Origin of the sequence: Lacticaseibacillus jixianensis (genome assembly GCF_003946485.1) — a bacterium.
Classification (GTDB): domain Bacteria; phylum Bacillota; class Bacilli; order Lactobacillales; family Lactobacillaceae; genus Lacticaseibacillus; species Lacticaseibacillus jixianensis.
In genome coordinates this window covers 57,672-115,342 of the sequence record NZ_RHOJ01000004.1, presented here as the reverse complement: position 1 = coordinate 115,342, position 57,671 = coordinate 57,672, and the positions used below count along the sequence as shown (strand labels likewise).

General features: G+C 59.8%; 52 protein-coding genes and 1 tRNA gene (2 of these 53 cut by a window edge). 43 read left to right on the top strand and 10 right to left on the bottom strand.

Features of this window, described 5'->3' with window-relative positions:
• The 8 genes from EKM85_RS03275 to EKM85_RS03240 all read left to right on the top strand — a co-directional run.
• Positions 1-1,757, top strand: partial view of an ABC transporter substrate-binding protein gene (locus EKM85_RS03275; protein ID WP_125584842.1) — the 3' portion only. Its footprint begins 223 nt before the window's first position; only the last 1,757 of its 1,980 coding nucleotides appear in the window; the start codon falls outside the window, past its left edge; the stop codon is at positions 1,755-1,757.
• Positions 1,758-1,870: 113 nt separating this feature from the next.
• A complete protein-coding gene (locus tag EKM85_RS03270; protein WP_125584841.1) occupies positions 1,871-3,379 on the top strand; it encodes an ABC transporter permease in 1,509 nt (502 codons plus the stop codon).
• Between the two features lie 2 nt (positions 3,380-3,381).
• The gene (gene oppC / locus EKM85_RS03265; RefSeq protein ID WP_125584840.1) at positions 3,382-4,329 is read left to right on the top strand and encodes an oligopeptide ABC transporter permease OppC; all 948 of its coding nucleotides are present in this window, start codon (positions 3,382-3,384) and stop codon (positions 4,327-4,329) included.
• A 12-nt stretch (positions 4,330-4,341) separates the two neighbouring features.
• Positions 4,342-5,457: an ABC transporter ATP-binding protein gene (locus EKM85_RS03260; protein ID WP_125584839.1), complete on the top strand. Its 1,116-nt coding sequence runs from the start codon at positions 4,342-4,344 to the stop codon at positions 5,455-5,457.
• Positions 5,447-6,397, top strand: coding sequence for an ATP-binding cassette domain-containing protein (locus EKM85_RS03255; protein WP_125584838.1), 951 nt, complete (start codon positions 5,447-5,449; stop codon positions 6,395-6,397). The genes EKM85_RS03260 and EKM85_RS03255 overlap by 11 nt, the downstream gene beginning before the upstream one ends.
• 129 nt (positions 6,398-6,526) lie before the next feature.
• A tRNA-Leu gene (locus tag EKM85_RS03250) sits at positions 6,527-6,610 on the top strand.
• Positions 6,611-6,789: 179 nt separating this feature from the next.
• Positions 6,790-8,532: an ABC transporter ATP-binding protein gene (locus EKM85_RS03245; RefSeq protein ID WP_125584837.1), complete on the top strand. Its 1,743-nt coding sequence runs from the start codon at positions 6,790-6,792 to the stop codon at positions 8,530-8,532.
• On the top strand, positions 8,507-10,300 hold the full coding sequence (locus tag EKM85_RS03240; RefSeq protein ID WP_125584836.1) for an ABC transporter ATP-binding protein: 1,794 nt from the start codon (positions 8,507-8,509) through the stop codon (positions 10,298-10,300). Before EKM85_RS03245 ends, EKM85_RS03240 begins: the two co-directional genes overlap by 26 nt.
• Before the next feature lie 142 nt (positions 10,301-10,442).
• Here EKM85_RS03240 and EKM85_RS03235 read toward each other — a convergent pair whose 3' ends face one another.
• Positions 10,443-11,780: a metallophosphoesterase gene (locus EKM85_RS03235; protein WP_125584835.1), complete on the bottom strand. Its 1,338-nt coding sequence runs from the start codon at positions 11,778-11,780 to the stop codon at positions 10,443-10,445.
• Positions 11,781-11,860: 80 nt separating this feature from the next.
• On the opposite strand from EKM85_RS03235, the gene EKM85_RS03230 reads away from it, so the two are divergent.
• Complete coding sequence (locus EKM85_RS03230; protein ID WP_125584834.1) at positions 11,861-12,970, top strand: competence protein CoiA; 1,110 nt, start codon at positions 11,861-11,863, stop codon at positions 12,968-12,970.
• 169 nt (positions 12,971-13,139) lie between these two features.
• On the opposite strand, the gene EKM85_RS03225 is transcribed toward EKM85_RS03230, so the two are convergent.
• A complete protein-coding gene (locus EKM85_RS03225) occupies positions 13,140-13,751 on the bottom strand; it encodes a DsbA family protein (protein ID WP_164510641.1) in 612 nt (203 codons plus the stop codon).
• Positions 13,752-13,867: 116 nt separating this feature from the next.
• Entirely contained in the window at positions 13,868-14,461 is a 594-nt protein-coding gene (locus tag EKM85_RS03220; RefSeq protein WP_125584832.1) for a CYTH domain-containing protein, read from the bottom strand.
• A gap of 104 nt (positions 14,462-14,565) precedes the next feature.
• On the opposite strand from EKM85_RS03220, the gene EKM85_RS03215 reads away from it, so the two are divergent.
• Genes EKM85_RS03215 through EKM85_RS03200 form a run of 4 tightly spaced genes read left to right on the top strand, consistent with a single transcriptional unit; the run spans position 14,566 to position 17,838 of the window.
• Positions 14,566-15,282, top strand: coding sequence for a GTP pyrophosphokinase (locus tag EKM85_RS03215; protein ID WP_125584831.1), 717 nt, complete (start codon positions 14,566-14,568; stop codon positions 15,280-15,282).
• A complete protein-coding gene (locus tag EKM85_RS03210; protein ID WP_125584830.1) occupies positions 15,257-16,066 on the top strand; it encodes an NAD kinase in 810 nt (269 codons plus the stop codon). Before EKM85_RS03215 ends, EKM85_RS03210 begins: the two co-directional genes overlap by 26 nt.
• On the top strand, positions 16,056-16,952 hold the full coding sequence (locus EKM85_RS03205; protein ID WP_125584829.1) for an RluA family pseudouridine synthase: 897 nt from the start codon (positions 16,056-16,058) through the stop codon (positions 16,950-16,952). The genes EKM85_RS03210 and EKM85_RS03205 overlap by 11 nt, the downstream gene beginning before the upstream one ends.
• 16 nt (positions 16,953-16,968) lie before the next feature.
• On the top strand, positions 16,969-17,838 hold the full coding sequence (locus EKM85_RS03200) for a DegV family protein (protein WP_125584828.1): 870 nt from the start codon (positions 16,969-16,971) through the stop codon (positions 17,836-17,838).
• Positions 17,839-17,905: 67 nt separating this feature from the next.
• Here the strand turns inward: EKM85_RS03200 and EKM85_RS03195 are convergent, their stop codons facing one another.
• From EKM85_RS03195 to EKM85_RS03170, 6 genes are all read right to left on the bottom strand, one after another.
• Positions 17,906-18,367, bottom strand: coding sequence for a hypothetical protein (locus tag EKM85_RS03195; protein ID WP_125584827.1), 462 nt, complete (start codon positions 18,365-18,367; stop codon positions 17,906-17,908).
• Positions 18,368-18,412: 45 nt separating this feature from the next.
• Positions 18,413-19,051, bottom strand: a complete 639-nt coding sequence (locus tag EKM85_RS03190) for a copper homeostasis protein CutC (protein WP_164510644.1) — start codon at positions 19,049-19,051, stop codon at positions 18,413-18,415.
• A 12-nt stretch (positions 19,052-19,063) separates the two neighbouring features.
• Complete coding sequence (locus EKM85_RS03185) at positions 19,064-19,885, bottom strand: undecaprenyl-diphosphate phosphatase (protein ID WP_125584825.1); 822 nt, start codon at positions 19,883-19,885, stop codon at positions 19,064-19,066.
• Positions 19,886-20,118: 233 nt separating this feature from the next.
• On the bottom strand, positions 20,119-21,153 hold the full coding sequence (locus tag EKM85_RS03180; protein ID WP_125584824.1) for a lactonase family protein: 1,035 nt from the start codon (positions 21,151-21,153) through the stop codon (positions 20,119-20,121).
• 214 nt (positions 21,154-21,367) lie between these two features.
• Entirely contained in the window at positions 21,368-22,345 is a 978-nt protein-coding gene (locus tag EKM85_RS03175) for a GMP reductase (protein ID WP_125584823.1), read from the bottom strand.
• A gap of 311 nt (positions 22,346-22,656) precedes the next feature.
• A complete protein-coding gene (locus EKM85_RS03170) occupies positions 22,657-23,604 on the bottom strand; it encodes a magnesium transporter CorA family protein (RefSeq protein ID WP_125584822.1) in 948 nt (315 codons plus the stop codon).
• Positions 23,605-23,674: 70 nt separating this feature from the next.
• Between EKM85_RS03170 and EKM85_RS03165 the strand changes: the two genes are divergently transcribed.
• The 11 genes from EKM85_RS03165 (at position 23,675) to EKM85_RS03115 (ending at position 37,977) form a co-directional block, all read left to right on the top strand.
• Positions 23,675-24,502 carry a methyltransferase domain-containing protein gene (locus tag EKM85_RS03165; protein WP_125584856.1) on the top strand — a complete coding sequence of 276 codons (828 nt, stop codon included), beginning with the start codon at positions 23,675-23,677 and terminating at the stop codon, positions 24,500-24,502.
• A 271-nt stretch (positions 24,503-24,773) separates the two neighbouring features.
• Positions 24,774-25,283, top strand: a complete 510-nt coding sequence (locus tag EKM85_RS03160) for a tRNA (cytidine(34)-2'-O)-methyltransferase (RefSeq protein ID WP_125584821.1) — start codon at positions 24,774-24,776, stop codon at positions 25,281-25,283.
• A gap of 83 nt (positions 25,284-25,366) precedes the next feature.
• Positions 25,367-27,655 (top strand): DNA translocase FtsK, encoded by a 2,289-nt coding sequence (locus EKM85_RS03155; RefSeq protein ID WP_125584820.1) that lies wholly within the window; start codon positions 25,367-25,369, stop codon positions 27,653-27,655.
• Between the two features lie 9 nt (positions 27,656-27,664).
• Entirely contained in the window at positions 27,665-28,924 is a 1,260-nt protein-coding gene (yfmF, locus tag EKM85_RS03150; protein ID WP_125584819.1) for an EF-P 5-aminopentanol modification-associated protein YfmF, read from the top strand.
• Entirely contained in the window at positions 28,924-30,234 is a 1,311-nt protein-coding gene (gene yfmH / locus EKM85_RS03145; protein ID WP_125584818.1) for an EF-P 5-aminopentanol modification-associated protein YfmH, read from the top strand. Before yfmF ends, yfmH begins: the two co-directional genes overlap by 1 nt.
• On the top strand, positions 30,231-30,956 hold the full coding sequence (ymfI, locus tag EKM85_RS03140) for an elongation factor P 5-aminopentanone reductase (RefSeq protein ID WP_125584817.1): 726 nt from the start codon (positions 30,231-30,233) through the stop codon (positions 30,954-30,956). The genes yfmH and ymfI overlap by 4 nt, the downstream gene beginning before the upstream one ends.
• 87 nt (positions 30,957-31,043) lie before the next feature.
• On the top strand, positions 31,044-31,967 hold the full coding sequence (locus EKM85_RS03135) for a helix-turn-helix domain-containing protein (RefSeq protein WP_125584816.1): 924 nt from the start codon (positions 31,044-31,046) through the stop codon (positions 31,965-31,967).
• 2 nt (positions 31,968-31,969) lie between these two features.
• Complete coding sequence (gene pgsA / locus EKM85_RS03130) at positions 31,970-32,545, top strand: CDP-diacylglycerol--glycerol-3-phosphate 3-phosphatidyltransferase (RefSeq protein ID WP_125584815.1); 576 nt, start codon at positions 31,970-31,972, stop codon at positions 32,543-32,545.
• A gap of 60 nt (positions 32,546-32,605) precedes the next feature.
• Complete coding sequence (locus EKM85_RS03125; protein WP_125584814.1) at positions 32,606-33,871, top strand: competence/damage-inducible protein A; 1,266 nt, start codon at positions 32,606-32,608, stop codon at positions 33,869-33,871.
• 167 nt (positions 33,872-34,038) lie between these two features.
• Positions 34,039-35,607, top strand: coding sequence for a ribonuclease Y (rny, locus tag EKM85_RS03120; protein ID WP_125584813.1), 1,569 nt, complete (start codon positions 34,039-34,041; stop codon positions 35,605-35,607).
• A gap of 252 nt (positions 35,608-35,859) precedes the next feature.
• Positions 35,860-37,977 (top strand): KUP/HAK/KT family potassium transporter, encoded by a 2,118-nt coding sequence (locus EKM85_RS03115; RefSeq protein ID WP_125584812.1) that lies wholly within the window; start codon positions 35,860-35,862, stop codon positions 37,975-37,977.
• Positions 37,978-38,065: 88 nt separating this feature from the next.
• Here the strand turns inward: EKM85_RS03115 and EKM85_RS03110 are convergent, their stop codons facing one another.
• A complete protein-coding gene (locus EKM85_RS03110) occupies positions 38,066-38,704 on the bottom strand; it encodes a YigZ family protein (protein ID WP_125584811.1) in 639 nt (212 codons plus the stop codon).
• 27 nt (positions 38,705-38,731) lie between these two features.
• On the opposite strand from EKM85_RS03110, the gene EKM85_RS03105 reads away from it, so the two are divergent.
• The 19 genes from EKM85_RS03105 to EKM85_RS03015 form a co-directional block, all read left to right on the top strand.
• Complete coding sequence (locus EKM85_RS03105) at positions 38,732-39,991, top strand: helicase-related protein (protein ID WP_125584810.1); 1,260 nt, start codon at positions 38,732-38,734, stop codon at positions 39,989-39,991.
• Positions 39,988-40,650: a ComF family protein gene (locus EKM85_RS03100; RefSeq protein ID WP_225418923.1), complete on the top strand. Its 663-nt coding sequence runs from the start codon at positions 39,988-39,990 to the stop codon at positions 40,648-40,650. Before EKM85_RS03105 ends, EKM85_RS03100 begins: the two co-directional genes overlap by 4 nt.
• Positions 40,651-40,763: 113 nt before the next feature.
• Complete coding sequence (gene hpf, locus EKM85_RS03095; protein ID WP_125584809.1) at positions 40,764-41,324, top strand: ribosome hibernation-promoting factor, HPF/YfiA family; 561 nt, start codon at positions 40,764-40,766, stop codon at positions 41,322-41,324.
• 136 nt (positions 41,325-41,460) lie between these two features.
• Positions 41,461-43,824 carry a preprotein translocase subunit SecA gene (secA, locus tag EKM85_RS03090; RefSeq protein ID WP_125584808.1) on the top strand — a complete coding sequence of 788 codons (2,364 nt, stop codon included), beginning with the start codon at positions 41,461-41,463 and terminating at the stop codon, positions 43,822-43,824.
• A gap of 75 nt (positions 43,825-43,899) precedes the next feature.
• A protein-coding gene (gene prfB / locus EKM85_RS03085; RefSeq protein WP_125584807.1) for a peptide chain release factor 2 occupies positions 43,900-45,016 on the top strand; the annotation gives its coding sequence in 2 pieces (ribosomal slippage) (positions 43,900-43,971 and positions 43,973-45,016; 1,116 coding nt in all).
• Between the two features lie 82 nt (positions 45,017-45,098).
• Complete coding sequence (gene ftsE / locus EKM85_RS03080) at positions 45,099-45,785, top strand: cell division ATP-binding protein FtsE (RefSeq protein ID WP_125584806.1); 687 nt, start codon at positions 45,099-45,101, stop codon at positions 45,783-45,785.
• On the top strand, positions 45,775-46,662 hold the full coding sequence (gene ftsX, locus EKM85_RS03075; protein WP_125584805.1) for a permease-like cell division protein FtsX: 888 nt from the start codon (positions 45,775-45,777) through the stop codon (positions 46,660-46,662). Before ftsE ends, ftsX begins: the two co-directional genes overlap by 11 nt.
• A gap of 303 nt (positions 46,663-46,965) precedes the next feature.
• Complete coding sequence (locus EKM85_RS03070) at positions 46,966-48,081, top strand: PDZ domain-containing protein (RefSeq protein WP_164510640.1); 1,116 nt, start codon at positions 46,966-46,968, stop codon at positions 48,079-48,081.
• Positions 48,078-48,782, top strand: coding sequence for a response regulator transcription factor (locus EKM85_RS03065; RefSeq protein WP_125584803.1), 705 nt, complete (start codon positions 48,078-48,080; stop codon positions 48,780-48,782). Before EKM85_RS03070 ends, EKM85_RS03065 begins: the two co-directional genes overlap by 4 nt.
• On the top strand, positions 48,775-50,448 hold the full coding sequence (pnpS, locus tag EKM85_RS03060; protein ID WP_125584802.1) for a two-component system histidine kinase PnpS: 1,674 nt from the start codon (positions 48,775-48,777) through the stop codon (positions 50,446-50,448). Before EKM85_RS03065 ends, pnpS begins: the two co-directional genes overlap by 8 nt.
• Before the next feature lie 93 nt (positions 50,449-50,541).
• On the top strand, positions 50,542-51,426 hold the full coding sequence (locus EKM85_RS03055; RefSeq protein WP_125584801.1) for a phosphate ABC transporter substrate-binding protein PstS family protein: 885 nt from the start codon (positions 50,542-50,544) through the stop codon (positions 51,424-51,426).
• On the top strand, positions 51,413-52,336 hold the full coding sequence (gene pstC, locus EKM85_RS03050) for a phosphate ABC transporter permease subunit PstC (protein WP_125584800.1): 924 nt from the start codon (positions 51,413-51,415) through the stop codon (positions 52,334-52,336). The genes EKM85_RS03055 and pstC overlap by 14 nt, the downstream gene beginning before the upstream one ends.
• The gene (gene pstA / locus EKM85_RS03045; protein ID WP_125584799.1) at positions 52,333-53,217 is read left to right on the top strand and encodes a phosphate ABC transporter permease PstA; all 885 of its coding nucleotides are present in this window, start codon (positions 52,333-52,335) and stop codon (positions 53,215-53,217) included. The genes pstC and pstA overlap by 4 nt, the downstream gene beginning before the upstream one ends.
• An 18-nt stretch (positions 53,218-53,235) precedes the next feature.
• Positions 53,236-54,042, top strand: coding sequence for a phosphate ABC transporter ATP-binding protein PstB (gene pstB, locus EKM85_RS03040; protein ID WP_125584798.1), 807 nt, complete (start codon positions 53,236-53,238; stop codon positions 54,040-54,042).
• An 11-nt stretch (positions 54,043-54,053) separates the two neighbouring features.
• A complete protein-coding gene (gene pstB, locus EKM85_RS03035; protein WP_125584797.1) occupies positions 54,054-54,812 on the top strand; it encodes a phosphate ABC transporter ATP-binding protein PstB in 759 nt (252 codons plus the stop codon).
• A 24-nt stretch (positions 54,813-54,836) separates the two neighbouring features.
• The gene (gene phoU, locus EKM85_RS03030; RefSeq protein WP_125584796.1) at positions 54,837-55,514 is read left to right on the top strand and encodes a phosphate signaling complex protein PhoU; all 678 of its coding nucleotides are present in this window, start codon (positions 54,837-54,839) and stop codon (positions 55,512-55,514) included.
• Positions 55,515-55,896: 382 nt separating this feature from the next.
• Positions 55,897-57,342 carry a daptomycin-sensing surface protein LiaX gene (gene liaX / locus EKM85_RS03025; RefSeq protein ID WP_125584795.1) on the top strand — a complete coding sequence of 482 codons (1,446 nt, stop codon included), beginning with the start codon at positions 55,897-55,899 and terminating at the stop codon, positions 57,340-57,342.
• 12 nt (positions 57,343-57,354) lie between these two features.
• Positions 57,355-57,660: a hypothetical protein gene (locus EKM85_RS03020; protein WP_125584794.1), complete on the top strand. Its 306-nt coding sequence runs from the start codon at positions 57,355-57,357 to the stop codon at positions 57,658-57,660.
• Positions 57,660-57,671, top strand: the beginning of a protein-coding gene (locus tag EKM85_RS03015) for a phage holin family protein (RefSeq protein WP_125584793.1). It continues 333 nt past the right edge of the window; the window shows 12 of its 345 coding nt (coding positions 1-12); it begins with the start codon at positions 57,660-57,662; its stop codon lies beyond the right edge, outside the window. The genes EKM85_RS03020 and EKM85_RS03015 overlap by 1 nt, the downstream gene beginning before the upstream one ends.

The following is a 57,671-nucleotide window of genomic DNA, read 5'->3' as shown; positions in this document are numbered from 1 at the left end:
AGTACGGACAAATCGTTCCGGGCTTGGCGAAGTCCTACAAGGTGACCAACGATGGCAAAACCTACACCTACACCCTGCGTAAGGGCCTGAAGTGGGTCGACAGCGAAGGCAACACGTATGCTAGCGTTAAGCCGCAGGACTTCATCACCGCGATGAAGCACGCGGTGGCGGCTAAGTCTGAAACCTTGTACATTGTTCAGGACTCCATCGTGGGCTTGAACGATTACGTCAACGGTAAGATCAAGGACTTCAGCAAGGTCGGCATCAAGGCAGTTGGCAGCAACAAGATTCAGTACACCTTGAACCAGGCGGAGCCATTCTGGAACTCCAAGCTGCAGTACGGGATCTTGGAACCAGTTAACGCTAAGTTCTTGGCTGAAAAAGGGAAGAACTTTGGCCAGCCAAAGGCCAACGGGATTCTCTACACCGGCCCATACTTGCTGAAGAACTTCACTTCCAAGTCTGTCATCGAGTACACGGCTAACCCGAAGTACTGGAACAAGAAGAACGTTCACGTCACCGACGTTAAGGAAACTTACAACGACGGGTCGAACCCAGATTCGCTGTACAAGTCCTTCGACAAGGGCGACTTCACCGCTGCCCGGGTCTACCCGAACCTGCCAGGTTACAAGGACGTTTTGAAGAAGTCGAAGAACAACATCATCTGGAGCGATCAGGATGCTTCGACTTACAACATGACCTTTAACTTGAACCGTAAGTCATACAACATGACTGACAAGAAGACGGACAAGCAGAAGCAAGACACCCGGAAGGCCGTCTTGAACAAGGACTTCCGTCTGGCAATCCAGTTCGCGTTCAACAAGACCAAGTACAATGCTCAGGCCACTGGTGAAGCCGGCGCAACCAAGTCGCTGCGCAACTCCTTCACCCCACCAGAATTTGTTCAGGCTGACGGCAAGGAAATCGGGACCTTCACGCAGGATGACCTGCACGCATTGGGTTCCGAATACAAGGACGTCAACTTGGCCAATGCGCAGGATGGGACGTACAACCCAACCATGGCGAAGAAGGAATTCGCCAAGGCTAAGAAGGCCCTTCAGGCGCAGGGTGTTTCCTTCCCAATCAAGCTTGATCTGCCGCAGGACCAGAAGGCTGCTTTGAACTTGAACCAGTCCAAGTCCTTCAAGAACTCTGTTGAATCCACTCTGGGCAAGAGCAACGTAGAAATCGACCTGGTTCAGGCTGCTGAAGACAAGTACCTTGCCGGGACCTACCAGGCTGCTACTGGTGCGCAAGCTGACTTTGATATCAGTAATGCATCCGGCTGGAGCCCTGACTACCAGGATCCTTCCACCTACCTCGATGTTTACAAGCCATCCAGTGGTGCGCTGCTGCAGACCATCGGGATGGTCGCACCGGCCGCTGCAACGTCTAACGCGCAAAAGGCTGATTACGCCAACATCGCTAAGACGGTTGGGCTTGACAAGTACGAGAAGCTGGTCGATCAGGCGGAAGCCATCACGACGGACACCAACGCTCGCTACAAGGCCTTTGCTAAGGCGGAAGCTTACCTGCTGAGCATCGGCATTCAGATTCCAATCAATTCTCTGGGCGGCACTCCTTCTGTAACGAAAGTTGTTCCTTACACTGGCAAACGTTCCTGGACTGGTGCCGCTTCACCACGCTTTGACGGCATGAAGATCCAGTCGAAGCCGGTCACAACAGCTCAGTACAACAAGGCGAAGAAGGCTTACAACGCCAAGAAGGCTGAGATTGTTAAGGAAGAAGATAAGTAATCTAAGCGTTGAGCTGACCTTACAAGCTCTTTGAACTTAGGCGTGTGAAAGGGCTAGCACACTTAATTGTGACTAGCCCTTTTTCCTGAATATTGACAGAGGGGGAACCACACATGAAGAAGTACCTGTTCTTTCGCGTACTTCGGTCGATCCTGAGCATCTTTCTGGTCACGACCCTGACTTTCATCCTGATCTACACCCTGATTCCACGACGGGATGTGTTCAAGGATGATAATATGATCAGCAAACTCGCGTCCAAGCCCGACTCACTGACCGACTACAAGAACAACGCGTTTGAGAAAATGAACTACCTCGATTACCTGGACACCAAGGACCTGCTGGCCCGCGTCGCCAAAGACGACCCGAAGACCGCAGTCACGGCTGCCCATACCGCCTCTAACAAGGCCGCGCTCACGAAATGGGCGAAGGCTAATAATTACACCTTGCACCGCTTTACGGTCAGCAAGGCTTACTACGCAACGCGCGACTTACCGATCTGGGAGCGGTTGTCCCGCTTCTACGGCAACATGATCAAGATCGATACCCCGTGGACGATCCACGACAAGGACAATCCCAACATGCCGCGTTACCTAAAGATCCAAAACGATCCGCTGGTCGGCTGGGCCGTTGTTGGATCGGGGACCAAGTACCGCTACCAGCTGTACTTCAATTCCAAGTTCCCTTATATCCACGAGAATTTCCTGAAGTTTGATCTAGGCACGTCCTACCCGTCTTACGCGGGTGAGCCTGTCACCGAAGTGATCGGCGGCACGCAAGGCCCAGCCGACAGCGTCACCAAGACGTTCCCGAACGGACGCAAGCTGATCACCTCGGACGATGTGTACACGCGCGCTTACCAGCCGCGCAAGCACCGCAACGAGATGGACTACGAGCAGTACAAGGATGACTACACCAGCACAGAACAGCTGAACCGCGACCCGTCGATGATTGGGACCTCGGTGCGCGCTGGGTTCATTGGGCTGATTATCTCGTACGCGCTGGCGATTCCGATCGCAATTTACATGGCCCGGAAGAAGGGCAAGTGGTTTGATCGCGCCGGGACCTTTGTCGTCACCGTTCTGATTGCGGTCCCAAGTCTGGCGTTCATTTACGCCTTCCGCTACCTCGGTGCTTCGCTCTTCGGGCTGCCTGATTCGTTTCCAACCCTTGGGGCCCAGGCCTGGCAGTCATGGGTCCTGCCGTCAGTGGTCTTAGGACTGCTCGGCATTTCGGGCCTGATTATCTGGTTCCGGCGCTTCATGATCGACCAGCAGAAGTCGGACTACGTGAAGTTTGCTAAGGCCAAGGGGCTTAACGAGAACGAGATCTACACCAAGCACATCTTCAAGAACGCCTCGATTCCAATTGTTCAAGGCATTCCCGGGTCCATCATCGGCTTAATTGGTGGGGCGACCATGACTGAAGAGATCTTTGCCGCTCCTGGCATGGGGAAAATGCTGCCTGACTCGATCGCGGCGCATAACAATGCGGTCGTGATTGCGCTGGTCTTCATCTTCACGACGATTGCCGTGCTCTCCGTGCTCCTGGGCGACATCGCAATGGTCATCGTCGATCCGCGGATCAAGCTGTCAACGTCTGACACATCGAAGGGGGAGGAGTAATCATGGCGGACAAAGAAACTGCACAACCAGAGATCCTTGATTCCGACTTCACCCCGGTGGCGGTTGATGAGCTTGATTCCGAAAAGCTCGACACGGAGAAGTACTCATACTGGGGCTCCGTGGGCCGGGCGTTCTTCTCCAGCAAGACCACCATTTTCCTGCTCCTGCTGATGGTCGCAATCCTGCTGATGTCCTTCATTCAGCCGTCGTTTTCCGGCTACTCGCTGAGTGACGTGTCCAAGATCAACGACCTGGGGGCCCGCTACAACTGGCCAAACGCCCAGTACTGGTTCGGGACCGATGACAACGGGCAGTCGCTGTTTGACGCCGTTTGGGCCGGGGCGAAAACCTCGATTTCCATCTCCGTCATCGCGACGCTTATCACGACGGTCATTGGGGTGGCAGTCGGCGCGGTTTGGGGCACCTCCAAGGGCCTTGACCGCATCATGCTGGAAGTTTACAACGTCATCTCCAATGTCCCGCAGCTGCTGATCATCATGGTGATGTCCTACTCGCTGGGAAATGGGTTCTGGAACCTGATCTTCGCGATGACCGTCACTGGATGGCTGGGCACGGCCTACTTCATCCGGGTCCAGGTTATGATTATGCGCGACCGGGAGTACAACATTGCCTCCAAGACCCTGGGAACGGGGCTGGGCCGGATGGTGCTGCGCAACATCATGCCGTACCTGACGTCGGTCATCGTGACGCAGGTGTCACTGTCCTTGCCAGGGTACATCTCGGTTGAAGTCTTCCTGTCCTTCCTGGGCGTTGGGCTCAGCCAGACCGTGCCGTCCCTGGGCCGCTTAATCTCCAAGTACTCACCGTACATGACGAGTTATCCGTACCTGTTCTGGCTGCCGGTGCTCGTGCTGGCGCTGATCGCGGTTTCGCTGTACCTGGTTGGCCAACGGCTGGCTGATGCGTCGGATCCACGGACACACATGTAAGGGGGAGTGACAATGAGTGACGAAAAAGAACCAATTCTGAAAATTGACGATCTCTCCGTTCACTTCCACGTTCGCGGGAAGACCCTGAAGGCCATTCACCACGTCTCGATGAATCTTTACGAGGGTGAAGTGCTGGCAATCGTTGGTGAATCCGGCTCTGGGAAGTCGGTGTTGACCAAGACGTTTACCGGGATGCTTGAAGAAAACGGTGAGATCGCTGGCGGGACGATCGTCTACAAAGGCAAGCACCTGGAGAAGCTGACTAAAGATAAGCAGTGGGAAGGCATTCGCGGGAAGGAAATCGCAACGATTTTCCAAGACCCAATGACGTCACTGGACCCAATTCGGACGATCGGTTCGCAGATCGCCGAAGTGGTGGTCAAGCACCAGGGCAAGTCCAAGGCTGAAGCAAAAAAGATCGCGATCGAGCTGATGGATCGCACCGGGATCCCGAATGCGGCCGCCCGCTACAACGAGTACCCGTTCGAGTATTCAGGCGGGATGCGTCAGCGCATCGTGATCGCCGTGGCCCTGGCTTGCCACCCGGACATCCTGATCTGCGACGAGCCGACCACCGCGCTGGACGTGACGATTCAGGCTCAGATTCTGGACCTGATCAAGGACCTGCAGCACGAGTACGGCTTCACGACGATCTTCATTACCCATGACCTGGGTGTCGTGGCCGCAATTGCCGACCGCATTGCCGTCATGTACTCCGGGCGGATCATCGAGTACGGGACCTGCGACGAGATCTTCTACGATCCGCGGCACCCGTACACCTGGAGCCTGCTGTCCTCGCTGCCGCAGCTGGCACAAAAGGGCGGCGAGCTGTACTCGATCCCCGGCACGCCGCCGAGCCTGTACAAGGACATCGTCGGTGACGCCTTTGCCCCGCGCGACCCGTGGGCGATGAAGGTTGATTTCAAGGCTGACCCGCCGTTCTTCAAGGTCTCTGATACCCACTACGCTAAGACCTGGCTCTTGGATCCGCGGGCGCCGAAGACGGAGAAGCCGGCGTTGATCCAGAACCTGCACGAACGGATGGCCGCCACCGTGGCTGAGTCCCACCTGGAGAACCTGGATCTTACCCGCACTGACGCAAAGGAGGACGAGACAGATGGCGAATGATAAAGAAACGATCGTTAGCCTGAAGGATCTGGAAATCTCCTTTGGCAGCGGCAAGAACAAGTTTGTGGCCGTTCAGGACGTCAACTTTGACATTTTCAAAGGCGAGACGTTCTCACTGGTTGGGGAGTCCGGCTCCGGCAAAACAACCATCGGCCGCGCAATTTTGGGGATCAATCCGACCTCAAACGGGACCATCACGTTTGAAGGCGACCAGATCAATGGCAAAATTTCCGAGAAGAAGAAGCACACGATCGAGCGGAAGATCCAGATGATCTTCCAGGATCCCTCGGCCTCTTTGAATGACCGGGCCACGGTCGACTACATCATCTCCGAAGGGCTGTACAACTACGGGCTGTTCGACTCTGAAGAGGACCGCATTCAAAAGGTGCGGACCATGCTTGAAGAAGTCGGACTGCTGCCGGAGCAGTTGTACCGCTACCCCCACGAATTCTCTGGCGGCCAGCGTCAGCGCATCGGGATCGCCCGGGCGTTGATCATGCAGCCGGACCTCGTGGTGGCCGACGAGCCGATCTCCGCGCTTGATGTGTCCATTCGCGCGCAGGTGCTGAACCTGCTCAAAAAGTTCCAGCGCGAGCAGGGGGTTACCTACCTGTTCATCGCCCACGACTTGTCCGTTGTGCGGTTCATCTCTGATCGCATCGCCGTCATTCGCGCCGGCCGGATCTTGGAGCTGGCGCCGACGGAGGAGCTGTTCACGAACCCGATCCACCCGTACACCGAGGCGCTGCTTTCGGCGGTACCGGTACCGGATCCGCAGATCGCCCGCACACGCAAGTCTTACGTTTACGATCCAAGCATGCACCATTACGAAACCGACAAGCCGAAGTTTGTCGAGATCAAGCCTGGCCACTTCGTTTACTGCAACGAAGAGGAAGAGGCGCGTTACATCAAGGAATTAAAGCAGCAAGGTCAGCTTTAGACTGTGCCATTTGGCCCCCTCTGAATTGCACGGCCGTGTCCCCGCTCACCAAGAGCGGGGATTTTTTGGCTTGATTGACGAAACTTGTTGGCAAAGGGCGCGGCGCTTGCTATAATTACTGTTGTTGTTGCCGCAATGGCGGAATTGGCAGACGCGCAGTGTTCAGGTCGCTGTATGGTTATCCATGTGCAGGTTCGACTCCTGTTTGCGGCATCAGGCGATAACGGACCGGTCATCTTCGGATGGCCGGTTTTTTTGACCGAAGCCAAATAGTTGACAGGCGCTTTGGCGGGGTTAAACTGAATTCATTAAGGCACGGCGAAGGGCGCTGCGAATCTTGAGTCTCACGGAGACATTTGATTCGTAGCGCTTTTTGCGTGGAGGTGGCCAAGGTGTTTAAGATCCTGATGCAAAACATGCACGGCAAGGTGCGCCTGGCGTTCTTTCTCGCCCCGCTGGTGATGCTGGTCGAGGTCTTTTGCGATTTGCAGCAGCCGACCTTGATGGCGGACATCGTCGATTCCGGCCTGGCCAAGGGGGACATGGGTTTTGTCGCGAGGACGGCCGCGTTGATGCTGATGTTTGCGCTGATCGGGATCTGTGCAGGCGGGGGCTCCGGTGTGCTGGGCAATTACGCCTCGCTGCGCATGGGCCAGAGCCTGCGCAGCAAAATGCTCATGATCGCACTGAACTCGCGCGCGGCAGGCGGGCTGCCGCCAGCAACGCTGATCACCCGCATTACCAACGACGTGACGCAGATGCAGAACCTGGTCATGATGCTGACGCGCGGCATGGTGCGTGCCCCAATGCTGATGCTCGGCGGCGTTGTGATGTCGGCGCTGGTGTCACCCAGGCTGGCGCCCATTCTCTTTGTCATTTTGCCGCTGCTGTTTATTTATACGCTGGTCGTGATGCGGCGCAGCCTCCCGCTTTATCTGGACATGCAAAGCAAGGTGGACACGATGAACCGGGTGATGCGCGAGAACCTGCAGGGCGCACGGACGATCAAGGCTTATGTCTTGGAGCAGCACCAACAGACGCAGTTCACGCAGACCAACACGGCCCTGCTGTCCAGCTCGGTGCGGGCCGCGATGGCGACCGTCCCGCTGGCGCCAGTCATTCAGTTCTTCCTGAACCTCGGGGTGGTGATCGCGTTGGGGTACGGGGGGATACTCGACGTGCGCGGCGTGATCCTGGACGGTCAGATCATTGCGTTTATCAATTACATGATCCAAATCACTACCGCAATGGTGATGACGGTGAACATCATTACGGCGTTTTCGCGGGCGATCACCTCGGCGACCCGTGTCTCGGCGGTGCTGGCCGAAAAAGTCGGCGAGGTGGCGGTCGGCAGTGCCAGGCAGGCGCCGGCAGGGTCAAGTGTGGCCTTCGAGCACGTCACGTTTGGCTATGACCAAAGCAAGCCGATCCTGGACGATATCACCTTCACCGTTCCGGCCGGCCAGTGGCTCGGCATTATTGGCACCACCGGCGCGGGAAAGTCGAGCCTGATCAATCTGCTGACCCGCAGTTTTGACGATTACCGCGGCACCATTTGGATCGGCGGGGTGGACACCAGGCAGCTCGACTTGGCGGTAGTACACCACAAGGTCACGGTGGCGACGCAGGACGCGATGCTGTTTTCCGGCACGATTCGCCACAACCTCACGTTTGGCAAGGCGGCGGCCACGGATGCCGAGCTGGCCGCCGGCGCCCACTTGGCCGATGCGGACGAGTTCATCGCGCCGCTGCCCCAGCAGTACGACGCACCGGTCGAGCAGGCCGGCAAGAACTTCTCAGGCGGCCAGCGCCAGCGCCTCAACATTGCCCGGGCGGCCGTGCCCGACCCGGACATCCTGGTGTTTGACGACGCGACCAGTGCGGTCGATCAGACCACCAACGCCCGCATCCAGCGCCGACTGGTTCAGGCGCGCACCGGCCGGACTACGCTGATCATTTCGCAGCGGGTGGCCAACATTATGCACTGCGACCAGATCATTGTGATGCAAGAAGGCCGGCTTTCGGCAGCAGGGACCCATCAGCAGCTGCTGGCCAGTTCACCGTTTTACGCGCAGCTGGTGGCGACGCAGCTGGGAGGAGGAATGAGTCATGCAAGTCATGAACCGGGGGCCTAGGCACAATCTGCATCAGGAAAAGGCGCAGCTCAGCAACTGGCCGCAAACGGCAAGGCGGGTCTTGTCATACGTCGGGTTCGCCCGGGGCAAGCTGGCAATCGTGTTCGGGCTGACGGTGTTCACGACGGCCGCCACCATCGTCGGCAACCGGATCAATGGCATCGTGGTCGACCAGTTCCTGAAGGCCAGCAAGCTCCCTTTGCTGGAGCTGATCTGTCTGGTGCTGGGCGGCATGTACCTGCTCGCCGCGGTGTTCACCTATTTTCAAAATTCGGTCACAGTCAAGGTGGCGCAGCAGGCCGCCGCCGATATCCGGCGTGACATCTTTGCCAACCTGCAACAACTGCCCATGCGCTACTTTGACACGCATGATAATGGCGACATTATGTCGCGCCTGACCAACGACGTCGACAACATCAATACCGCGATGATGCAGACCTTCGTTCAGCTGTTCACCGGGATCATTGCCGTGATCGGCATGGGGGCGGCAATGCTGGTCCTGTCGCCGCTGCTCACGCTGATTGCACTGGCGGCCTCAGGGCTGACCTACCTGTTTACCCGCGCGGCGGCGAAGGTGACCCAAAAGGCGTTCGTCACGCAGCAGGAAGCGCTAGGCGCCTTAAACACGCAGATTGAGGAATCAGTGTCGGGCAAGCAGGTCGTCCAGCTGTTTGACCACGAGGCAGAAACCATGGCGACCTTTGACGAGACCAACGCGCGTTACACCCACGCGGCGTTCATCGCGCAGTCCGTCTCTAGCTTCATCGGCCCGGTCAACAACGGGACCAATAATTTGGCCTACCTGGCCATCACGGCCGCCGGGGCGGTTTCGATCCTTTCGGGCAGCCAGACGATCACGGTGGGGATCATTTTTACTTTTCTGATCTACCTGCGCAACTTCACCGGTCCCATCAACAACGTGCTGGACCTGATCAATACCTTGCAGCTGTCCTTGGCCTCCGCCGAGCGGGTGTTCGAGGTGGTGGATGAGGTGCCGGAAAAAGACCTGCCGAACGCCAAGCACGTGACGACGACCACGGGCCGCGTCGAGTTCGACCACGTGGACTTTGCTTACGACCCGGGCCGACCGATTCTCCATGACGTCAGCCTCGTGGCCGCGCCCGGGCAAATGATCGCGCTCGTGGGGGCGACCGGGGCGGGCAAAACCACGATCATGAACCTGCTGACGAACCTTTATCCGCTCGAGTCCGGCCACGTCCTGCTTGACGGCCGCGATGTCACGACCCTGCGCCGGGCCGATCTGCGGCACCTGATCACCGTGGTGCAGCAGGAGCCGTTCATGTTTCAGCTGTCAATCAAAGAAAACATTCGCCTTGGCCGGGCGGACGCCAGCGATGAGGCAGTGGTCTTGGCCGCCAAGCAGGCCCATGCCGATGGCTTTATTCGCCAGCTGAAGGACGGCTACGACACCGTACTCGCGGAAAACGCGCAAAATATCTCGCAGGGCCAGCGCCAGCTGCTCAGCATTGCCCGCGCGTTTATTGCGGCGGCGCCGGTGCTGGTCCTCGACGAGGCGACCGCGTCGATCGACTCAAACACGGAGGCGGACGTCCAGCGGGCAATGGTGGGGCTGATGAAGGGCAAGACGAGCTTCGTGATCGCCCACCGGCTATCGACGATTCGCCACGCCGACGAGATCCTCGTCATCGATGGCGGCCGCGTGGTTGAGCGCGGGTCGCATGAAGCCTTACTCAAGCGCGGCGGTGCGTACGCGGCGCTTTACAATAGCCAGTTCGACCAGGCCTGATGAAGTGGGCCAGCCGTTCAGTTCAGCCGGCAGAATCGGCTTTACGGCCGCCCCTCGGCGTACCAAAAAGTGCCTAGCTGCTGCACTAGATTGCAGCGGCTAGGCACTTTTGCTTGCGATGAAACCCGGTGGCACCGCCACGCTACTTGGTGGCGATCACTTGGTGCAGGTCATCGCGGTCATGATCTTGGATGATCGAGTTCATGTAACGGTGCATGCTGGGGATGCGGTTGTCGATGCGGTAGCCTTTAGTCGCGCGCAGTTTGGCGGCGGCCGCATCAGAGAGGTTATCTTGGCCGGTGAAGTAGCGCCAGTTCAGCTCGCCAAGAAAGGCGACGCCGGCATTTTCAGCCTTTTTGCTGAGGTGGTGATCGTACAGACTATTGAGTGCGAGCGCCTCCCCGTTTTGCAGGAACAGCCGCTTGAGGTAGGCCTGGTAGTGCCGCAGGTCCGGATTGTGGCGCTCCTTGGCCGTGAGGACAGGGACGACGTTGACGCCCTTGCGATCGTACTTGAGCGAGGTGGGAGTGAGCCGGACGACGCCGTAGCCGGCCGGGGAGATCGAGAACGCGCCGTTCACGATCTCCACCGGCGCGCCGGCCTTGCCGCTGCAGATATCCTGGGCGTGAATGTGGCCGGAAAACAGGACCGGCACCCGGTAGCGCGCCAGCAGTTTGCGCAGGGCCGAGGCGTTGTTCAGGACGTAGCCGCGGTTGACCATCGCGTTGTGCGAGTATAGGTTGTGATGCATGAAGACGAGGCTGGTGCGGCCCGCCTTTTTCGCCGCGGCCAGCTGCGCGTGCAGCCAGCTCATCGTGGCCGGTTTAAGTTCGCCACCGGTGTTGGGGTTACGATTGCTGGGCTGGATCGGGTAAATGTTGGAGTCGAGCATGATGAGCTGGTAGTCGCGGTTGAGCGCCACCGTGTAGCTGAGCGAGGCGGTGTCCTCGCTGGTTTCATGGCGGTAGCCGTCGCTAAAAATATTGCGCCAGTCGGTGGGGCTGATCTGCGCGACCTTCAGCTGCTCATGCCCCTGGTATTTTCTGGCCCAGCCGTCGTAGATGTCGTGGTTGCCGGGAATCGCAAGCACGTGGATCCCGGCCTGCTGCAAGGGCGCGAGCCGCTTGACCAGGCTCTCGGCGCTGGCCTTGGCCCCGTTCAAGGTGACGTCACCCGTGAGGATCAGGGCGGTTGGCCGGGGCCGGGCGGTCAGGGCCTCGTGCACCAGGGCGCGCACCGCGACCGGCTGGTAGTTGAGGTCCTTGCCGGCGGCGCTGAGCTGAATCTCTTTGTAGGCGGTCTTTTGGTCGTGCAGGCCGGGGGCGATGAAGTGTGAGTCGGAGAGGACCCAGAACGTTGGCGTGCGGCTGGCCGTTAACTCCTTAGCCGCCTGGGCCTGATGAGGGACCGCTGCGGCGACCCCCCAGGCGATCAAGGCCATGACGGCCAGTGCGCTGATCATTTTTGCCAACCACTTCATCAAAATCTCCCCTATCCGCTGATTAATTCGATTGTACCGCAGTTAGTCGTGCCGCATAAGACTGAAGCGGGGGTCAGGCCATGGAAATGGCAGGTAAACGGCGTAATCTCTTTCAGGAGGTGATGACGATGCTGGTTGCTTTGGCCGCTGATGGCCGGCTGGTCACGCTGCGCAGCCACGAGCAGGCGCGGGCGCTGGCTGGCCAGGCGTTTTACTGTCCGGCGTGCCGGGGACCCCTGCGGATCAAGAACGGCCCGCAACTGATCGCGCATTTTGCCCACCTGGACCACGCCTGCGCGGCTTCCAGCGAGCCGGAAAGCGAAACCCACCTCGCGGGCAAGTGGTACTTGGCCCACTACGGGGAGGCGCTGGGCTTCACCGTGACGCTTGAACAGTACTACCCAGCGATCCAGCAGCGCGCGGACGTGGTGTGGGAAGAAGGCGGCCGGTCGCGTGTGCTGGAATTTCAGTGCAGCGGCATCAGTCCCGCGCGGCTGTTGGCCAGAACGCAGGGCTATCAAAGCTTGGGCCTGGAGGTGATCTGGATCGCCGGGCCGCAGTACCACGCATCGTGGCCGGGCGGCAAGCAGGCGCGCTTTCTGCGCTGGAGTGAGGCGGCGGGCTTTCACCTTTGGCAGCTCGACCCGGCGCGCAGCCAGCTGGCCCGCCTTGAGCTGACCGCGGCGGCCGTCGTGGCGACGGTCTACCAGGGTCGCCAGCCGCAGGTGACCCGGCGTGCGTACGCCGAGCCCTTGACGACGCGTGCCAAGGCGGTCCAGCAGGCACTGGTCCACCGCGATGCCAAGGTGCTTTCGCTGCAGGCCCTGGCCGGCCGGCAGGGGCTTAACCTCGGCGGGGTGCCGTGGGCAGTGCACCAGCAGCTCCGGCATCTGCCCGGCCTGGACACTGCCGAGTGGCTGATCCGCAGCGCCTGGCTGCTGCAGTTTCAGGGCGGACCGATCGAAAAAGCGGCCGAGGCCGCTTTTTGGCGAAGCTATTCAAGCGTGAAAGCGCCGCAGCTGGCGCCGGGCCAGCTGCAGGCCGCTGTGCGCCAGCAGTGGCTTCAGCTCCTGACGGCCGGCGGGTACCTGGCGCCGACGCCGCAAGGGTGGCACTGGCTGCGGCAGCCCCGCTGGTATCGCACCGTGGACGAGAAGCTGCAGGCACTCGGCCAGGCCGGCCTGCGGTAGAAGCGGTCAAGTGGTTACACCGAGGGGGTAACAGTGGGTGGTCGCCCACCATCTCGGCGGGGCTCACCAACACGCGTGACAAAAAGCGTCTCTGCGCAGCGATTCCGCGAAGGATCGTCGGGCAGGGACGCTTGCGTTTTGGCGCGCTTTCTTGATTCAACCGCTTTGGTCAGTTGAGCGACCGCAGCAGGGCCCGGGAGGGCTGGATATCGGGCTGCGTGATCACCGTTTGGACCACTTTCTTAAAGCGCTCGTAGGTCTTGACGTTGCCCAACCGGATCCCTTCGGTCGGATTGGCGGTGTTGAAGACGACCACCGCGGGCGTTTCAGTGATGCCCATCTCAAGGGCGATGGCTTGGTCAGAGGCCAGGCACTGGCTCATTTCCTCCCGCGCCCGGTCTTCCTGGAAGGCTTCAAGGTCAAACCCCACCTGTTTGACGTCTTCAAAGGCCTGCTTCAGATCGTAAGGGGCAGCCGGCGTGGCCAGCGCGGCCTGCTGTTTGATCAAAAGCTTGCGGGCTTTGACGTTGCCCTGAAACTGGGCGGCCTTAAAGTCGACAGCGACCTGATACGCGGTGTTGAACAGCTGGTTTCTCAGCGCTAAGTTGTGGGGGTCGAGGTGCGCTTCTCTCATGTACTGATCGATGACCGGAAAATTGACCAGAGGGACGAAGCGCAGGCTTACTTTCTGGGTCAGTTCCCGGGCAAGCCGCTGGACCGCGAGTTCGGCCTCGCGGCAGCGGTTGCCGATGGGATTGATGAACAAAAAGAGTTCTAACAAGGCGGTTTCCTCCAGTTTGGGATGATAAGCAAGCGATTAAGGTTTAGCTAACGCCGAAGCGTGGGCCAAGCGGCGGTTGTTTATCCTTACCTTACCAGAAATCTTATCAAAGACAATTAATCAGCTTGTGAAATAATCACATTCGCGAGGGCCCGTTGCACCTTGTTGGTGGCCGGCTGAGCGGTGATCGCAAACTCGGCCAGCAGCTGCGTCCAGTACGCCTTCGCCGCCTGGGCGTCGTGGTACTCCAGCTCCAGTTCCCAGTCGCTCGTGTCATTGGGGTAGTGGGTCTCGTCGAGCGTCAGCTTGCCGGCGGGCTGATCCAAGAGGCGACGGCGGGTCACCGCCGCCGCAAATTGTTGCAGTACGGATGGCGCGATCTGCTGGCTCAACAGGTAGTCGCGAATCTGGCCGTGGGTGGCGATACTGTTTGCCCGGATCAGCTGCCGGGCTTCGCTGACGGTCAAGGGGTCCGTCATTTCTTCCAGCAGGCGGTTGGGGCCTTTTGGCAGCTTGAGGGTCTCCTCAGCGCGCGTGTTGAACTGGCGGATCCGCAGGCCCAGGCCGGCGTGCTGCAGGCGAAAGTCAGGGGTGTCGTAGTAGGTGTTGACCTGGCCGAACGCGGGGGTAAACGCCAGCTTGGCCTGCAGTGCTGCGGCCTGGTCCGCCGTGATCAGGGTCTTGAACTCTTGCTCGGATTGAATACTCATACATTTCACCTCGCTTATCAGTATACTGCTTCTCTTTGAGCCGAGGGGTGGCGGCCCTCGCATTTATGGTAAAATGAAGCAGAATGAGATGCGGAGGGCTGACCATGCAGCGTGATTGGGAAACGTTTTTGATGCCGTACGAACAGGCGGTAAAGGAACTCAAGATTAAATTCCGCGGTATGCGCAGCCAATTCCTGCAGGAAAGCCGGCACTCGCCGATCGAGATCGTCACCGGCCGCGTCAAGCCGGTGGATTCAATTATCGAAAAACAGTCGCGCCGCTACATTGCCGATGATGTCCTGGAGCAGGACATGCAAGACATCGCCGGTCTGCGGATCCAGTGCCAGTTCGTTGAAGACATCTACGAGGTGGTGGCCCTGATCCATCAGCGGACCGACATGAGGGTGGTCGAAGAGCGCGACTACGTGACGAACGTGAAGCCGTCCGGTTACCGCAGTTACCACGTGGTGATCGAATACCCAGTGCAGATGGTCGAGGGCGAAAAGAAGCTGCTCGCGGAGATCCAGATCCGGACGATGGCGATGAACTTCTGGGCGACGATCGAGCATTCGCTGAATTACAAGTATCAGGGCGAATTTCCGGACGCCTTGAAGGAGCGGCTGAAACGGGCGGCCAAGGCGTCTGCGCTGCTTGATAACGAGATGTCCGAAATTCGCGAGGAGATCCAGGAAGCGCAGCGGCTATTCTCCTATGGTAAGGGGCAGAACATGCCACGCCGCCTTGATGGCCCAGACGATGACCAAAGCACTGCCGGCAAGCAAAGGATGAATGACGATGCGGATCACGATCCAAGCAAATAACAACGCAAATTCCCAAGCCGCGCGTCAGAAGCTGATCAAGGGGCTGAAAGCGGCGCATTTCGAAGTTGACGTGCCCAAGCCCGAGGTCGTGATCACGATCGGCGGGGACGGCACGCTGCTGTCGGCGTTTCACCGCTACGCCGACCGCCTGGACCAGGTGCGCTTCATCGGGGTCCACACGGGCCATTTGGGCTTTTACACCGACTGGCGCGACTACGAAACCGACGCGCTGATTGCGGCTTTGCAGCGCGATTCCGGTGAAAGCACGAGCTATCCGCTGCTGGACGTCCTGGTCGACTACGAGGACGGCACCACGGCGCATTTTCTGGCGCTGAATGAAGCCACTTTAAAGGGGACCTCCGGCACGATGCGGACCGATGTCTACGTGAAGGAGAATTTTTTTGAAAGCTTTCGCGGGGATGGCCTGTGCGTCGCCACGCCAACGGGCTCGACCGCCTATTCTAAGTCAAACGGGGGGGCGGTGATCCATCCGCGGCTGGCCGCGCTGCAGATGACGGAGATCGCCTCGATCAATAACCGCGTATTTCGCACCCTGGCTGCGCCGATGATCTTGGCCCCGGACGAATGGGTGTCGCTGCGGCCGGAGCCGTTCCAGGACTACGTGATGTCGATCGATCAGTTCACCGCCAGGCCCGCAATGATCAACGCGATCCGCTTTAAGGTGGCCGCCGAGAAGATCCGCTTCGCGAGCTACCGGCACATGCATTTCTGGGACCGGGTGGAGGATGCCTTCATCGGGGAGAAGAAGCCCGATGCGCTTTAAGTGGACGTACCAAGGCCCGCGCGTGACGCTGCAGACGTTCCTGCAGCGCCAAGGCTTCTCGTTGGCCCAGCTTAAACAGTTGAAATTTCATGGCGGGTTTGTGTTTGTGAACAAAAAGCAGCGCAACACCGCCTTTACTTTGCGCCCTGGCGACGTCGTGTTCCTGCAAACAGCGCCGGAAGTTCCTGCCGATAGTGTGGTGCCGTTCCCGGCCAAGCTCACGATCGCTTACGAGGATGAGTACCTCCTGGTGGTCGATAAGCCGGCCGGGGTGCCGTCGATCCCGGACGTCGGCAAAAGCCCGGACACCATGGCGAACCGAGTCAAGGCCTACCTGATCAAGACCCACGCCGAAAGCACGGCCATTCACGTGGTCACCCGGCTGGACCGCGACACCAGCGGCTTGATGCTGTTTGCCAAAAGCGGCTTGATCCACAGCATGCTGGATGCTCAGCTTCACACGGACGACCTGCAAAAGGAGTACCGGGCCCTGGTCGCCGGCGGCCGCGCGCTGCCCGCTCACGGCTGGCTGATCCTGCCGATCGGCCGCAGCGGCGGCTTCTACATGAAACGGGCCGTGGTCTTGGGCGGTAAGCGGTCGGTGACCGAATTTGAAACGCTGCGGCAGAATCACCGCGGGGCCTTGGTGGCCGTCCAGCTGCACACCGGCCGGACGCACCAGATCCGGGTCCACTTTGCGGCGATCGGGCACCCGCTGTACGGTGACGACATGTACGGGGGGCCAGCCGGCATTGCCAGGCAGGCGCTGCACTGCGCGCGCCTGCATTTTTGGCACCCCGTACTGAAAAAGCCCATCGATTTGACGGCGGCGCTGCCGAAGGATATGTTATCCTTGGAAGACGAGTTGGGCCTGGCCCAAAAATAGTGAGGATGTGGGAAAGATGTACCAACTACTGACCGATTCTGCCTGCGATCTGCCCCGGCAGACGCTTGAGGAGGCCAACGTGGCCTTCGTGTCGTTTCACTTCAACGTCGAGGGCCAGGATCTGACCGATGACATGGGGGGCTCCTACGAGCTCAAGGATTTTTTTGAGAAGATCAAAAGGGGCGTGATGCCATCGACCTCCGCCATCAACGTCGGCGAGTACGTCGATTTCTTCACCCCGTACGCCAAGGCTGGCACCCCGGTGGCCTACATCGCCTTTTCCAGTGGCCTCAGCAGTTCGTTTGAGGCCGCGACCGAGGCCAAGGCAATGGTGCTGGAGCAGTATCCCGACGCCCAGATCGAGCTGGTTGACACGCTGGCCGCCTCGGCTGGCGAGGGGCGCATGGTGCTTGAGGCGATCCGCCTGCAAAAAGAAGGCAAGAGCCTGGCGGAGCTGGTGGCGTGGTTTGAGGAAAACCGGCTGCGGCTGCAGGAGTGGTTCACGGTCGACGCGCTGGACTACCTCTACCACGGCGGCCGGGTGTCCCGCACTTCGGCGGCCCTGGGGACCTTGCTGAACATCAAGCCGATCATGGACGTTGACCCCGGCGGCCATCTGCGGGTGGAAGCCAAGGTCCGCGCGCGCAAGCGGTCGTTGATGGTGCTGGGCGATAAGATCCTGGCGGCCCTGCCGGCCGATCCGCAGCAGCCTGTGCTCATTGCTGCTGCCGGGGATTACGCCGCGGCCAATGAGGTGCGCGACCACATCCTGAGCCAGGCGCCGGACGCCAACGTCACGGTCGGCGACATCGGGCTGACGATCGCGAGCCACACCGGCTTTGGCTGCGTGGCGGCCTTCGTGATGGGCGCCGAGAAACGTCAATAGCTAAAACCAAGGCGCCTTGCCGCATGCTCTAGGAGCTGCAGTAAGGCGCCTTTTGCGTGGCTTAATGTCAGACTGCAAGCGCAAAGGCAAACAGTGTCGCCGCTGACCACTGGGGCGCCGCGCTGGCGGTAAACCCGTTCAGGGTCAGCATGCCCGCCGCATTTTGCAGGCAGAAACCGCGCGGGCCGCTGCCAAGCGCGGGGCTGGCGACGAAGACCCGGCCGGCGGGCTGCTTGCGCCACTGAAGCCGCAGTTCAACGGCCACCGCCAGTGGCACCAGCTTCAAGCCGGCGTGCTGGGCGGCTTGAAGCAGTGGCGAAAGCGCCACGGGCCCAGTGAACCCGAGCGCGGAGGCGGGGATCACGCCGATCCGCACGGCGTAGGGCCGCTCAGGGTAAACGGGCATGCGCTGCAGCAGCTGCTGGGCGTTAGCATCGGCAGTGATGCCGTACTGAGTTAAGGCGGTCGTCAGTTCCTTGCGTGTTCGCCCGCCAACCGTCAGTGCAAGCGTGGTGAATTCAAAGTCCATGAGTCCCTCCAAAAAAAGACCCCGGCACGGCCGGAGTCTGGGTGCTTACTTGAACGCAACGACCTTGGTGCCGTGTGCCTGCTTGACGCCGATGGCCGCGGTGACTTGCGCGACGTTGGCGGCGGTGATGCCGCCGCCAGGTAGGATCTCGAGCTTGCCCGCGGCCATTTTGACCAGTGCCTGCAGGTGCGCTTCCGTCTGGTCGATTGGCAGGCTCAGCGGCCCGCCGTGGGTCAGGATGCGGCTGACGCCTTGGGCGGCCAGCCAGTCAATGGCGGCCTGCTGACGGGCTTCAGGAATAGCGTCAAAGGCCATGTGCATCACGACGCTCATCCCGCCGGCCGCGGCGATGAGGTTCTCCATGGCCTCTTCGTCCAGCCAGCCATCTTTGGTCAAGACCCCGAAGGCGACGCCGTCCGCGCCGAGCTCCTGGGCCACGAAGAGGTCGGCCTCCATGATCTTCAGCTCGGTGTCGGTGTAGACGAAGTTGCCGCCGCGCGGCCGGATCATGCAGACGATGCTGGCATCGTGCTCGTGGACGTAGCGGATCGCCTCGGCCATCACGCCGCGCGACACGGTGGTGCCACCAACGGCAAGGTTGTCGTTGAGCTCGATGCGGGCCGCGCCGGCACGCAGGGCCGCCGGAATGTCAGTAAAGTTTTCAACACAAGCTTCTTTTAACAGCATGGGAACCTCCTATAAGAACAGCACCAGCAGGACCACAAGGCCCAGCGCGATGCGGTACCAGCCGAACGGCTTGAAGTCGTGCGTCTGTACAAATTTAAGCAGCCACTTGATCGCGATGATGGCGACCAAGAACGAGACGACCATTCCCGTCAGCAGGATGGCCCACTGTTCGCCAGAAAAGGCGTTGCCTTTCATCAGGTACGAGCCGATCTTCAGGATCGAGACGCCGACCATGGTGGGGATGGCGAGGAAGAAGGAGAACTCCGTCGCGACGTACCGGCTGGTGCCGAGGATGATCGCGCCGAGGATCGTGGCGCCGGAGCGGCTGGTCCCAGGAACGATGGAAAGGGCCTGGAACAGCCCGATGAAGAGGGCGGTTTGGAAGCTGATGTCGGCCAAGGTCGCGATCTTCGGTGCCCGGTTTTTGAAGTAGTTCTCGATGATGATGAACAAGACCCCGTACAAGATAAGCATGGAAGCCACCACGATCGGCTTGTGCAAGTGGGCGTCCATGAAATCATTCAACGGCAGGCCGATGACCACCGACGGCAGGACCGCCACGATGACCTTGAACCACAGCGTCCAGGTCGCCTGGCGCTCGGGCTTAGACTTACTTGGCGCCCAAGGGTTGAGCTTGTTGAAGTAAAGCAGCACCACCGCCAGGATGGCGCCGAACTGGATCACGTATTCGAACATGGCCATGAATGCCGGGTCCTGGTTGATCTTGACGATCTGGTCGACCAAATCGATGTGGCCGGTCGAGCTGATCGGCAGAAACTCCGTGAGCCCCTCCACGATGCCGATGATCACGGCTTTGAATATATCTAGCATAATGTCCTCCTCAAAGTTACCAATGGGTCCAGTATACCGGACGGAGCGCCGTTGACCATGAGGATTCGGTAAAATTTAGGAAAAGATGTGCCCTAGCGCCAAAAAAGACGACGCCGTCAAGCGGTTTTCCCCCAAAGCACAAGCGCCGCCGCACCGCGATTCGTTGTTAGAATCGCGGTGCGGCGGCGCTTGATGGCACGCGACTAGGGCATTTTAGCTGAATCGCACACCCTTTAGGCTTTCAGGAAGACCACGTTCACGGCTTCTGGCGCCACGATGTCTTTCTTGACGGTTGCCAGCTTGCCCGTATCGCTGTCGCGGCGGTACAAGGTAGCATTGTTGGTATTCTGGTTGACCGCCAGCAAGTAGTTCTCCGTGAGGTCCAAGTTGGCATCCCGCGGGAAGTCGCCTTCCGTTGAAATCTGCTGAACCTCAGTCAACTCCAGGCCATCCTCGGAAATCGCGTAGACGACGACGCTGTTGTAGCCGCGGTTGGTGGCGTAAATGAACCGGGAGTCCGCGGTGATGCGGATCGCCGCAGCGCCGTTGTGCTTCGTCCAGTCCGCCGGGATCGTCTTTTGGGTCTGACCCTGGGTGAAGGTGCCAGTCGCAGCGTCATACTGCAGGACTGAGATCTGACTGGAGAGCTCACCGAGCAGGTAGGCAATGGGCTTATCGTGGTGGAAGGCCAAGTGACGGGGGCCAAAGCCCGGCGCCAACTTCAAGATCGCCGGGGTGCCCAGCTTGCCGCTGTCGTCAACTGGATAGGTGTAAACCTCGTCGGTGCCCAGGTCGATCACCGCCAGTCGGCCGTCCGGGGTCAGCGCCGCGAAGTGAACGTGGGCGGCGTCTTGCTCGGGCTTGGGGCCGTGGCCGTGGTGGCGGGCCACGTCGGTCGCAGTCAAGGTCCGGTCAGCGTTGATTTTGTACACGTTGACTCGGCCTTCGTGGTAGTTCGCGGCAAAGACCAGCTGCCGCTTCTCGTCGATCGACACGTGGGCCGGGCTGGTTCCTGGCTCCAGCACGGTGTTGAGCAGCTGCGGCGGCGTCTGGTTCAGGTCGAAGGCCGCGACCCCGCCTTTGCCGTCGCCGGCGTCCACTAAGTAGGCGGCGTTCGCCTTGGAGACTGCCAAATAGGTGGGGGAGCCGACACTGGTGATGTATGGCTCCGCTTCACTCAAACTGCCGGTTTCGGAATCAAAGCTGGCGCGGTAGACACCCTGGCCTTCATGCCGAGTGTAGCCGCCAAACAATACTGTTTCTTTCAAAATATTGCCTCCTTGCGCAAATGCGTTCCCAACCATTATACCAGAAACCGGATACAAGCACCGCTCGCGCTATGCATCCTGAGTCAGCCGGCGGAGGCAAGACGGCAAACGCGCACTTAGCCCGCTTCGAGAACGGGACCAAAAAACGCCCGAGCTTCGCGATTGTTTGGTGCCGATCACGAGGTCCAGGCGTTTTTGCCGCGGCGCTGCAGGCTTAGTACTGGTCGCCGTTAAAAATCGAGTTTTTGACGATGACGTAATCGACAGCCTTCAGTGCGCCGAGGTCACGGCCGCCGGCGTAAGAGACAGCCGATTGCAGGTCCTCTTGCATCTCGGTCAGGGTGTCTTTGATCGAGCCTTTCACGGGCAGCAGGATCTTCTTGCCCTCCACGTTGTGATGCGCGCCTTTTTGGTACTCGGAGGCGGAGCCGAAGTATTCCTGATACTCCTTGCCGTCTTTGACGATGTGCTTGCCCGGGGTCTCTTCGTGGCCAGCAAACAGGGACCCGATCATGCACATGGTGGCCCCAAAGCGGATGCTCTTGGCGATGTCCCCGTTGTTGCGGATCCCGCCATCCGTGATGATCGGCTTGCGCGCGGCCTTGGCGCACCAGCGCAGGGCAGCCAGCTGCCAGCCGCCGGTGCCAAAGCCGGTCTTCAGCTTGGTGATGCAGACCTTACCCGGGCCGATGCCCACTTTGGTCGCATCCGCGCCGGCGTTCTCCAAATCGCGCACGCCCTGGGGGGTGCCGACGTTGCCGGCGATGACGAAGCTGTCCGGCAGGTATTTTTTGATGTGCCGGATCATGTCCATCACGATATCGGCGTGGCCGTGGGCAATATCGATGGTGATGTACTCGGGCACCAGTGCGGCGCCGGCCAGCTCCTTAATGAAGGAGAACTCCTCTGCCTTGACCCCGACGGAGATGGAAGCAAACAGCCCGGCCGCATGCATGTCTTGGATGAATTGCGCCCGCGTCTCCGGGTTGAACCGGTGCATGACGTAGAAGTAGCCATTGGCCGCCAGCCACTTGGCCAGCGGGGCGTCGATGATGGTCTGCATGTTGGCCGGGACCACTGGCAGCTTGAACGTGTGCCCGCCAAAGACGACGGTGGTGTCGACCTCTTTGCGGGAGCGCACCACGCACTTGTTTGGGATCAGTTGAATGTCTTCGTAGTCAAATATTTCCATGCTTATCGTCCTTTCACACGGTGAGAACTCGAGCGGCCGTTGCCGCACCACGCGCTAATATACGGTAAGTGTTCGGAAAAGTCAACTTCTGACCGCAAATATAAAAATATCGTTCGTTACGTAGCGAACAATATGCTTGCCGGCGGGTGTCAGCCGCCCTTGCTCGCTGGCGCTCGGCAGTGTCCCGGCGCGTAAACGCCCCTGCTGAGGCAAAAGGCGGCGGCGGCGCAGCAAAAATCCCTGCGGCATGGCTAAAAACTAGTCATGCCGCAGGGATGCGGGGGGGCAATGCGCGCCTCGGTTTGCCAGTCCTAAAAGTACCGGTTTTTCCAGAACTGAAGGCCGATCAGGACGGAAATGATCAGGGAAATAACGATCGTGATGATCCAGGAGACGTGCATGCCGGCCCATGGCAGGTCCATGTTCATGCCGTAGAAGGAAAAGACGAGGGTCGGAATGGTCAGAATGATTGAGTAGGAGGTCAAGAACTTCATCACGCCGTTCATGTTGTTGTTGATGATGTTCGAATAGGTGTCGGTGGTTTCACTGATGATCGAATTGGAGATCTGGGCCATCTCGATGCCCTGCTGATTTTCGATCAAAATGTCGTCAAGCAGGTCGGCCTCGTCTTCGGTCAAGTGCAGCGGATCGGTGCGCACAAGCGCCTGCAGAACGTTGCGGTCGGTGCGCAGGCTCATCATGAAGTAGACCAAGCCGCGCTGAATGCCCATCAGGCCGTACAGCTCTTCGTTGCGCAAACTGGTTTGCAGCTTGGCCTCAAGGGCTTCGCGCGCTTTATTGATGTCGCGTAGGTAAGTCAGATAGGCGGCCGTGGCCCGGGTCATCATTTGCAGGGCCGCCTGGTTGGCGTTGCGCGGGTCGAACCCGGGGACCTTGTTTTCGGCAAACAGGGCGAGCAGCGGCTGCGGCTGCGTGTCGATCGTGATGAGCGCGGTCGGGGTGATGATAATGGCCAGCGGGATCGTTTTGTAAGTCACCCGCTTTTTAAGGTCCAACGCGGCGATCGGCATGTCAAAAATCAGCAGGTGAACATCCACGTCTTCGTCGTACTCGTAGCGCGCGCCTTCATCGGGATCGAGGCCGTAGAAGAGAAAATCCTCAGGCACGCGGGTCTTTTTCTGAAGGGTGATCAGCTCGTCTTGGCTGGGGGCGGTCACGTTGATCCAGACGCCCGGCTCGATTTTTGTTTGCGGCCGCACGCCGCCTTTTGTATCATCGAATTTATAGACAGAAAGCATTAGGGACCTCCGCAGACGTTTTCTTAAGTGTACTATAAAAAGGTGAGAGTTCGCGGGAAAGGAATGCATGATGCGAAAAATTGAGGAAAAGGCTGCGGCCATGGGTAAGCTGGGGCTGTTCAGCTGTCCGGTCTGCGGGGAAAAGCTGGGGGTCGAACAAACGAGCCTCAGCTGCCCAAATGGCCACCGGTTTGATCTGGCCAAAAAAGGGACGGTCAACTTTCTGGCCAAGCCCAGTCAAACAGAGTACGACACCCCGATGCTGGAGGCGCGGCGCCGCGTGCTTGAGGCGGGGTTCTTTGCGCCGTTTGTGGACGCCATCAGTCGCCAGTTAGGCCCGCAGGATGTGGTGCTCGACGTGGGATGCGGTGAAGGCACCCCGACTGCCCAGCTGGCTGCAAGCGGGGCGCAGACCGTGGGGTTTGATATTTCCGCGCCGGCGATCGCACTGGCCGGACGGCTGGCGACGCCGGCGGTGTTCTGCGTGGCCGATCTGGCAAGGTTGCCATTTACCGCGGCGAGCTTTTCGGCCGTGGTTGACCTCTTTTCACCAGGGGCCTATCAGGAGTTCAACCGGGTGCTGCGCCCGGGCGGCCGAGTGTTTAAGGTGATCCCGGCCGCCGGGTACCTCCAGGAGCTGCGCACGGGGCTTTACGCCGGCACGGCCAAGGCCACTTACAGCAACCAGGCGGTGCTGGACCGGTTTATGGCCGCTTATCCGCAGGCCGCGCAAACGCCGCTGGCGTACGATTTTCCCGTGACGGCCGCGCAATTTGCGGACGTCCTTAAGATGACCCCGCTTTCCTGGCAGGCCGATCCCGCCAAGCGGGCGGCGCTTTTGGCCAAGCCGCCGCGCTCGATCCACGTGGCCGTCGTGCTTCTGACCGTCGCGCCGTGAGCTGGCGAGGCGTTTTTGCTCGGGTGAAAGCGCTAAATGTGCCGGCGGGGCTTGCAACCTTGTGACTGCGGTGTTAAATTACTCTTAAGCATTTTTATTTCTGGCTTTTATCAGGGCTTGCTTTTGGGAAATTGATAAAAGTTAGCGATGAAAAACTTAACTAACGTACCGTCTCGCCGTGCAGTCACCGAGGTGGTGCGTTTTTTTGTCGGGTGCAAAGGCGCTGCGAGGCAGCGGCTTTGCCTGCGTGCTGATCATGGAGGCCAATCAAGTGACAAATCATATTGTGCTTTACCAACCGCTGATCCCTGCGAACACGGGCAACATCGCCCGCACCGCGGCGGCGACTGACAGCGTGCTGGATCTCATTAAACCGCTCGGCTTTTCCGTCGATGACAAGCACCTCAAGCGTGCCGGGCTAGACTACTGGGCGGCGGTCAAAATCGTGTATCACGATTCCTTGGCCGCTTTCATGCAAACGGTGACGGCTCCTCAGCACCTTTACCTGGTTTCCAAGTTTGCTGAGCAGACCTATTCGGACGTCGACTACAGCGATCCGGCGGCCGATCACTACTTCATGTTCGGCAAGGAAACGACGGGGCTGCCGGAGCCGTTCATGCGGGCCAACCCGGAGAAGGCCGTGCGCATTCCCATGACGGATAAGGTGCGGGCTTTGAACCTGTCGAACTGCGCGGCGCTGGTGATCTACGAGGCACTGCGCCAGCAGGCCTTCGCGGGCCTTGAACGTAGCCACACTTACCCGCACGACAAACTGAAGTGAGAGCGAAGCGGCCACTTTGACCGCTTTTTTCTATTCAATGGTGGCTCGTGTATAATGTAACGTAGATTAGAGGGAGGCAGCACATGGCGCAGCGGCGTAAGGCAAAGAGAGCACCCCAGGCAAAACGGCGGCCGCGGGCACGCAAAGGTGATCACACGGTTAATTGGGTCGGTTGCGGGTTATTTGTCGTGGCCGCCTTGGCGTTCTTCCGGCTGGGGCTGATCGGGACGTTTTTGGCGAACTGTTTTCGGTTAGTCATCGGGGATGCCTACCTGGTGGGTGCCGGGTTAGCCGCGCTGTACGGCGCTTGGCTGATCGTGGCCGGCAAGCCCCTGCACCCGACTGCGCGGTTAAGCTGGGGGGCGGGCTTGATCAGCCTGGGCGCGCTTGGCGTCTTGTCTGGGGCGGCGATGGCCGCGCAAGCCGTCCATTCCCACTTCCTGCTCGCCACGTGGCGGCTGCTTCAAGGTGATTTTGCCCTTCAAGCGACCACGACCCGCGTGGGCGGCGGCCTCGTGGGCGCCGGCCTCCTGAACCTGTTTGCGCTGCTGGTAGCCGAGATCGGCGCGATGATCCTGTTCTGGCTGCTGATCTTGATCGGCGTTGCGGCGCTGGCCGGCGTTAAACCGGCGCAGGTCTTTGCGGCGGGCCACTGGGTCTACACCAAGCTGGCGGAGGCCGTTAGCGGCCTGAAGAACCAGTTTCACCAGGAGCGGCCGACCGCCAAAGCGCGGCCGGCAAAGGCAGCGGCGAGCCAGCCTGCTGCCCCCAAAGCGGATGCGCCGAGCGAGCCAGTTGCAGCCGCGGCTAAGGACCTGCCGCAGCCGGCTGCCGAGCGGGCGGCGGACTTTAAGATCAACGTGCCGCACTCGGAGGCAGAGCAGACCGAACTGCTGGCCGATGAGGCAGCCGCAGAGGAAGATCAGCCCCTGGCCACCGGCAGCGGCAGCGGTGATTACAGTCTGCCGCCGCTGAACCTGTTGACGCCGATCCCGGCGGTTGACCAGTCGAAGGAAACGGCTAAAATTCGCCAGAACAGTGTCAAGCTGGCGGCCACGCTGCGCTCGTTTGGCGTTGATGTGACCGTCAAGCAGGCCACCTTAGGGCCGAGCATCACGCAGTACGAGATCCAGCCGGCCACCGGGGTCAAGGTCGCCAAGATCACAAACCTTGCCGATGACCTGGCGCTGGCGCTGGCCGCCAAGGACATTCGCATTGAGGCCCCGATCCCCGGCAAGTCGCTCATCGGCATTGAAGTCCCGAACCAGCAGGTGGCCACGGTCGGGTTCCGTGAGGTGCTTGAAAAGACCCCGGCGCATCCGGGCAAACCGCTAGTGATCCCGCTGGGCAAGGACGTGGACGGTCAGGTCAAAACCTTTGACCTGACCAAGATGCCGCACCTGCTGATTGCCGGGGCAACGGGTTCCGGGAAGTCGGTCATGATCAACGTGATCATTACCAGTATTTTGATGACGACCAAGCCAGAGCAGGTCCGCCTGATGCTGATCGACCCTAAGAAGGTCGAGCTCTCGGTTTACGATGGGGTGCCGCACCTGCTGACACCAGTGGTGACGGAGGCCAAGAAGGCCCCGTCCGCGCTGAAGAAAGTCGTGAAGGAGATGGAGAACCGCTACGAGCGGTTTGCCACTGCCGGGGTCCGCAACATTGGTGAATATAATAAAAAAGCTGAGGCCGCGGCAGATCCCGATCTACCGCGCCTGCCGCTGATCGTGGTGATCGTGGACGAACTGTCCGACCTGATGATGGTCGCCGGTAGCGAAGTCGAAACGGCGTTGGTGCGGCTGGGTCAAATGGCCCGGGCCGCCGGGATCCACGTGATCATCGCGACGCAGCGGCCGAGTGTTGACGTCATCACCGGCCTGATCAAGGCCAACTTCCCATCGCGCATTGCGTTTGCGGTGTCGTCCGGGGTGGATTCACGAACGATTCTGGACATGAACGGCGCGGAGAAACTGCTGGGCCGCGGCGATATGCTGTTCGCCCCGATCGACGCCGCCAAGCCGGTGCGGATCCAAGGGGCGTTCATTCCGTCAGCCGACGTGGAGGCGGTGGTCAAGGCGATCACCGATCAAGTGGCTCCTGAGTATGTTGAGGAAATGGCGCCAAGCGCCGAACCGGAAGGCGGTGCGGCTGGTGATTCCGAAGACGACCTTTACGAGGACGCCAAGGCGTTTGTGATCCAGCAGCAGGGCGCGTCCACGTCGTTGCTGCAGCGGCGGTTTCGGATCGGGTACAACCGGGCGGCGCGCCTCATTGATGATCTGGAGGCCAATCACGTGGTTGGTCCCAGTGAGGGCAGCAAGCCGCGGAAGGTGTTTGCGCCTGCGGCAGATGATCACGACGAGAACTAAGGAGTATCTATGCGAATTCAATTAACCACTGGTGTGTATTTGAATGTCCTGTCAACGGCACAGTTCAAGACGACGCGGATCGCGGTGCACTTTATTGCCCCGGCGCACGCCGAGACGTTTGCGGCGCGCACGCTGCTGACGTCGGTGCTGGAAACCAGCTCTGCGCGGTATCCCACCCAAGCCGCGCTGTCTGCAGCGCTTGAGGCCCTGTTTGGGGCCAGCTTTGGCATTGGGGTCGCAAAGGACGGCAGCACGCACCGGGTGACGGCGACGTTGAACCTCGTTGCCGATCAGCTTGCCCAGGCGCCGCTGCTTGAGCAGGGGTTTGCGCTGCTGCGAGAGGTGTTGCTGAATCCCCTCCTGCCTGAAGGCGACTTTAGCCAAAGCGTCTTTACCCGGGAGCAGAAGAACCTCGAGGACTACTTGGCGAGCCTTGACGAGGACCGCCAACTGCAGGCCAATTTGGCGACGCAGCGCCTGTACTTTGAAGGCAACGCCGACCAGGCGACTCCGAGCTTTGGCACCGTTGATCAGCTCGCGCAAGTCACCTTGGGGACCCTTAAGGCGACCTATCAGGCCATGATCGCTCGCGATCAAATCGAGATCGTGGTGCTGGGCAACGTGACTGACGAGCAGGTCGAACCGCTGGCCCAGCAGCTCGGGTTTGCCCAGCGGCCTGCCGTGCCGCTGGCGCTTTCGTACCGGCCGCCGGCCGCCGCGCTGCGCGAGCAGACCGCGTTTGCCCATGTCAATCAGGCTAAGCTCAATTTAGCCTACTTGGCGCCCAGCACACTGTACGGGCGTGAGCACTTCGCCAACATCGTGATGAACGAGTTGTTCGGCGGCTCGCCGCTGTCGCTCCTGTTCACTAACGTGCGGGAGAAGGCCAGCCTGGCCTACTACGCGAATTCTAACTTTGATCCGTTCCGGCAGTACTTGGTGGTCCAAACCGGGATCGATGGCGCCAGCCGCGCGCGGGTGCAGACACTGATCGAGGCCCAGCTGGCCAAGGTGGCCGGCGGCGCCTTCAGTGATGCGCTCCTTGCGCAAATCAAGGAGGGGCTGCTCAATGCCCGCCAGGCGGCCTACGATTCACCGCGGTTTTTGGCCCGCCAGGAGTTTCTGCATGCCTTGGCGGCGGCCCATCAGCCGGGCTATGCGGCCTTTGCGGCGGCGATCACGGCCGTCACCAAGCAGGAAGTCATGAACGCGGCCCAGGCCCTGAAGTTGCAGGCGGTTTACTTTTTGAATGAACAGGAGGCGCGTTGATGGTCAAGGTCAGCACACAAACAGATTACCCGGCAGTCGGCGAGACCCTGCACGAGGCGACGCTGGATAATGGCCTGCGCTTGCTGCTGGTGCCGCGGCCGGCGTACCATCAGACGTACGCCATGTTTGCGGTCAACTACGGCGGTATTGACGTGCGCTACCAACCGGCTGGCAAACAGGAGATGGTCGACGACCCGGAAGGCATCGCGCATTTTTTGGAGCACAAGCTTTTTGAAAAAGAAGACCACGATGCCTTCGCGCTGTTCGGCCAGACCGGCGCGTCGGCGAACGCCTTCACCAGCACCACCAGCACGGCGTACCTCTTCTCCACGTCCACCCAGCTGGCGCAGAACCTGACAACGCTGCTTGATTTCGTCCAGGATCCTTATTTTTCGACGCAGACCGTCGCCAAGGAAAAAGGCATTATCGGCCAGGAGATCCAGATGTACCAAGACGACCCGTCGTGGTTGCTGTATTACGGGATCGTGGGCAATCTGTACCCGAACCACCCGGTGGCGCGGGACGTGACCGGCACGGTGGCGTCGATCGGCAAGATCACCCCGGAGCTGCTTTATCAGGCCTACCGGACGTTTTACCAACCAAGCAACATGACGCTCACCATGGTCGGCAACTTTGATCCGGCGGCCATCTTAGCCCAGGTCGCGGCGAACCAGGCGGCCAAAACCTTTGCCCCGGCCACGCCGATCGTGCGCGGGGTGGGCTTTGACGGTGATCTGGCCGAGATCTTGCCCTACCGCGCCGCTGATTTACCGGTGATCCGGCCCAAGAGCGCCGTGGGGCTGAAGGGTCAGCGCGACTTGGAGGAAGGCCCGGCAGGCACGACGGTCAAGCTGGCGATCGAGGTCCTGCTGGAGATGGTCTTCGGAGATTCCTCGCCGCTTTATCAGCAGTGGTACGATGATGGCCTAGTCGATGACTCGTTTGCGGCCGATTACACGGCCAGTCGCACCTTCAACTACGCCACCTTCAGCGGGGATGCGGATGATCCTTCCGCACTGTCCGACGCGGTGGCGGCGGTGATCGCGCGCGGCGCCGACCAGCCGAGCTTGACGCAGGCGAGATTTGACCGGATCAAGCAGGCGGCGCTCGGCAAGTACTACATGTCGCTGAATTCGCTTGAGCAAACGGCCGGCCAGCTTTCCGCCCAGAGCTTTACCCCGGTGAACGCGTTTGCCCTGGTTGATCTGCTGAAGGGGCTGACGTTGGCGGATGTCCAGGCGGCCGCCGCGGAGTTCTTCGACGCGGATGCCTTATCCGTCTTCCACGTCAGACCGGAGGCGAAAGCATGAGTTTTGCGTTGATCATGGGTGCCAGCGGAGATATCGGCGGCGCCTGTGCCAAGCGGCTGGCGGCTTCGGGCTGGTCGCTCTACCTGCACTACTATCGGCATCAGCAGCCGGTGTTGACGCTGGCCGAGGAGCTGGCCAAGCGCTATCCCAAGCAGGACTTTCTGCCAGTGCAGTACGATCTGACAGACGAGGACCACAGCGAGCAGTTGACGGCGCAATTGTTCAGCGTTGATGCCGTCATTTTTGCGGCGGGGATGACATACTACCACCTGTTTGCACAGACGACACCAGCTGAGCTCAGCACGCTTATGAAAGTGCACCTGCTGACGCCGATGGTGCTCTTGACCAAACTGCAGTCCAAGCTGGCTGCCTCCGGCCATGGGCGCATCGTGTTCATTGGCTCGGTTTACGGCGGGGCGGGCTCTGCCATGGAGGTGGGCTACAGCACCGTCAAGGGGGCGCAGTCGGCCTTTGTGCGGGCCTACGCCCAAGAAGTCGCCAGCCTGAACATCACCGTCAACGTGGTTGCCCCAGGGGCTGTTGCCACCAAGATGAACGCGTCATTCGGCGCGGCGGCACTGGCGGACGTGCGGGCCACGATCCCGGCCGGGCGCTTTGCCCAGCCGCAGGATATCAGTTACTACGTCGCCGCGTTGTGCGCGCCGGAAGCCGCCTATTTGACCGGCCAGACGCTATACGTGACAGGCGGTTGGCTGCGTTAGCAACGCAACTATTTCTTAATTCATGTAGAAGTTTTTTCATGCTATACTGAAAACAGTCAATAATAAACTAGCGGGTGAAGAAAACAAATGGATGAAATTGGGCAAAAACTGCGCACCGCCCGGATTGAAAAGGGCTATACCCTAGATGACCTTCAGCAGATCACGAAGATCCAAAAGCGTTATTTGATCGCGATCGAAGAGGGTAATTTTGATGCGCTCCCGGGCGATTTCTACGTGCGGGCTTTCATCAAACAGTACGCGGAGACCGTTGGCCTTGACGCTGACGCGCTGCTCACACAATTTCAGCAGGATATCCCTGACACCCAGCCCCAGGAATACGTGGAGCAGTCGGTGGAAAACCGGACCCGCAGCGAGCGCTCCAGTGTCAACTCGCCGGTCAATAAGCTGCGGCAGCACGCCTGGCCCATCGCCATTGCGGCCGCCGCTATCCTGATCATCGTGGGGGTTTACCTCGTGATGTGGCGCAATTCGATCAACCAGCCCAAAGAGACGATCCCGACCACCGACAACGTGTCGGTCTCCAGCACCAAGAAGGCCTCGAGCAGCAAGAAGGCCCAGTCCAGCAGTAAGCAGAGCACGTCAAGCAGCACTGCTAAGAAGAGCAGCAGCAAAAAGACCAAGAAGAGTAAGAAGGCTGCTGAGCCTAAGATCAGTGTGACCGATGTGTCGACGACCCGGCAGTCCGCGACGGTTTCCAACCTGCCGGCCAGCGGCAATAAGTTGAAGCTGACGGCGGGCGATGCCGCCGCTTGGATCGCCGTGTACGTCAATAACGCGGTGACCTGGCAGGGCACGGTTCAGGCGGGCAGTGACCACACGGTTGATTTGCCGGACGGCGTCACGAGCTTTGCCGTCAATTCCGGCAACATGCCGCAGACCACGATTGCCATTAACGGCAAGCAAGTCGATTTAGGGACGACCACGACCAGTGTCGTGCGGACGGTCACCTTTACGGCTACTGCAAGCAGTAATTCAGAGAGCGGGGACTAAGCGTGAATTTACCGAATAAGTTAACGATGCTGCGAATGATCCTGATTCCGGTCTTCACGGTTTTGCTGGTCCTGAACTGGCCAGCTGGCAGTTTTGCGCTTGGCAGCGGCACGCTTTCGTGGTCCTACCTGGTCGCTGTGATCATTTTCATTGGCGCTTCGCTCACCGATTTAGCAGATGGTAAGATCGCCCGGGCCCGGCACTTGGTCACCAACTTCGGTAAGTTCGCCGATCCCCTGGCCGATAAGCTCCTGGTCATGACGGCCTTTATCTTCCTAACCGCGGCGGGGATCATCCCGGCTTGGGGCACCGCTGTGATCCTCTGGCGGGAGCTCGCCGTGACCGGCCTGCGCCTGCTTTTGTCCAACGAAGGAGAGGTCTTGGCCGCGGCCTGGCCCGGCAAGATCAAGACGGTGACCCAGGATCTGGCGATCGTCTTCCTCTTCTTGAACAATCTTGGCATGAAGTTTCCGCTGGGTGAGAGTTTGTTCTACCTCGCGGTGGTCTTCACCATTTACTCAGGCGCCGAGTATTTCTACAAAAATCGTCAGGTCTTCGCCGATTCGTTCGGCAAGTGACCGGTGACCCGCAGTCTACTGCGGGTTTTATTGTCTCGCAGGGCAGAAAGGAAGCACAGCATGAAGGCAGAATTGATTGCAGTGGGGACCGAGATGCTGCTGGGTCAGATCACGAACACGAACGGGGCGTTTTTGGCCCGGCAGCTCAGTGACCTCGGGATCGACAGCCTCAACCAGCAGGTCGTTGGGGATAACCAGGCAAGGCTGGACGCGGCAATTGCGCTCGCGGAAAGCCGCGCCGACCTCATTTTCGTCCTGGGCGGGCTGGGGCCCACGCCTGATGACCTGTCTAAGCAGACGCTGGCTGCCCACCTGGGGCGCGCGCTGACCGAAGATGCACCGGCGATGGCGAAGCTGCAGGCCTACGCGGCGCAGCAGCACCATCCCATGACGGCCAATAACCGGCTGCAGGCGATGTATCCAGCCGGGGCGAAGGTCCTGCCTAATGCGGTGGGACTGGCGGTCGGCGCGTTGCTGACGGTCGGCAGCAAGACCTATGTGCTGCTGCCCGGCCCGCCGCGCGAGTTCGAGCCCATGGTCTTAGACGCACTGGTGCCGGCGCTGCTTGCTCAACTGGGCCGCGGCCAGGTGATGGTTTCACGGGTGCTGCGCTTCTTTGGCATCGGGGAGTCCCAGCTGGTCGATGAGCTGAAGGACTTGATCGAAGCGCAGACCAACCCCACGCTGGCGACGTACATCAAGCCTTACGAGGTCACGCTGCGCCTGACTGCCAAGGCGGCCACGCCGGCTGAGGCCAACGCGCTGCTGGACCCGCTGGAGGCCAACGTGCAGCAGCGACTCGGGGCGTACTTTTACGGGTACGGCGACGATAACAGCTTGGCCAAAGCGGTGGTGGCGGCACTGGCCAGTCGCCGCCTCCAGGTGACTGCCGCCGAAAGTCTGACTGCCGGCAGCTTTCAGGCCGCCCTGGCCGCTGTGCCGGGGGTTTCCGAGTGGTTCAAGGGCGGTTTTGTGACCTATGCCAACGCAACCAAGGCGTCCTTTTTGGGCCTTGATCTGGGCAAGGTCAACGCGGCGGGCGCGGTGAGCGAGTATACCGCCAGCCAAATGGCGCAAGGCGCCCGCGCCAAGGCCGGCGCCGACGTGGCGATCAGCTTCACCGGGGTGGCGGGGCCGGGGCCCAACGAGGGCGTTGCCGCCGGGACGGTGTGGATCGGCCTGGCGACGCGTGAAGGCGTGTCGGCGAGCCTGTATCATTTCCCGGGCAACCGGCAGGCCGTTCGCGGCCGGGCCGTGAAAGCGGGATTATTTGCCCTCCTGCGGCTGCTTCAGGGCCGTTCAGCGCACACGACATTTAACGCCTAAAAGTTTTGCAAAAGCGGGTCTGCCCAAGCGGCAAACCCGCTTTTGCGTAGGGCTTCCGCCCGCGGGACAAGTTGACACTTGTCACCGCATTCGCTACAATCAGCATTGTGTCAAATTGTAAATAATAATAGCATCGTGAAACCATTTGATGATGCGGAGGTGAAAAGATGAGCTCAGGTATTTTGCTCTCAGTGATCCTCGCCGTCATCGCTTTAGTGCTCGGATTGTTGATCGGCAATTGGCTTCAGAAACGGAGTCATGAGCATGCTTTGGATCAAGCCCGCGACAGTGCCGCCGGGATCGTTGAGAACGCAAAGAAAGAAGCCGAGACGCTTAAAAAAGAGAAATTAGTCTCGGCCCGGGAAAAGGCCCACCAGTACCAGACTCAGGTGGAAGCCGAACTCAAGGATCGGCGCAGTGAAGTCCAGCAGTCGGAACATCGCGTGTTGCAGCGCGAAGAGGCCCTGGATCGGCGCGATGATACGCTTGACCAGAAGGAAAAGAGTCTGACGGAGCGCGAGCAGGACTTGAACGCCCGCCAGCAACAATTGGATGCCCAAAAAGAAGACATTACCGCCACCATTACCAAACAGCACCAGGAGCTGGAGCGGATCGCCAGCCTGACCAAGGAGCAGGCGAAAGACCAGATCCTGACTGAAACCAAAGCTGACTTGGCGCATGAACGCGCCTTATTGATCAAGGAAAGTGAAGATGAGGCAAAGGAGACGGCTGACCGGACGGCCAAGTCGCTCATTGCTGATGCCATTCAACGCAGTGCCTCCGACGTGGTGGCCGAAACGACGGTCACCACCGTCACGCTGCCGAACGACGACATGAAGGGGCGCATTATCGGCCGCGAAGGTCGCAACATTCGAACACTGGAAACCCTCACCGGGATCGATCTCATCATCGACGATACCCCGGAAGCCGTTGTGCTTTCGGGCTTTGATCCGATCCGGCGGGAGATTGCGCGAATGGCGCTTGAGAAACTGATTCAGGACGGGCGGATCCATCCGGCGCGCATCGAAGAGATGGTCGATAAGGCGCGCAAGGAAATGGACGAGCGTATCCGCGAGGTTGGGGAACAAGCCATTTTTGATGTTGGCATTCACAACATGCACCCCGATTTGATCAAGATTTTGGGTCGCTTGCACTTCCGGACAAGCTATGGGCAAAACGTCTTGGATCACTCGATCCAAGTCGCCAAGCTTGCCGGGATCATGGCGGCGGAACTCGGTGAAAATGTTAACTTAGCGAGACGCGCAGGATTACTGCATGATATTGGGAAGGCCCAGGACCGCGAAGTTGGCGGCTCCCACGTCGAAATTGGCGTGGAGCTGGCCACCAAGTATAAGGAACCAGAGGTCGTGATCAACACGATCGCGTCGCACCATGGCGATGTGGCGCCAACGTCGGTCATCGCCGTTCTCGTGGCGGCGGCGGATGCGATTTCCGCTGCTCGCCCAGGGGCGCGCTCTGAGTCCCTGGAGAACTATTTGCACCGGTTGGAGAAGCTGGAGGCGATCGCCAACTCGTTTGCCGGAGTGGATCACTCATTTGCGATCCAGGCCGGGCGCGAGGTGCGGGTCATTGTCCAGCCAGATCAGCTGTCCGACGAGCAGTCGGTGGTGCTGGCCCGGGAGATCCGCAAGCGGATTGAAAAAGAACTGGAGTACCCCGGTCACATCAAGGTGACCGTGATCCGCGAAAAGCGGACCGTGGAGTACGCGAAATAAGCGCTGGCCAATGAGGCTGAGGCGCAAATGGGTTTTAGCTCAAAACGTAGGCGTCCCGCCATCGCGATTCGTTCTTTGAATCGCGGTGGCGGGACGTTTGCGTGTCTGAGCGATGCGGGGCCGCGACTAGGGCAATTTTGGCGCGCCGGCTTTTGCTTTGACCGGCGTTAGTTGACGCTGGGCGCCGCAATGGGCTATCATTTCATACAGTCACTTGGGGCCTGGTTATTCAGCGCTCGTAAGGAGAGAATAATGACACGGAAGAAAAAAGCGTCGCTGATCGGCATGCTGATCACTTTAGGCATCGTGTACGGCGACATCGGGACGTCCCCGCTGTACGTTATGAACGCGGTGATCGCTGATGCCGGCTCAGTGGGCGCGCTCACGCCGAATTACATTATTGGGTCAGTTTCGCTGATCTTTTGGACGCTCATGATCCTCACGACGATCAAATACGTCGTGCTGGCCATGCGGGCGGATAACAATGGTGAAGGGGGCATCTTCGCCCTGTACGCGCTGGTGCGCAGGCGCGCCGCGTGGCTGGCGATCCCCGCCCTGATCGGTGGTGCCGCCTTACTCGCCGATGGCACGCTGACCCCGGCCGTCACGGTCACCACCGCGCTTGAAGGGCTGAAGAATCAGCGGTTCGGCGCGTTCGTGTTCAGCAATTCGCAGCTGGTGGTGCTTGTGATCACGACCGTTGTTTTGTTGACTCTGTTCATGATCCAGCGCTTCGGCACGGCCAAACTGGGCAATGCCTTTGGGCCGATCATGCTGCTGTGGTTCCTGTTTTTAGGCGTGGCGGGGCTGACGCACATGACTGGGCACTTGGAGATCCTGAAGGCCCTGAATCCGGTCTATGCGGTGCAGATCCTCTTTTCCCCAGAAAATAAGGTCGGCATCTTCCTGCTGGGTAGTATCTTCCTGGCCACCACCGGGGCGGAGGCGCTGTACTCGGACATGGGGCACGTCGGCAAGGCCAACATTTATGCGACGTGGCCATTTGTTTACGCCTGTTTGATGTTGAACTACTTCGGCCAGGGCGCTTGGCTGATCGCTAATTACCAAAGCCCGGACTTCGCAAACCTCACCACGATCAATCCCTTCTATGAGATGCTGGGCAGCGGGCTGCGGCCGTTTGCGATCGTGTTGGCCACTATGGCGGCGATCATTGCGTCGCAGGCCTTGATCACGGGCTCGTACACGCTGGTGCACGAAGCGGTCGGCCTCAAGTTCCTGCCGCGGATGGCGATCAAGCACCCGTCCACCGAGCGCAGCCAGATCTACATTGCGTTCGTCAACTGGTTCCTGTGCCTGGTCACCTTAAGCGTTGTCTGGTTCTTCCGCACCTCCAAAGCAATGGAGGCCGCGTACGGTCTGGCCATCACGGTGACCATGCTGATGACCACGGTGCTGCTGTTCGAATTCCTTTCGCTCCACATTCGGCGCCTGTACGCGGGGCTGGTCGCTGGCTTCTTCGGGTTGATCGAGACCATCTTCCTGGTGGCCAGCATGGTCAAGTTCCTCCACGGTGGGTACATCACCTTGGTCATCATGCTGCTCATTTTGACCATGATGGTCGTGTGGTACTTTGGCAACAAAGTCCGCGAGCACTACCAGGACGAAAGTGAGTACGTGGTGCTGACGGATTACCTCGATCAGCTGACTGAGCTGTCGGCCGACGACACTATTCCGACGTACACCACGAACTTGGTCTACATGACCAAGGTCAAGCCGGGGTACCGGCTCAAGCGCTCCACGCTTTACTCGATCCTGGACAAGCGGCCGAAGCGCGCCAAGGTGTACTGGTTCGTGACGGTGAACGAGACCGACAAGCCGGTGGAAATGCGCTACACCGTGGACATGATGCACACGCGCAACGTGATCTCGGTCCAGATCTACCTAGGTTTTCGGATGTCGCAGCACGTGAACGTCTACATCCGGAAGATCATCAACGATTTGCTCAGCGCCAAGGTCATCGATCCGCAGACGCCAAAGTACACGACGGTGAAGAACCGGACGGTTGGCGACTTCAAGTTCGTCATCATCCGCGAGCAGGCGCAGAACCTCATGACCACGGAGAACATTCCGGGCTGGCAGCGCCGGCTGATCGGTGGGCGGCTGTGGCTGCAAAACGTCACGACCAGCCCGGCAAACTGGTACGGGCTTGAATTTGCCAACGTCGTCGAGGAAACCGTGCCGCTGTTCATCAGCGTGCCGCGGACGGTGGCATTCTCCAAGCATCAGATCATGAACGCCAAGGCGCTGCGCCTCAAGGCCGTAGATGCGGTCAAGGGCAGTCCGATCCAGACGCAAACGGAGATCATCAATCCGCAAGCGGGCAAGGCGCCAACCGAAGATCAGGACTAAGCGAAAAGCGATTTGAATCTGCGCGCAGGCGCAGGTCCAAATCGCTTTTTTGCGGCATCAATGACCCAATCCTGGGCGCCTCCTTGCCTTACCTGGCCTGCGGTACGAGGAGCGGCGTCAGTGGTCCGCGGGTGGGCGTCACCTGGCCGGCCGTCAGCTCCGTGATCCCTGCCGCGACGGGGTCAGCCTCGGTTTCCGGGACGGCAATGGTCAGCGCCACGACCGCCTGGTAATCGCTGGCGCTAATGGTGATGTGGTGGCCTTCCAGCCAGTGCGTCAGGCGGTCCAGCTGAGGATACGGCACGGTGAGTGTCATCTGCCGCATGGCGACGCGCCGGCTGATCCCGGCGGCCTGGACGGCCGCCGTGACACTGCCCGCGTAGGCCCGAATGAGGCCGCCGGCGCCGAGCTTGATCCCGCCAAAATAGCGGGTCGTGACCGCCGCCACATCATGGAGGCCCATTTCCTGCAGGGTGCGCAGCATGGGCACGCCGGCGGTGCCGCTGGGCTCGCCGTCGTCATTGGCGCGCTGAATGTGGTCATCGTCGCCGAGCATATACACGGGGACGTGGTGGGTGGCCTTGGGGTGCGCGGCCCGGATGCGGGCGATGAAGGCCTGCGCCTCATCTTCGCTGCGGATCGGCGCCACGGCGCAGACAAAGCGCGATTTTTTAATGATCTCCTCGGCCTGACCGGCCTGGGTGAGCGTGAAATATTCCGCTGCCATGGCGTAATCTCCTTTGAGGTGATAGTCATGATCCCAACCGGAATGCAACTGACGGATGAAGAAGTGCAAAAGGTCGGCATCGTTGCGTCTAGTTTAGCACAGGCAGCCTGTGTCGCCGGCATTGAAAATGGGCGCTGCCAGCGCTGTCAGCAGCGGTCGCTGGTGGCCCTGCCGGACGGGCGGCAGTACTGCAGCGCGTGCCTCACAATGGGCCGGGTCACCAGTCGCACGAAGCTGTACCGCTTTCCCAGCGGGCCCAGCGAAGGCGGTACCCTGACCTGGTCAGGCACCTTGACGGGCCCGCAGGCGGCTGCGGCAGCAGCGGCGATCGCCTCGGTGACTGCGGGCCGCGACCATCTGCTGTGGGCGGTGACCGGTGCCGGCAAGACGGAAATGCTGTTTCCCCTCATCGCCCATGAGCTGGGCAATCGCAAGCGGGTCGCAGTGGCGACGCCGCGCATCGATGTGGTCCTGGAGCTTGCCCCGCGGCTGCAGGCGGCCTTTGAAGGCACCCCGGTGGCGGTGTTGTACGGCGGCGCCGAGTGGCCAGCGCAGCCGGCCGCCTTGACGGTTGCCACCACCCACCAACTGCTGCGGTATTACCGGCACTTTGACCTGATCATTGTGGATGAGGTCGATGCGTTTCCCTACAGCCAGACGCCCATGCTGGCGGCCGCCGTCGCTCAGGCGAACCGGGGGCCGACGGTGTACTTAAGTGCGACTCCGCCCAAGGCCTTGCAGCGCGCGGTCAGGCGCCATCAAATCGGGGTGAGTTACCTGACCCGGCGCTTTCACGGGTTTGCTCTGCCGCTGCCCACCCTGGTCGTCTTGCCTCTGAAGCAGGTGCCCAAGCGGCTTTCGCCCAAGCTCAGCCGGCTGCTGCAGGCGGCCGTCCAAGGCCGGCAGTGCCTGCTGTTTGTGCCGCGCATCGACTGGCTGGCGCCGCTTGCCGCCGCGCTGAACACGCAGGGCCTGCGGGTGCAAACGGCGCACGCGGAAGATCCGGCCCGGGTGGCCACGGTGCAGGCGTTTCGGGCCGGGGAGTTTGACGTTTTGATCACGACCACGATCTTAGAGCGCGGGGTCACCATCCCGCGGTGCAGCGTCCTTGTGCTGGCGGCGGATGATCGGCAGTTCAGCGCCAGCGGCCTGATCCAAATGGCCGGGCGCGCTGGCCGCAGTCAGGCCAGTCCGAACGACCCGGTGTGGTTCGTGGCGCGCCACATCACCAAGGCGATGCTCAGCGCGCGGCACCAGATCCACGCGCTGAACGCGGTGGGGTCATGACCTGCCTGTGGTGCGGCCAGCCGCTGCGCACGGATCCGCCGCTGGCCGGCCTGCTGACCTGGCGCCCGCTCACGCCGCCGCAGCTGTGCGCCCGCTGTCTGGCGCGGTTCACGCCGATCGCTCCCCGCACTGCTTGCCCGGGGTGTGGCCGGGCTGATTCGCCCGCCTTGTGCGCGGACTGTCAAAGGTGGGAAAGCAGCGGCCAAGTATTGCTTCACCACCGCGCCTATTTTCGCTACACGGCGGCAATGAAGGCCTTCATTCAGCAGTACAAGGGGCTGGGCGACTACCGGCTGCACGGGGCCTTTGCCTCAGTGCTGCAGCTATCGGCCCGCGGCGCAGCGCTGGTGCCGCTGCCCAGCGAACCGGCCCACTATGCCCGGCGCGGCTTTGATCCGGTGGTCGGCCTGTTTGGCCACCTGAAGCTATCCTTTTGGCTGGTCAAGGCCGACACGGCGGTGCCCCAGGCGCAAAAGACGCGGGCGGAGCGGCTGCTGACCGCGCAGAGCTTCACGGCGCAACTTCCGGTGCATCCGCCGCCGCGGGTCATTTTGCTTGATGATCTGTATACGACCGGGCGCACGCTGTACCATGCGCAGGCCGCGCTGCGGGCTGCGGGATACGCCGGAGAGATCACGAGTCGGTCGTTGATCCGATAAATATTTGTTTCACCGCTTTCAGTTCGATATAATAAAGACGAAGGGTGAAAGGGCTTTATAAAGTTCGATCACCTGCGTGCAATTAGTTGCACGGATGAAAGGGGAGAAGTTTTATGCTCACATATAACGTTCGTGGCGAAAACATCGAAGTCACTGATGCCATTCGCAGTTATGTTGAGAAGCGCATTAGCAAGCTGAACAAGTTCTTTGAAAGTTCAGTTGAGGCGATCGCGCATGTCAACCTGAAGGTTTATCAGGATAAAACCGCCAAGGTCGAAGTGACCATCCCATTGTCCTACTTGACCCTGCGGGCGGAGGAAACCAGTCCCGACCTGTACGCCAGCGTCGATCTGGTGACCGACAAGCTTGAGCGCCAGGTTCGCAAGTACAAGACCAAGATCAACCGCAAGTCACGCGAGAAGGGATTTGCCCCGATCGATGTCGCCCCTGAGGGCACGCCGGCGCCAACCAACACCGACGAGGGTGAGGATGACTTGGCGGTCGTTCGCACCAAGCGCGTGTCCCTCAAGCCGATGGATTCACAGGAAGCCATCTTGCAGATGGATATGCTCGGGCATAACTTCTTCATTTTTGAGGATGCTGATACGAATGGCACCAGCATCGTGTACAAGCGTCGCGACGGCCGCTACGGCTTGATCGAGACCGACGAATAAGCGAAAAAGCGCGCGCCGCAGATCGGTTGATCTGCGGTTTTTTCGTGTCGGGCGTGTAAAGACCAGACAAGAATGATAAAATGACTTAGATACTGTCAGAAGTATGCAAAGTTGGATGACAGGAGAGGATCACTGAATGGCAAACGTCTTAAAATCTTGGGTCGAAAGCGATAAGCGTGAGGTCAACCGGCTCGGCAAAATTGCCGATCAGGTGATGGCCTACGAGGACGAATACGCTGCGCTAAGCGACGAAGCACTTCAAGCAAAAACCCCAGAATTCAAAGCCCGGCTTGAAAAGGGCGAAACACTTGATGACATTTTACCCGAAGCGTTTGCGGTCGCCCGTGAAGGCGCCAAGCGTGTTTTGGGCCTGTTCCCGTTTCGGGTGCAGATCATTGGCGGCATTACCCTGCATGAAGGGAACATCGCCGAAATGAAGACCGGTGAAGGGAAAACCCTGACTGCGACCATGCCCGTTTATTTGAACGCGCTGGCGGGCAAGGGCGTTCACGTGGTCACCGTTAACGAATACCTGTCCGGCCGTGACGCGACCGAAATGGGTGAACTGTATAACTGGCTGGGACTGACCGTGGGGCTGAACACCCACGACCTATCGTCCGAAGAAAAGCAGGCCGCCTACAATGCGGACATCACCTACTCGACGAACAGCGAGCTGGGGTTTGATTACCTGCGCGACAACATGGTGGTCTACAAGCAGCAGATGGTGCAGCGCCCGCTGAACTACGCGATCGTCGATGAAGTCGACTCGATCCTGATCGACGAGGCGCGGACGCCGTTGATCATTTCCGGGGGCGCAGAGAAGTCGACCGGCCTGTACATTCGGGCTGACCGGTTCGTGAAGACGCTGAAGGAGGAGGACGACTACAAGATCGACTGGCCGACCAAGACCGTGGCGCTGACCGAAAACGGGATCCGCAAGGCGGAGAAGATTTTCGGCTTGAAGAACTTGTACGACACCGAGAACACCGCCTTGACCCACCATTTGGATCAAGCGCTGCGGGCTAACTTCATCATGCTCAAGGACATTGACTACATGGTGCAGGAGGGTGAAGTGCTGATCGTTGATCAGTTCACCGGCCGCGCCATGGAAGGCCGCCGGTTCTCAGACGGGCTGCACCAGGCGATCGAGGCCAAGGAAGGCGTCGAGATCCAGGACGAAAATGCCACCATGGCGACGATCACCTACCAGAACTTCTTCCGGATGTACAACAAGCTGGCCGGCATGACCGGGACGGCGAAGACCGAAGAGGAAGAATTCCGCGAAATCTACAACATGGAAGTCATCTCGATCCCGACGAATAAGCCGGTCATCCGGGTGGACTCTCCTGATATCCTGTACCCGACCCTGGATGCGAAGTTCAAGGCGGTCACGCGTGACATCAAGGAACGTCACGAAAAGGGCCAACCGATCCTGGTCGGCACCGTGGCAATCGAATCGTCCGAGCGGCTTTCCCAGCTGCTCGACGAAGAGGGCATTCCGCACAGCGTACTGAACGCGAAGAACCACGCCAAGGAAGCGGAGATCATCATGAACGCGGGCCAGCGCGGTGCGGTCACGATCGCGACGAACATGGCCGGGCGGGGGACCGATATCAAACTCGGCCCTGGCGTGACCGCGGTCGGCGGCCTTGCGGTCATCGGGACGGAGCGGCACGAAAGCCGCCGGATCGATAACCAGCTGCGTGGCCGTTCTGGCCGGCAAGGGGATCCTGGGGCAACTCAGTTCTACCTGTCGCTGGAAGACGATCTGATGAAGCGGTTCGGTTCCGAGCGGATCAAGCAGATGCTCGATCGCTTCAAGCTGGACGATGATGAGCAAGTGATCCGCAGTCGCATGATCTCCCGGTCCGTTGAATCCGCCCAGAAGCGGGTCGAAGGGAACAACTACGACACGCGGAAGAACACCCTGCAGTACGATGATGTGATGCGTGAACAACGTGAGGTCATCTACAAGCAGCGGCAACAAATCATCAACGAGGACACAAGCCTGAAGGCGGTGCTGATGGCGATGATCGACCGGTGCATCAGCCGCGTTGTTCACGCTCACACCCAGGGTGAAAAGAAGGACTGGGAGCTCGATCAGATCTACGACTACGTGACCACGAACATGGTCACGGACGAGGAGTTCAAGAAGAGTGACCTGCAAAAGCGCTCCAGCGAAGAGATCATCAAGACGCTGGAGAAGCTGGCTGAGGATAACTACACCAGCAAACTGCACCAGCTGGGCGATCCGGCGCAGATGCTTGAGTTTGAGAAGGTCGTCATCCTGCGGGTCGTGGATAGCCTGTGGACTGAACACATTGATACGCTGGATCAGTTGCGGCAAAGTGTCGGCCTGCGCGGGTATGGGCAGATGAACCCGCTGGTCGAATACCAGGAAGAAGCGTACCGGATGTTTGAGGAAATGATCGCGAACATGGATGACGGTGTGACCCGCCTGTTCATGAAGGCGCAGATCCGTCAGAACATTCGTCGTTGATCAAGACGCCAGGGCAGACATTTGTCGCCTTGGCGTTTTTGACCATCGGACTAAAAGAAGAAAGGAAACCGATCGATGGAAATTGCAGAGATCCGTACCACCCTCGCAGCCATGCGGGCCAAAATAAATCACTTTAGGGGGTCGCTTTGACCTCGATGCGCTGAACGAACGCATTGCCGAAAATGAGGGTCGAATGGCTGAGCCGGGCTTTTGGGACAACCAAGAGGCGGCGCAAAAGCTGATCGACGCGAATAATCAGCTGAAGGTCAAACACGACAACTTCATCGCCTTGCAAAGCAAACTGGACGATCTGGAGGTGGCCTTTGAGCTGCTTCAGGAGGAGCCGGACCAGGAGCTGCAACAGGAGCTGGAGCACGACATGACCGCGTTGCAGGACCGCCTCACCAAGTACGAAATGGCGCTACTGTTAAACGGCAAGTACGACCACAACAACGCGATCCTTGAGATCCACCCCGGAGCCGGGGGCACCGAAGCCCAGGACTGGGGGGCCATGCTGACGCGGATGTACGAGCGGTGGGCGGACCAAAATGGCTATACCGTCGAGGTCGCCGATTACCTGGCCGGCGATGAGGCCGGGATCAAGAGCGTGACGCTTCTGATCAACGGTGAGAACGCATACGGGATGCTCCGCTCGGAAAAGGGTGTCCATCGGCTGGTGCGGATCTCACCGTTTGACGCGGCCGGCCGACGGCACACTAGTTTTGCCTCAGTGGACGTGATGCCGGAGTTGGACGACACGATCGACGTCGATCTGCGGCCCGAGGACATCAAGATGGAAGTCTTTCGCAGTAGCGGCGCCGGCGGTCAGCACATCAACAAGACCTCAAGTGCGGTGCGGTTGATCCACATTCCCACGGGCATTGTGACTTCGAGTCAGGCGCAGCGCAGTCAATTTCAGAACAAAGCCACGGCGATGGCAATGCTGAAGGCCAAGCTTTACCAGCGGGAAGAGGAGAAGAAGGCGGAGCAGGCAGCGGCCATCAAGGGTCAGCAGATGGATGTGGCCTTTGGGTCGCAGATCCGCTCCTACGTTTTTCATCCTTACACTATGGTCAAGGACCATCGCACCAACTACTCGACCAGCAACGGCCAGGCGGTGATGGACGGCGCGCTTGATCCGTTCATTTATGCCTACCTGCAGTGGGAGCTCGCCAACGCCAATCCCGCGTAATGAAATGTAACGTGGCTGCAATCAGTCTGACGTATTGATTTGGTATACTCTGCGGTAGTGTTTTAAAAAAAGGAGCGAAGTCATGATTCAAATGAAAAACGTGATGAAGCAGTACGACAACGGCGTCATCGCGATCAAGGATTTGAGTTTGACCGTCGACCCGGGGGAATTTCTCTATGTGATCGGGCCTAGTGGCGCCGGCAAGTCGACCGTGATCAAAATGCTTTACCACGAACTGAAACCCACCAGCGGCAGCATCCAGGTCGGCAAGTACGACTTGGCCACCATGGCCCCTAGCGATGTCCCGTATTTTCGCCGCAACATTGGGATCGTGTTCCAGGACTTCAAACTGCTGCCTCGCCTGACCGTGTTTGAAAACGTGGCTTACGCGATGCAGGTCGTTGAGGCCAAAGACGAGGACATCAAGCCACGCGTGTTGCACGTGCTTAAGCTTGTGGGGCTGGAGCAAAAACTCCGGCGCTTCCCTAGCGAACTGTCCGGCGGGGAGCAGCAGCGGGTGGCGATCGCCCGGGCGATCGTCAACGCGCCCGACGTCGTGATCGCCGATGAGCCAACCGGGAACCTGGATCCGGATACCTCCGAAGGCATCATGGATATTCTCGAGCGGATCAACGCCGACGGGACGACCGTCATCATGGCGACGCATAACCGTGAGATGGTCAACGAACGTCCGCACCGGCTGCTGGAAATTGCCGGTGGGCGGTTGGTCCGCGACGAGCAAGGAGGAAGCTACAGCGATGAAGAGTAATGTGTTTATGCGTCACGTGCGAGACTCCCTCAAGAGCCTCAAGCGTAACGGCTGGATGTCAGTCGCTGCGGTTTCCGCCGTCACGGTCACGCTGCTGCTCGTCGGGATCTTCCTGGCGCTGTTGCTCAACGTGAACCGTGTGTCAACGCAGGTCGAAAACGACGTCCGCGTGCGGGTCTACATTCAAAAAGGCACGACCAAGAAGCAGCAGGCGGCCTTGAAGGACCAGCTGGAGGGCTTAGCCAACGTCAAAAAGGTGACCTACCGCTCGGCGAGTCAGGAATTGAACTCGATCGTTGGCAGTTACGGCTCGCAGTGGGCGATGTTCCGCGGCGATCAGAATCCGTTGAACAACATCTTTTTGGTCGACACCAAGGATGCCAAGGATACGATCAGTGTTGCCAAGCGCGCGGATAAGTTTAAGCACGTGTCGGAAGCGACGTACGGCGGGACCACCGCTAAGAAGCTGTTCCGCACCGTTGCCACTATTCAGCGTTGGGGGGCGTTTTTCACCATCTTGCTGCTGTTCGTGGCCGTGTTCCTGATCTCCAACACGATTCGGATCACGATCTTGTCGCGGCGCGATGAGATCAAGGTGATGCGGCTCGTGGGCGCGACCAACGCCTACATTCGCTGGCCGTTCCTGCTTGAAGGCGCCTGGACCGGACTGTTCGGTTCGCTGCTGCCGATGCTGATCGTCGATTTTGGCTACGGGTTGGTGGCGCGCAATGCCCACTTTACCGAGGCCGCTAACGGCTTTTCCCTGTATCCGAACATGCCGTTTCTGGTGTGGCTCGATCTGGGCATGGCCCTGATCGGTATCGTTATCGGTGGCCTCGGGTCCGTCGTTTCGATGCGCCGCTACCTGAAAGCCTAGCTTTTCTTTGATCTAGGTGACATCCGCAAGCCCAAAACGTTGGTGCCCCTGCATCACGATTCATTCTTTGAATCGCGGTGCGGGGCATTTTTGCATGATGATTCGGTTTTCAAATCAAATTGCGGGGGTGTTTGCGGGCCTGGCGGGGCGGATGAAGCGCGGCCGGGGGCTTCTTGGCGCTTCACCTTCAGCGGTCCACCAGCAAAAGCGGTGAAGCGTCTTCATTAACCTCGTTAAGAGTCGGCGTTTGGCGCAGCGGCAAACCATGCTATACTTACGATGAATACAGTGAGGACGGTGCGTATGGGACAACTTCTGATGACCTTGATACTTGGCCCGGTGACCATTGCTGGCGGACTGGCGGCCTTTTTTTGGCGCCACCACCGGATCCGGCAGGAACGAGCGGTGTTCGGGATCAGTATCGACCGGCACTGGACCAACTGGTGGGCCGGCCTGCTGGGCGGCCTGGCCGGTGGGGTGGTGATCAGCGCGGCGCTGATCGGCCTAGGGGTCTTTCTGCCTCAGCCGGTGCTCCTGGCGCTGACGGGCCTGACGGTGCTGGCTGTGCTGCTTTCGGGGCTCGGGTTTGCACCGTGGTTTCTGGCGCTGGCCGGGCTGGTGGCGTTTCTGCCGCCGCGGTTTCAGCCGGTGGCGGCGCCGGCGTACTGGGCGGCCGGCTTACTGCTGCTGGTCACCTTGGCGTGGCTGGCGAATGCGGCCTTGCTGCGGTTCCTTAATCCCCCCGTCGACGTGCCGCGGCTGCGGCCCGGCTCGCGCGGGGCGCGCATCGCCACCTACAGCCGGCGGCAGTGGTACCTGCTGCCGCTGATCGTGCCGGTGCCTGGGAGCTGGCTGCCGGCACTCAGCTGGTGGCCGGTGCTCGGCAGCGGCCAGACGCGGTTTGCGCTGATCGGCTTGCCGCTGCTTCTCGGCGCGTTCTTGACCACGCGCCGGCAGCTGCCGACCAGTGCGACCGATCACTGGGCGCTGCAGTACTTGGGCGCCGGGCTGCTCAGCGGGGTGTTGACCGGCATCGTCTACTGGCGGCCGCAGGCGGGAGCGATGGCGCTGTGTTCGCTGGCGGCCTTGGGCGTGATCCTGGGGCTGGCCAACTGGGCGGCCACCAAGCGCGGCGCCCGGCTGATCTCGCAGACCAGTGAGGGCGTCAGGATCGTCGCCGTGCAGCCGGATACCCCGGCCAGCAAGATGGGCCTTGCGGCAGGGGACATTGTTTTGACTGCCAACCGCGCCGTCGTCCACACCGAAACTGAGCTGTACGCCGCCCTGCAGGCGCAGCCCACTTACTGCCGCCTGAAGGTCATGCGGCTGGATGGGGCGATCTATCTGGCGGAAACGGCCGTGTTTAACGGGGCCCCACATGAACTTGGAATGATCACTTTCGCGGAGGAGCAAGCATGAAAAAGATTCTAGTCGTCGATGATGAACCAGCCATTGTGACCCTGCTTCAGTACAACCTGGAAAAGGAACACTACGCCGTGACGACCGCCGAGGACGGAGATACCGCGCTGAGCCTAGCGCTGCAACAGAATTTTGACTTTATCATTCTTGACCTGATGCTGCCGGGCCTTGACGGGCTAGAGGTGACCAAGAAGTTGCGTGCTGCTAACCTGGAGACGCCGATCATGATCTTGACGGCTAAGGACAGCGAGACCGATAAAATCGTCGGCCTGGAGCTGGGTGCAGATGATTACGTCACCAAGCCCTTCTCGCCGCGGGAGATCATTGCGCGCATCAAGGCCATCGAGCGGCGCATCAACAAGCCGCGGCGCAGCGGTCCGAAGCCGCCGGCCCAGGCAATTGTGGTGGGCGCGCTGACGATCGACCCGGAGAACTACCAGGCCAGCAAGGACGGCACGCGGCTGCAGCTGACCCCTAAAGAATTTGAGCTGCTGGTGTACTTCGCCAAGCGCGTGGGCAAGGTCCTTTCCCGCGATGCGCTGCTGAACGGGGTCTGGGGGTTTGAATATCCCGCGGAAACGCGCATGGTCGATATTCAAGTGAGTCATTTGCGCGATAAGATCGAAACGGATCCCAAGCACCCGGATTACATTAAGACGGTGCGGGGCTTTGGGTATCAGATGGAGGCACCTCATGAATAGACACGCGCGCCGTGTGGCCTGGGTTAGCGTACTCGCTATCGCAGGTTTTTTTGCCCTTTGGCTGGCGATCGATCGGGTCCTTTACCTGCAGCAGGGAGTACAGCTGCGCTCGCTGTACCAGACGTACACCGACTACCAGGAGGGCAAGGCCGCGACCCGGCACCTGGCCCTGGATAATCATGTCACCTTCACCGTCCTTGACGGCCCGGCGGACACGACGCGGGCCAAGCTGTTGAACAAGCTAGTGGACCAGCAGCGCACGATCGTTGGCCACACGACGACCATGCAGGTCAATGGCAACGCCGAGCAGGTCTATGTCGGCCGGCAGAACGAGGTGTTCATCGGCGTTTGGCAGCGGCGAGCGAGCCTACTGAGCGTGGCGCCGGCGGTCGCGTGGGGCATGGTGGCCGTGTTCGCGCTGGGGCTGATCGCGCTGCTTGCCCTCATGCGGCGGCGGCACCGCTACTGGGTCGGCCACTTGGCCAAAATGACCGGCAACCTGGCCCGCATTCAGGCCGGCGGAGTCCCGGAGCCCATTATCTTGACGCCGGACTCGCCGTTTCTGGCGATGGGCAAGCAGATCGATTCGCTGCACGCCGCCACCAAGGAGTTGCGCTCGAACGTGGAGATGCGGCAGGCCACGTTTGGCCGCCTGATCGATCACCTGCCGCTGGGCGTCATGCTGCTGGACGCGGACCGGCAAGTGCTGCTCAGTAATCAGGCGATGGCGGCGCTGGTCGGCCACCCGATCCAGGAGACCAAGCACGATTACTTCGACGACATCAAGACTTACCGCCTGGCGCGGATGATCGAACACACCTATCGTAATCAGAAGACCCATCACAAGGAACTGACGATGCTCAACACCCAAAAGGCCGTGGACGCCAGTGTGATCGCACTGAACCGGGGGATGGCGGAGCTGCAGGTGCTGGTCATCTTGTACGACGTGACCTACCTGCGCCAGGTCGAACAGATGCAGCTGGATTTTGTTGGCAACGTGTCGCACGAACTTAAGACGCCGGTCACCGCGATCAGCGGCTTTGCCGAGACGCTGCTGGCAGGGGCCAAGGATGACCCCAAGACGCTAGATCAATTTCTGCACATTATCTACGACGAAAGCTCGCGGCTGACGCAGCTGATCACGGACATCCTGACGCTGTCGCGGCCGGACTCCGGTCAGGCGCAGGCCAAGCCGGTCGCAGTTGCGGACCTGGTGGCAGAAGCCCTCAAGAGCCTCCAGCAGCCGATCGCCGACAAGCAGCTGCAAGTCAAGGTGGCGGTGCCGCAGGACCTCACGATCACCACGGTCCCGGCGAAGTTTTCCCAAGTGGTCCGCAACCTGCTCAACAACGCGGTGTTCTATAATCGCCAAGGCGGGGTGGTCACGGTGGCGGCCAAGGCAGACGAGAAGAATCTTCACCTCAGTGTGCAAGACACCGGGATCGGCATCGCCGAAAACGATCAGGAGCGGATCTTCGAGCGCTTCTACCGGGTCGACAAGGCCCGCAGCCGCCACAATGGTGGCACGGGACTGGGCCTGGCGATCGTGCACGATATGGTCCAGCAGCTGGGCGGCGAGATCACGCTGGAAAGCCAGCTCGGCGTGGGCTCAACCTTCAAGGTCACCTTGCCACTGGCTGATTTACCCAGCTTTTACAAAGGTTGAGGCAACAATTTACACCACCTTGGTACACTGAATCTTGTTATGAAATCAGGCACGGAGAAAAACGCGGACCGGTACGGTCGTGGAGGGGTGAACATGAAGAAACGCCACATCTTGCTCGGCTTATTAGCCGGCTTGCTGGTCCTGGCCGGGTGCAGCGCCCCCGGCAGCGGCAGCGAGTCAATCACGGCCGTTGGCTCCAGCGCGCTGCAGCCACTGGTCGAGGCGGCTGCCGAGCAGTACCAAACCGATCACCTCGGGGTCTTCATCAACGTTCAGGGCGGCGGCTCTGGCACGGGCCTGTCGCAGATCCAGCAAGGCGCCGTGGAAATCGGCAACTCGGACCTGTTTGCTGAAGAGAAGCCTGGCATCAACGCCAAAAAACTGGTCGACCACCGGGTGGCCGTGGTGGGGATCACCCCAATCGCCAATAAGCAGGTAGGTGTCCGCAACCTGACCGTCGTGCAGCTGCGCCGGCTTTTCACCGGTGAGATCACCAACTGGAAGCAGGTCGGCGGTAAGGACCTGCCGGTGGTGGTCGTGAACCGGGCGCAGGGCTCGGGCACGCGCGCGACGTTTGAGCGCTGGGTCCTTGGCGACCGGCAGCCGATGCCGGCGCAAGAGCAGGACTCAACGGGGATGGTGCGCTCCATCGTCGCCAGCACGCCTGGCGCGGTCAGCTACGTCGCTTTTTCCTACGTCGACAAGACGGTGCTGGCGCTTTCGCTGGACGGGGTCAAGCCGACTGACAAGAACGTGACCACGAACGACTGGCCGATCTGGTCCTACGAGCACATGTACACGAAAGGCCAGCCAACGGGCCTCACTAAGCGCTTCTTGGCCTATATCCAAAGCGCGAAGACGCAGCAGCAGCTGGTCAGCAAAATGGGTTACATTCCCGTCACGGCCATGACGGTCGCGCGGGACGCTAAAGGTAATGTGATCGCCAAACAGGGAGGGACGACTGATGGATCCAATTAGAGCGGCAATGCTTAAACGCTCGCGTTCCGCCAAGCGGGAGCGCCGCGGGAAACTGATCAGCCTGGTGTGCATCAGTCTGATCGTGCTCGTCGTGGCGGCGATTTTCTTCTTCGTCGCCTCGCGCGGCCTGGCCACCTTCTTTGACAATAAGGTCAACCTCTGGGCGTTTCTGAGTCAAAGCGTGTGGTCGCCTGCCGTTAACGACGCCCATGGCAACCCGCAAGTCGGGGCGCTGCCGATGATTGTCGGGTCGTTTGGGGTCACCTTCCTCTCGGCAATCGTCGCGACCCCGTTTGCCGTTGGCGCGGCGATCTTTATGACGGAGATCTCGCCGCGGCTGGGGGCGAAGATCCTCCAGCCGGTCATTGAACTGCTGGTCGGCATCCCCAGTGTGGTTTACGGCTTCATCGGTCTGTCAGTAGTCGTGCCGGCCATTCGGCACGCGTTTGGGGGCACCGGGTTCGGGATCCTGGCGGGGACGTTCGTCCTGTTCGTCATGATCCTGCCGACGGTCACTTCAATGACCGTCGATGCCCTGCACGCGGTGCCGCGGTATTACCGTGAAGCCAGCCTGGCGTTGGGCGCCACGCGGTGGCAAACCATCAGCCGCGTAGTCCTCCGGGCCGCTTTGCCCGGCATTTTGACCGGGGTGGTCTTCGGCATGGCGCGTGCGTTCGGCGAGGCGCTGGCGGTGCAGATGGTGATCGGTAATGCGGCGCTGCTGCCGCACAACCTGATCAGCCCGGCATCGACGTTGACCTCGGTACTGACCGCCGGGATCGGCAATACGGTCATGGGATCGCTTGAAAACAACGCCCTGTGGTCCTTGGCGCTACTGCTGCTGCTGATGTCGCTCGCCTTTAACCTCGTGATCCGGTGGATCGGCAAGAAGGGAGAGATGAAGCGATGAACGCAAAACAAAAAGATAAGCTGGCCACGGTCGTGCTCTACCTGATCGCAGGCATCATCGTGCTCATTCTGGCCAGTTTGCTGGGGTACATCCTCGTGCAGGGGCTGCCGCATGTGTCGTGGCACTTTCTGACGAGTCCGGCACGTGCGTTTGCGGCCGGGGGCGGCATCGGGATCCAGCTGTTCAACTCGTTTTACCTGCTGCTGCTGGCGATGCTGATCTCGGTGCCGATCTCACTGGGCGCCGGGATCTACCTAGCCGAATACGCCAAGGCGAACCGGCTGACCGACGTCATTCGCACGGCGATCGAGATCCTGAGTTCGCTGCCTTCCGTGGTGGTTGGGCTGTTCGGGTTTCTCGTGTTCGTGCTTCAGTTCCACTTTGGCTTTTCGATCCTGTCCGGGGCGCTGGCTTTGACGATGTTCAACCTGCCACTGCTCACGCGTAACATCGAAGATTCACTGCGCCAGGTGGACTTTGCCCAGCGTGAGGCGGGGCTCGCTTTGGGGTTATCCCGCTGGGAAACGGTTATTCACGTGGTCATCCCCGAGGCTTTGCCCGGGATCATCACCGGGATGATCCTTGGCGCCGGGCGCGTCTTTGGTGAGGCGGCCGCCTTGATCTACACGGCGGGGCAAAGTGCACCGGCATTGAACTTCGCAGACTGGAACCCCCTTAATATTGCCAGTCCCCTCAACGTGTTTCGACCGGCGGAGACGCTGGCAGTCCATATTTGGAAGATCAATTCCGAGGGGATCCAGCCCGACGCGGCCGCGGTTTCTGCCGGGGCGAGTGCCGTGCTGATCCTGGCGGTGCTACTCTTCAACGTGCTGGCGCGCTTCCTGGGCCGCCGGTTGTACAAAAAAATGACCGCCGAGTAACGGCGGGAAGGTGGTCGCATGCAAAACTACTCATTAACTGACACGTTCATCCGCCCGTTTGACCAAGGCCAGGAAATCGCCCTGGCTACGTCGGCGCTCAAGGTGTTTTACGACGACCACGAGGCGCTTCACGGCGTGTCGTTGCCGTTTGAACGCTACAAGATCACCGCCCTGATCGGCGCCTCGGGCTCGGGCAAGTCCACCTTTTTACGGTCGTTGAACCGCATGAATGATACCATTGAAGGGACCCGCGTGACTGGCTCGATCATGTACCGCGGCGTCGACATTAACTCCAAGCAGGTCGATGTCTACGAAATGCGCAAGCACATCGGGATGGTGTTTCAACGGCCCAACCCGTTTGCTAAGTCCATCTACGACAACATCACCTTTGCGCCGCGCCGCTTTGGCGAGCACAATAAGGAGAAGCTGGATCAGCTGGTCGAACAAAGCCTGAAGGACGCCGCGCTGTGGGATCAGGTCAAAGACGACCTGCACCAAAGCGGCCTGGCCCTGTCTGGCGGCCAGCAGCAGCGGTTGTGTATTGCCCGGGCAATTGCCATGAAACCCGACATTTTACTGCTCGATGAGCCGGCCAGTGCGCTGGATCCGATCTCGACGTCGACGGTTGAGGACACCTTGCTGCAGCTTAAGGACCACTACACGATCATCATCGTGACTCACAACATGCAGCAGGCGGCCCGGATCAGCGATTACACGGCCTTCTTTTACTCGGGCACCGCGATCGAGTACGATGAGACGAGGAAGATCTTTACCAGGCCGAAGATCAAGGCCACCGAGGACTACGTGTCCGGCCACTTCGGCTGAGGAGGGAACCGATGAAAAACAAAGTGATCACCAGCAAGAACGTTCACCTCTTCTACGGGAGCTTTGAGGCGCTGACTGGCATCGACCTGGATTTTAACGAGCACGAGATCACCGCGATGATCGGGCCCAGCGGGTGCGGTAAGTCGACGTACCTCAGGCTGCTCAACCGGATGAACGATTTGATCCCCAACGTGAAGATCCAGGGCGACATTCGGCTGGAGGGCGAGGACATCTACGCGGCGAACATGGACGTGGTCTCTTTGCGTAAGCGGGTCGGCATGGTGTTTCAACAGCCCAACCCGTTTCCTTTTTCCATCTACGATAATGTGGTGTACGGGCTCCGGCTTGCCGGCGTGAAGGATCGCGGCACGCTGGACGCGGCGGTCGAGACCAGCCTGAAGCAGGCGGCAATCTGGGACGAGGTCAAAGACAAGCTGCACACCAGTGCGCTCGCCTTGTCTGGTGGCCAGCAGCAGCGCGTGTGCATCGCCCGCGTGCTGGCCGTGCAGCCGGAAGTGATCCTCCTGGACGAGCCGACTTCGGCGCTAGACCCGATCTCCAGCACGCAAATCGAGAATATGCTCCTTGATTTGCGGGACCGGTACACGATCATTCTGGTGACCCACAACATGCACCAGGCCTCACGGATTTCGGATAAGACGGCGTTTTTCCTGCAAGGCCGCCTAGTTGAGTTCGACGACACAAAGAAGATGTTTCTGACTCCCCGCGAGAAAGAAACCGAAGACTACCTGAACGGTCGGTTCGGCTGATTTGGGAACAAGGAGGAAACCCTGATGCGGCGATTATTTTCAGACGAGCTCAATGATCTGCACGCCCGTTTTTCCGAGATGGGGATGATGGTCAACGAGGCCATCTTCGATTCGGTCAAGGCGTTCGTGAATCATGACAAGGCACTGGCGCATTCGGTCATTGATAATGACTATCACATCAATCGGCGCGAAGTTGATCTAGAGAAACGCAGCTTTGAGATGATCGCCCTGCAGCAGCCGGTGACGTCTGACTTGCGCATGATCGTGACGGTGATGAAGGCCAGCTCCGACCTGGAACGCATGGGGGACCACGCTGTCTCCATTGCCAAGTCCACGATCCGGGTCAAGGGGGAGACCCGAGTGCCAGAAATTGAAAAGGTCATTGCGCAGATGGCCGCCGCGGTCAAAGAGATGGTCGAGCAGGTGCTGGATGCCTACGTCAAAGAGGATGCAGAGGCCGCTCGGCAAATCGCCGAAGAGGACCACGGCATCAATGATTTTTCTAGCCAAATTTACTCGCTGTGTATCGATGAAATGACCCGCGATGCGGACACCATCGTTGGTTCGATGGACTACATGTTGGTCTCTTCCTATCTGGAGCGGATCGGCGATTACGTGACCAACATTTGCGAGTGGATCTTGTACCTCAAGACAGGCAAGCTGCTGGAGCTCAACTCAAACGCCAAGGAAGACGGCTTCTAAATCCTGCCTTAGCTTGGCGGCGCGCGGTGGTCACATGGTGCTAAAGGCAAGCCCCAGCAAGGGCATTGCCTTTTTTTATAGGGTGCGCAGGGCTGGCGAACTTAGGCCGATGCCCAGCATAGGCCGGTGCTTTGCCTGCATCGCAGGTGAAGTGCCGGGCGTAGCAGGGCACTCGGCCGTTGCCAGACCGGAGCCCAACTTTGCCAGGGTGCGCAGGGCTGGCGAACTTAGGCTGATGCCCAGCATAGCGCTAAGGCGAGGCCTTAGCGCGCTATGCGGCTGGCGGGTGAGGCAAAATCAACCTTAGGACCTATGCAATTTTGCCCGGAGGCGGCCATACTATAACTACAAGTAGTGGTTAGAAACCCTGGAGGTAAAGCTCATGAATGAACGTGAACGGATCTTAGATTTAGTTAAACAAGGTGTGATCACCAGCGAAGAAGCACTTGTCTTGCTTGAGAACCTCGCCAAAAAGCAAAGTGCGCCTCAGCCCGAGCAGCCTGCCGCAGGCGCGGGGAGTGACGCCGTGCACCAAGCCCCTGATGAGGACTCTGCAGTCACCCGGGTGAACACGGAGATCGCCGAGGTCAGTGGCGAATTAGACGCGACCAATAATCAGATCAAGAAGACGCAGGCCAAGGTGGCCGCAAACAAGGAACAGATCATCGTGCTCGACACGATGGAGGACCTCGATACCCTGACCACCGCCAAATATGAAGAACGCGGCGCGCTCAAGCGGGAAAACGAGCAGTTGGGCGAGCAGCTTGTGCAGCTGGCAGAGCAGCAGGAACAGCTGCGGCACAAGTTAACGGCCTTGCAGCGGAACAAGCGTCAGCTCACCAAGCAGAAGCTGGCAGGCATTCTGCCTGACGATTGGCAGGATCAGACGATGGACGCCCTGAACGACCTGGGCAAAACCGTCAGTGTGACGACCAACCAGATCGGTGCGATCGTGAAAAAAACCGTCGGCACGGTCCTGGACAACGTGGACTGGAAGGACGTCAACATCAAGGTGCCGGGACTGGCGACGGAGAAGTTTAGTCACACCTTCACCTATCCGAACAGCCAGGCGTCGATCATCGACGTGAAGCTGGCCAACGGGGATGTCAACCTGGCCGTCGGTGATGGTCCTGACATCGAGATCCAGGCCGACGTCAAGCTTTACGGCAAAATGGGTAGCGAGTCTTCGCTGCAGGCCTTCCTGGACCGTAGCCGCATTGAGGTGACGGATGATCACTTGGTCTTCCAGGTACCAAATAAGCGGATCCAGGCCGACCTGACGATCACGGTGCCAAAGCGTGAGTACGATCACGTTTCGCTGCGCCTGCTGAACGGCAGCGTCAAGGTGGTTGGGCTTAACGGTAAGGACTTTTTCGCTAAGAGCACCAACGGCGATCTGAACTTCACAGGGCTTGCTGCCGTGATGCTTGAAACGGAAGCCGTGAACGGCAACGTTCGGACTACCGGGAAGGTCCATGACCTAGTTGTCGATACGGTGAACGGGGACGTTAAGTTCAAAGGTGAGGCAACAACGCTCGACCTCAAGACGGTCAACGGCACCGTGCGGGCCACGATGGTCAGCGACTTCAAGGCGCTTGCGGCCAGTTCGGTCAACGGGGACGTCAAGATCGCCGTGCCGGCGAGCGTTGCCATCAGCGGCGAGGTCAAGACGCGGTTTGGCAGCGTGAAGAGCCGCATGAGCGGGATCAAAGCGGACGCTAAGACCAAGGCCCTGTCCTTAGATCGGCCTGGGACCGGCGAAGGCACCCTGAAGGCGAGCGTGTCCTCGGGCACGATCCAGCTTAAAGATACCGATCTTGAGAAGTAAAGGAGTGACACTATGCCGCTGTTGTTTTTACCCATCATCCTGTTGATCATCGGGGTCGTGTTGGTCCTGGTGATTGGGTTCAGCCTCTTCATCGGGGTGGCGCTGCTTCACATCCTGATCTGGCCGGTGCTGCTTGGTCTGTTGATTTGGTGGCTGGTGCGCCGGCCCGCCAGGCAGGCGCGCTCACGCCGCGACTGGCAGGACTACCTGAAGCCGGACCAAAAGCCCGGCCCTAAGCCTGCCCAGCACGTCAAGGAGCAGCCGCAGCCGCGCGACTTACACCATGATCCCCGAAGCGACGACTGGAGTGATTTCTAGTGGGATTCATT

Excerpts from the sequence above, each read along its gene's own strand:
- EKM85_RS03135 (WP_125584816.1), top strand. The coding sequence starts at position 31,044 with ATGGATGAAATTGGGCAAAAACTGCGCACCGCCCGGATTGAAAAGGGC.
- yfmH (WP_125584818.1), top strand. The coding sequence starts at position 28,924 with ATGGTCAAGGTCAGCACACAAACAGATTACCCGGCAGTCGGCGAGACC.
- EKM85_RS03125 (WP_125584814.1), top strand. The coding sequence starts at position 32,606 with ATGAAGGCAGAATTGATTGCAGTGGGGACCGAGATGCTGCTGGGTCAG.
- EKM85_RS03235 (WP_125584835.1), bottom strand. The coding sequence starts at position 11,780 with ATGAAGTGGTTGGCAAAAATGATCAGCGCACTGGCCGTCATGGCCTTG.
- oppC (WP_125584840.1), top strand. The coding sequence starts at position 3,382 with ATGGCGGACAAAGAAACTGCACAACCAGAGATCCTTGATTCCGACTTC.
- hpf (WP_125584809.1), top strand. The coding sequence starts at position 40,764 with ATGCTCACATATAACGTTCGTGGCGAAAACATCGAAGTCACTGATGCC.
- rny (WP_125584813.1), top strand. The coding sequence starts at position 34,039 with ATGAGCTCAGGTATTTTGCTCTCAGTGATCCTCGCCGTCATCGCTTTA.
- pstB (WP_125584798.1), top strand. The coding sequence starts at position 53,236 with ATGCAAAACTACTCATTAACTGACACGTTCATCCGCCCGTTTGACCAA.
- EKM85_RS03170 (WP_125584822.1), bottom strand. The coding sequence starts at position 23,604 with ATGCTTTCTGTCTATAAATTCGATGATACAAAAGGCGGCGTGCGGCCG.
- pnpS (WP_125584802.1), top strand. The coding sequence starts at position 48,775 with ATGAATAGACACGCGCGCCGTGTGGCCTGGGTTAGCGTACTCGCTATC.
- EKM85_RS03185 (WP_125584825.1), bottom strand. The coding sequence starts at position 19,885 with ATGCTAGATATATTCAAAGCCGTGATCATCGGCATCGTGGAGGGGCTC.
- EKM85_RS03210 (WP_125584830.1), top strand. The coding sequence starts at position 15,257 with ATGCGGATCACGATCCAAGCAAATAACAACGCAAATTCCCAAGCCGCG.
- EKM85_RS03255 (WP_125584838.1), top strand. The coding sequence starts at position 5,447 with ATGGCGAATGATAAAGAAACGATCGTTAGCCTGAAGGATCTGGAAATC.
- EKM85_RS03175 (WP_125584823.1), bottom strand. The coding sequence starts at position 22,345 with ATGGAAATATTTGACTACGAAGACATTCAACTGATCCCAAACAAGTGC.
- yfmF (WP_125584819.1), top strand. The coding sequence starts at position 27,665 with ATGCGAATTCAATTAACCACTGGTGTGTATTTGAATGTCCTGTCAACG.
- EKM85_RS03260 (WP_125584839.1), top strand. The coding sequence starts at position 4,342 with ATGAGTGACGAAAAAGAACCAATTCTGAAAATTGACGATCTCTCCGTT.
- EKM85_RS03110 (WP_125584811.1), bottom strand. The coding sequence starts at position 38,704 with ATGGCAGCGGAATATTTCACGCTCACCCAGGCCGGTCAGGCCGAGGAG.
- pstB (WP_125584797.1), top strand. The coding sequence starts at position 54,054 with ATGAAAAACAAAGTGATCACCAGCAAGAACGTTCACCTCTTCTACGGG.
- pstA (WP_125584799.1), top strand. The coding sequence starts at position 52,333 with ATGAACGCAAAACAAAAAGATAAGCTGGCCACGGTCGTGCTCTACCTG.
- EKM85_RS03105 (WP_125584810.1), top strand. The coding sequence starts at position 38,732 with ATGATCCCAACCGGAATGCAACTGACGGATGAAGAAGTGCAAAAGGTC.
- liaX (WP_125584795.1), top strand. The coding sequence starts at position 55,897 with ATGAATGAACGTGAACGGATCTTAGATTTAGTTAAACAAGGTGTGATC.
- ftsE (WP_125584806.1), top strand. The coding sequence starts at position 45,099 with ATGATTCAAATGAAAAACGTGATGAAGCAGTACGACAACGGCGTCATC.
- EKM85_RS03155 (WP_125584820.1), top strand. The coding sequence starts at position 25,367 with ATGGCGCAGCGGCGTAAGGCAAAGAGAGCACCCCAGGCAAAACGGCGG.
- EKM85_RS03070 (WP_164510640.1), top strand. The coding sequence starts at position 46,966 with ATGGGACAACTTCTGATGACCTTGATACTTGGCCCGGTGACCATTGCT.
- EKM85_RS03205 (WP_125584829.1), top strand. The coding sequence starts at position 16,056 with ATGCGCTTTAAGTGGACGTACCAAGGCCCGCGCGTGACGCTGCAGACG.
- EKM85_RS03270 (WP_125584841.1), top strand. The coding sequence starts at position 1,871 with ATGAAGAAGTACCTGTTCTTTCGCGTACTTCGGTCGATCCTGAGCATC.
- EKM85_RS03100 (WP_225418923.1), top strand. The coding sequence starts at position 39,988 with ATGACCTGCCTGTGGTGCGGCCAGCCGCTGCGCACGGATCCGCCGCTG.
- secA (WP_125584808.1), top strand. The coding sequence starts at position 41,461 with ATGGCAAACGTCTTAAAATCTTGGGTCGAAAGCGATAAGCGTGAGGTC.
- EKM85_RS03195 (WP_125584827.1), bottom strand. The coding sequence starts at position 18,367 with ATGGACTTTGAATTCACCACGCTTGCACTGACGGTTGGCGGGCGAACA.
- ftsX (WP_125584805.1), top strand. The coding sequence starts at position 45,775 with ATGAAGAGTAATGTGTTTATGCGTCACGTGCGAGACTCCCTCAAGAGC.
- ymfI (WP_125584817.1), top strand. The coding sequence starts at position 30,231 with ATGAGTTTTGCGTTGATCATGGGTGCCAGCGGAGATATCGGCGGCGCC.
- pstC (WP_125584800.1), top strand. The coding sequence starts at position 51,413 with ATGGATCCAATTAGAGCGGCAATGCTTAAACGCTCGCGTTCCGCCAAG.
- EKM85_RS03055 (WP_125584801.1), top strand. The coding sequence starts at position 50,542 with ATGAAGAAACGCCACATCTTGCTCGGCTTATTAGCCGGCTTGCTGGTC.
- phoU (WP_125584796.1), top strand. The coding sequence starts at position 54,837 with ATGCGGCGATTATTTTCAGACGAGCTCAATGATCTGCACGCCCGTTTT.
- EKM85_RS03230 (WP_125584834.1), top strand. The coding sequence starts at position 11,861 with ATGGAAATGGCAGGTAAACGGCGTAATCTCTTTCAGGAGGTGATGACG.
- EKM85_RS03220 (WP_125584832.1), bottom strand. The coding sequence starts at position 14,461 with ATGAGTATTCAATCCGAGCAAGAGTTCAAGACCCTGATCACGGCGGAC.
- EKM85_RS03020 (WP_125584794.1), top strand. The coding sequence starts at position 57,355 with ATGCCGCTGTTGTTTTTACCCATCATCCTGTTGATCATCGGGGTCGTG.
- EKM85_RS03240 (WP_125584836.1), top strand. The coding sequence starts at position 8,507 with ATGCAAGTCATGAACCGGGGGCCTAGGCACAATCTGCATCAGGAAAAG.
- EKM85_RS03215 (WP_125584831.1), top strand. The coding sequence starts at position 14,566 with ATGCAGCGTGATTGGGAAACGTTTTTGATGCCGTACGAACAGGCGGTA.
- EKM85_RS03200 (WP_125584828.1), top strand. The coding sequence starts at position 16,969 with ATGTACCAACTACTGACCGATTCTGCCTGCGATCTGCCCCGGCAGACG.
- EKM85_RS03065 (WP_125584803.1), top strand. The coding sequence starts at position 48,078 with ATGAAAAAGATTCTAGTCGTCGATGATGAACCAGCCATTGTGACCCTG.
- EKM85_RS03115 (WP_125584812.1), top strand. The coding sequence starts at position 35,860 with ATGACACGGAAGAAAAAAGCGTCGCTGATCGGCATGCTGATCACTTTA.
- EKM85_RS03165 (WP_125584856.1), top strand. The coding sequence starts at position 23,675 with ATGCGAAAAATTGAGGAAAAGGCTGCGGCCATGGGTAAGCTGGGGCTG.